Source organism: Kribbella sp. NPDC023855, assembly GCF_040639475.1.
GTDB lineage: Bacteria > Actinomycetota > Actinomycetes > Propionibacteriales > Kribbellaceae > Kribbella.
The window spans coordinates 456257-513927 of record NZ_JBFAAA010000004.1; the positions used below are offsets into that span (position 1 = coordinate 456257).

The window sequence follows — 57671 nt, forward strand, 5'->3', positions numbered from 1 at the left end:
GTCGGTGGCCCGGATCGGTCCGCACCGGTACCGCGCGGGCGTGGGCTCCGGCGACGAGTTGCAGTACCTCGACGTCGAGATCGAACGGCTCGACGCGTACGACGCGCGCATCCTGGTGGCCGGCCGGCGTTTCCGGCTGATCACCGCGACGCACGGACCCGTGCACCTGGTCGAGGTCGACGGCGTCACGCACCGGGTCAGCCGCGACGAGGGTGGCGTGATGCGCGCACCCGCTCCGGCTCTGGTGGTCGCGACTCCGGTCGCGGTCGGTGCCGAGGTCGAGGCGGGCGCGCCGGTCCTCGTGCTGGAAAGCATGAAGATGGAGACGGTGCTCTACGCGCCGTTCAAGGCGATCGTGCGTGAGCTGCCCGTCTCCGCCGGCAGCCAGGTCGAGACTGGCGCACCGCTGGTCCGGCTGGAACTGGTCAGTGGTGCTGAGGTCAAGGTCGAGACGGCGGAGGGCGCCGACCTCGAGTTGCCCGAGCAGACCCGGCCGACCGCCGCCGATCGCACCGCTCGCCGGCTGGACGATCTGCGCAGCATGCTGCTCGGGTTCGACATCGACCCGCGCGACGAGGGCCGGACGCTCTCGGAGTACCTGGAGGCCCGTGCGGAACTCGCCGAGCCACCGGTCGCCGACGAGATCGAGGTACTGCGGCTGTTCGCTGACCTGGCCGAGTTGAGCCGCAACCGCCCTGTCGGTGAGGACCTCAGCACCGAGTTGCGGGTGCACAGCCCGAAGGAGCACTTCCACACCTACCTGCAGACGCTCGACACCGAGCGGGCCGGATTGCCGGCCGAGTTCTGTGAGCGGCTGGCCCGGGTGCTCGGTCACTACGGCGTCAAGGATCTGGACCGTAGCGACGAACTCGTCGACGCGGTGTTCCGGATCTTCCTGGCCCAGCAGCGCACGTCTCCCGACGTACTGCTGGTGACCGCGTTGCTGCAGCAGTGGCTCGCCGAGCCGCTGCCCGCGCCGCCGTCGGACGCCGAGGCGAACGCGCTGCTCGACCACTTGGTGCTCGCCACCCAGCTGCGTTTCCCGGTCATCGGCGACCTGGCCCGCAGCGTGCGGTTCCGTTGGTTCGACCAGCCGCTGGTCGACCAGGCTCGGGCCGAGGTGCTGTCGATCGTCGGTGACGAGCTGGCGACGCTCGCGCTCGACCCGGACGCTCCTGACTACGCGGAACGCGTCGAGGCGCTGGCGACGATCCCCGAGCAGATCGTCCGGTTCCTGGCCGATCGGCTGGAGCGCGGCGTCAACGGCAACGAGCCGATGCTCGAAGTACTGGTCCGCCGCCACTACCTCGAACACGAGCTGCACGACCTGCGCAACGCGAGCGTGAACGGCCGCGCGGTGACCACCGCCGACTACACGCTCGACTCCCGACCGACGCACCTGGTCAGCACGATCGGCACAGTCGACGAGCTCGCCGATCCCGAGAGTGCGCTGGTCCATGACCTGACCGCCGAGATCGTCGCGCGCCCGGCCGGCCACGAAGCAGTCACCGACCTCTACCTGTCCTGGCCCGGTACGCCGGAAAGCCAGCAGGAGGCGTCCGACCGGCTGTGCGAGATCGTCGCCGCGTTGCCGTTCATCCAGCAGGTACGCCGGGTCGCCATCGCGGTGGTCCCGGGTGGTGGCCGTGAGGTCTGGTACTTCACCTACCGCCCGTCGCCCGACGGCATGGTCGAGGACGACAACGTCCGTGGCGTGCACCCGATGGTCGGCCGCAGGCTCAACCTGTGGCGACTGCGCGACTTCCGGATCACCCGGCTGGAAGCGCCCGAGGACGTGCTGCTCTACCACTGTGTTGCCCGCGACAACGAAGCTGACGAGCGCCTGGTGGCGCTGGCCCAGGTTCGTCAGTTCGCCGTGGTCCGGGACGAGTCCGGCAAGGTCACCTCGCTGCCGCACGTCGAGCGCGCGATCGCGAACTGTCTCGAAGGCATCCGCCGGGCCCGTACTGCGCGCGGTGCGGCAGGCGCCCGGCTGGAGATGAACCACGTCTGGGTGACGGTCTGGCCGGTCATCGACGGTCAGGTCGCCGAGCTGACCGCCCTGCAGCGCAACATCGCGCCGCTGACCTCGGGTGCCGGGATCGAGGAGGTCGTCGTCACCGGCCGCGTGGTCGGCTCGAACGGGCAACCGTTCCCGGTCGTCGGCCGGTTCTACTACCAGCCCGGCGCCGGTGTCGTCACCGCGGTCGAGCGGCCCGCCACCGAGCCGCTCAAGCCGCTCGACGACTACGCCCAGAAGGTACTGCGGGCCCGTCGCCGCAACACCGTCTACCCGTACGAGGTCGCCGGCATGGTGGTCGGCGCGGGCGGAAGCTTCGTCGAGCACGACCTGGACGACTCGGGCGCACTGGTCCCGGTCCAGCGGCCGCGCGGACTCAACAAGGCCGGCCTGATCGTCGGCGTGATCAGTACGCCGACCCGTCGGCACCCCGAAGGCGTCACCCGGGTCGTGCTGAGTGGTGACCCGACCAAGGCACTCGGCGCGGTCGCCGAGGCGGAGTGCGCGCGCATCATCGGCGCGCTCGACCTGGCCGAGCGGCTCGGCGTACCGGTCGAGTGGTTCGCGGTCTCGGCCGGGGCCCGGATCTCGATGGACTCCGGTACAGAGAACATGGACTGGGTCGCCAAGGCGCTGAAGCGGATCGTCGAGTTCACCCAGGCCGGCGGCGAGATCAACGTCGTGGTGGCCGGGATCAACGTCGGTGCGCAGCCGTACTGGAACGCCGAGGCGACCATGCTGATGCACACCAAAGGCATCCTGGTGATGACGCCGGACAGCGCGATGGTGCTGACCGGCAAGCAGACGCTGGACTTCGCCGGTGGGGTGTCGGCCGAGGACAACTTCGGCATCGGTGGTTACGACCGGGTGATGGGTCCGAACGGGCAGGCGCAGTACTGGGCGCCCGATCTGGCCGGTGCGCGGGACATCCTGATGGCGCACTACGACCACACGTACGTCGCACCGGGGGAGAGCGGGCCGCGGCGGGCGCCGAGCTCGGACCCGCACGACCGGGACGTCACCACGTATCCGCATGATCCGGCCGACGGCGGGTTCACCTCGGTCGGCGAGATCTTCGGGACCACGACGAACCCGGACCGCAAGAAGGCGTTCGACATCCGCACGCTGATGCGGGCGGTGTCGGACCAGGACCACCCGATGGTCGAGCGCTGGGCCAACATGGCCGACGCGGAGACCGCGGTCGTCGCGGACACCCGGCTCGGCGGGCTGTCGGTCTGCCTGCTCGGGATCGAGTCCAAGCCGGTACCGCGGCGTGGGTTCCCGCCCACCGACGGGCCGGACACCTACAACGGCGGCACCCTGTTCCCGCGCTCGTCGAAGAAGGCGGCCCGCGCGATCAACGTTGCCAGCGGCAACCGTCCGCTGGTGGTGCTGGCGAACCTGTCCGGGTTCGACGGTTCGCCGGAGTCGATGCGCAACCTGCAGCTCGAGTACGGCGCCGAGATCGGCCGGGCGATCGTGAACTTCCGGGGACCGATCGTGTTCTGCGTCGTCTCGCGGTACCACGGTGGCGCCTTCGTCGTGTTCTCCAAGGCGCTCAACCCGTCGATGACGGTGCTCGCCGTCGAGGGTTCGTTCGCGTCCGTGATCGGTGGCGCGCCGGCGGCCGCGGTGGTGTTCTCCGGTGAGGTGAACAACCGCACGTCGGCCGACCCGCGGGTCACCGAGGTGGCGCACCGGCTGGCCGAGGCCGAGGGTGCCGAGCGGGCCGCGCTGACCAACGAACTGGCCGAGATCCGCTCGGCGGTCCGGGCGGAGAAGCTGGGCGAGGTCGCGGCCGAGTTCGACCGCGTCCACAACATCCACCGAGCCGTCGCCGTCGGATCGGTCGACGCGGTGATCAGCCCGGAGGAGCTCCGGCCCCAGTTGATCGCCGCCATCGAAGCCGGCCTGGCCCGCACCACGTCGTAGTACCCGCGCTCACTCCGGCGGTTGGCCGCCGGAGTGAGCCAGGGCGATGGTCAGAGCCAGGACTGTTTGGGGGTCCTCCAGGCGCGGGCCGTAGAGGTCCCGGATCTGGCCCATGCGGTAGCGGACGGTCTGCGGGTGGACGTGGAGGGCCGCGGCGACCTCGTCGCGGCGGCCGAGGTGGAGTAGCCATTCGCGCAGGGTCTCCGCCAGGCGCTCGGCCGTGGCCGGGCGGACCGCTTCGAACGGCGCGAGCACCTGCCTGCGGAGATCGTCGAGCGCCGCCTGGTCGGACGTCACCACGAAGGTGGTCAGGTGCCGCTCGGTGTCGACCGGCGCATCGGGCTCGGCGGTCAGCCGCAACTGCCGCGCCCGCAAGGCCCGCAGGTACGACGTACGCACGGCCGTCCAGGGTTGGGTCGGGCCGACGTAGGCCTGGTAGCCGCGCATGTTCCGCAGCAGAGCGGTCCGCGCTGACCCGTCGGCATCGGGAACCAGCAGCACGGCCACCTCCGACGCGTCCTGGTCGTCGGCGTAGGACTCGTCGGCATCGCCTGGAGTGAGGTCGGCCTCGGGGCGCAGCGTCCGCGGATCGAGGGCGCCGAGGATTCCGCGGACATGCGCGCTGGGCAGGATCACCGCGGTCAGGGTGCGTGGTGGCTCCCAGTCGGCCAGCTCCGCCCGGCCGATCAGTTGCTCGGGGGAGTCGCCCTGCAGGAGACCGCGGCCGAGTTCCTGGAGATAGCGCTCTCTGACGCGGCCCGTTGTCGCCAGCTCGTCGGTGTGGCCGGACACGCTGGCGGCGGACAGTTCGTCGATGTAGGCGAAGACCAATTCGGCGAACTTGGCCAGTGTGTCGGCGGAGAGACCGGCCTCGACCGCAGTACGGGACAGCTCTCGCCAGGCCACCCGGGCACCGACTCGGTAGGCGGCGAGGAGAGCGTCCATGCTCCGGCCGCTGCGAGCCTCGCCGCGGCCGAGCACATAGGCGCCTTCGAGAGCGGGAGCGAGCGGCGTACCGGGATCCCCGCTGCTCGCCAGCCGGAGGAATCCGCCGAGGGCGAGCTGGACGGCACCCTCGATCTTGGCGCCCATCGGGCCCGCGAGCGCGTTGGTGTAGGCGGGCACTTCGACGATGATCGCGGTCACGGTCAGCCCGGCGATGTCCCGCAACCGGGAGCGCAACAGGTCGACGGCGGCCTCGCCCAGCTCGAGCTCGGCGGCGCCGCGGGCGGTCCGGCTGGCGTGCCGGGCGGGGTCGATCTCGGCCATGTTGTTCCCTCCGAACAAGATCGCGGAACAGATTCACCGCTGGCGGTCATGAAACTACACCGTGCGCCGAGGATGCTGGTACCTATGACCACGTTTGCGTCCGACACGGGAGCCCCAGCCACCATGCGGGGGCGGCTGCGTGACCGGCTCTGGCGAGTCGCGGCGGCTGCCACCCATCCGCTCGACCCAGCCGAGTACCTCGACATGTTCCGCCCCTTGCGGGCCGGCGCCGACCTGCGCGCCCGGGTCGTCGAGGTCCGCCCCGAGACCGCCGACGCGGTGACCGTCGTACTGCGGCCCGGCGCCGCCTGGCGCGGGCACCAGCCGGGACAGTACGTCCGGATCGGGCTCGAGGTCGACGGCATCCGGCTGTGGCGTTCCTACTCGTTGACCTCCGCGCCGGGCAGCGAACTGCTCACCATCACGGCCAAAGCCGTGCCGGACGGCCTGGTGAGCGCACACCTCGCCCAGGAGCTGCGACCGGGCCAATTGGTCCACCTGGACCAGGCGGTCGGAGACTTCGTGCTTCCGGACCCGGCGCCTCGCAAGGTCCTGTTCGTCACCGGCGGCAGCGGCATCACGCCCGTCATGGGCATGCTGCGGTCCGGCCTCGACCGGCTCGACGACGTCGTCCTGGTGCACTCCGCGGCCTGTGCCGACGACGTGATCTTCGGCGACGAACTGCGCCGGTTCGCCGACGACGGCCGATTGCGACTGGTCGAACAGCACACCGACACGCAGGGCCGGCTCGACGTCGCGGCGCTGGCGGACGTAGTACCGGATCTGGCCGAGCGGGAGACCTGGGCCTGTGGGCCGGCCGGTCTTCTGGACGCGCTCGAAGAGCAGTGGGCGGCGCTGGAGTTGGCCGGCCTGCACACCGAGCGCTTCCGGACCGCGCTGGCCGAGCCGGGTGAGGGCGGCACCGTCCGCTTCACCGGCACCGGAACCGTGGTCGAGCTCGACGGCACCACCCCGATCCTCGACGCGGGCGAGCAGAACGGCGTACTGATGCCGTCCGGCTGCCGGATGGGGATCTGCTTCTCGTGCGTGCTGCCGCTGCGCTCGGGCTCCGTGCGTGACCTGCGCTCCGGCGACGTGACGACTGCCGCACCGGGCGACGGGGTACTCATCCAAACCTGCATCTCGGCCGCGGCCGGCGCGTGCGACATCGACTGCTGAGGAAAGAGACTCATATGACCGTTCTGCAGAAGAAGACCGACAACCCGATCGCTCACCTGAGCGCCGACGACATCGAAGAGATCGGCCGCAGGCTCGACGCGATCCGGGCCGAGGTGATCGCCGCCCGCGGCGCGTCGGACGCGGCGTACATCCGCAAGGTCATCAGCGTGCAGCGCAAGCTCGAGCTGTCCAGCCGGGCGGTGCTGCTGCTGTCGCTGTTCCCGCCGGCCTGGATCGTCGGTACGGCGGGACTGTCGGTGGCCAAGATCCTGGAGAACATGGAGATCGGCCACAACGTCATGCACGGCCAGTGGGACTGGATGCGTGACCCGAAGATCCACTCGACCAAGTGGGAGTGGGACCATGCTTCGCCGTCGGAGCAGTGGAAGCACTCGCACAACGAGCTGCACCACACCTACACCAACGTGGTCGGCAAGGACAACGACCTCGGCTACGGCATCATGCGGGTGGACGAGGACCAGAAGTGGTACCCGGCCTACCTGGCCCAGCCGCTGTGGAACTTCATCAACGCGATGTTCTTCGAGTACGGCATCGCGGCGTACGACCTGGAGCTCGGCAAGAACCTGGCCACCAAGAAGCGGCGCAAGGACCCGGAGTTCAAGGCGCGCGCCAAGCAGGTGTTCAAGAAGATCCGCGGGCAGATGACGAAGGACTACGTCGTGCACCCGCTGCTGTCGGGTCCGTCCGCCGTGCACACGCTGGCCGCCAACTTCACCGCCAACATCGTGCGCAACGTGTGGGCGCACTCGGTGATCATGTGCGGTCACTTCCCCGAGGGCGTGCAGACCTTCGAGAAGAAGTCGATCGAGGGCGAGACGCGCGGCGAGTGGTACCTGCGGCAGATGCTCGGCTCGGCCAACATCAGCGGCGGCCGCGCGATGCACATCATGACCGGCAACCTGTCGTACCAGATCGAGCACCACCTGTTCCCCGACCTGCCGAGCAACCGGTACCAGGAGATCGCACCGAAGGTGCAGGCGCTGTTCGACGAGTTCGGGCTGCAGTACACGACCGGGCCGCTGCCGAAGCAGGTCGCGTCGGCGTGGGCGAAGGTCTTCCGGCTGTCGCTGCCGAACGACTTCGGCTCGAAGGTCCGGGGTGCGCTCACCGGCTCACAGCAGCGTCCCCTCACTGCTGGCTGACCACTGGCTGGTCAGTGCGCGGCGGCGACGGCGAGCAGGAACCAGCCGGTGTGCGGGATCCACTGCTCGGCCCAGCGCCAGGCGTCACCTGCGGGGGCGTCGGCGGGCAGGAACGCAAGATCCTGCTCGTCGGCCCACCCTGAGGTGACGCCGTTGACGATCCCACCGGGCAGGTTGGGGAAGTCGGAGGAGTAGTCGGCGTTGTTGCGACCGCGGCCCTGGAGCATGGAGGAGTCGAACGGGTTGCGCCCGGCGATCCAGGCGAGCTGGTCGTCGGCGAAGACGCGCAGGCGCGCTCTGGTGTCGTCGCTGAGCCCGTCGAGCCGCGCACAGGCACTAGCCGCAGCCGAGAGCGAAGCGATCGCCGCATTCTCCCCTTGCCACCAGTACCCGGTCTCGTTGGCATGCGGAAAGAAAAACCCTTCCCGAGGCTCCCCGCCCAGCGGCTGAACGAGCCCCCGCGGATACCCAAACGGATTAACCACCCCCGCAGTCCGCTCCACCACATCAACCATCACCCGCACCGCAATCTCCCGAGCCGCCCCAGCCTCAGGCGCCCCAGGCAACACCTCCGCAAACCGCAACAACGCAATAACCGGCAACCCAGGCTCCACAGCATGAAAAAACGGCCGCCCTGCCCCATCCACCCGAAACCACCCAGGTCCGTCACCGGGGCGCTCATACCGCCCGATCACTGAAGATGCCCGCCGCCGCGCCGCCTCCGCCGCGGCGGAGCTGACCGCTGCCTCCGCGGCTGTTAATTCTGTGGTGGCTAGGAGGGCTGTGTAGTCGTCGAGGAGGTTTTCGGTGTGGTCGAAGAGGTAGGTGGGGTTGTGTTGTTCTAGGTGGGTGAAGGCCTCGTGGGCTGCGGTTAGGTAGGTGGCTCGGGGGTGGTCGCCGTCGTCTTCGAGGGTGGAGGCTCGGGCTAAGGCGGCTATTGCTAGGCCGGCGCCGTGGCGGTAGGCCGCCTGGTAGCGGGGGGTGCGGACGGAATTTTGGAGAGGGGCGGTGATGTATCGCTCCTCCAGGCGCTTGGTGAGGGCGTCGAAGATGCCTGTGTAGAAATAGCCCTCGGGGGAGCGGAACCGGGTCAGGAAGTCGGCACCCCACAGCGCCTCGTCGCGCAGCCGGGCGCCCAGGACCGGCACGAGAGCCGGCCGGTACGCCGCGAGCTCGTCGCGTGCCGCCATCATCGCCCAGGCGCACAGCGGGATCTGCTGCGGGCTCATCGCCGACGTGTAGGTCAGATGCGACAGGAATTTGCTGGTGTCCCCGCTCGCGTCCAGCCACCCACCCCGCGCATCCACAGTCGCCCCCGACGTGTCGCCCCACAACCGCGCCGCCCGGTCCTTGCGGTCGATCTCGCCGCTCGACCTCATCGCCTTGAAGTAGGCCAGTACGTCGGACATGGTCTGCCGCTGGAGCCGCTCCGGACCGACCACGAACGGCTCCGACCACACGTCGACCCCGTCGCCGGCCACCCGGACCCGGTAGGTGCCTTCGGCAAGCAGCTCCGGCAGCGGGATCCGGGACCACGGCCCGCCGCTCCATCCAGGCACCCGCTCGACCGGGCCGGGCCGTAGTACCGACACTCCCGAGGGGCCGTGCAGCTCCGCCGTGAAGGGACGATCCGGTACGACGGCGATCGCGGCTTTCGTCGCGTCGCTGCCATAACCGAGGTGGCAGACCAGTACGCCGGGCGTCGTCTCGTCAAGTGGCCGCACCGGATGACCTTACTGCGAAGAGTTTCAGGAACTGTGACACTCCTGGTGGGTGCTCGTGAGCACCGTGGCGCTTAGCCTTGAACTATGCGTCCAGCCAGAGTGGGCTTACGCACTGCGACCCAGTCGATGATCAAGTTTGTCGGCGTCAGTGTCCTCGCCGGTGCGCTCGCGGCTGGGCTGGTGGTCCCGTTCGCCGGGTTCGCCGGCAGCGGGACCGAGGACCTCGCGGCCACGATGGCGAACCTGCCGAAGGAGCTCCAGACCGAGCCGCTGGCGGTTCGCAGCCGGGTGCTCGCGGCGGACGGCAGCCTGATCACCACGCTGTACGAGCAGAACCGGGTCCCGGTCCGGCTCGACCAGGTCAGCTCGATCATGCGCAAGGCGATGGTCGGGATCGAGGACTCGCGCTTCTACGACCACGGCGCGCTGGACGCCAAGGGCACGCTGCGCGCGATGCTGCGCAACCAGAGCGAGGGCGAGGTCCAGCAGGGCGGATCGAGTATCACCCAGCAGTACGTCAAGCTGAGTCTGGTCGAGAAGGCGAACACCGCCGAGGAGCGGCAGCGGGCCACCGCGGTCTCCTACCAGCGCAAGCTGACCGAGCTGCGCTACGCGATCGCCGTCGAGTCCCAGCTCTCCAAGGACCAGATCCTGGAGCGCTATCTCAACCTGGTGAACTTCGGCGACGGGGCGTACGGCGTACAGGCTGCTGCTCAGCACTACTTCCGGATCTCGGCCAAGGACCTCAACCTCCCGCAGGCCGCGCTGCTGGCGGGGCTGGTGAAGAACCCGACCGGTTACGACCCGACCAACAACCTGCAGCGCTCCAAGGAGCGGCGCGATCTCGTACTGCGGCGCCTGCAGGAGCTGGGCGTGATCACCGCCGCGCAGGCCAACGCGGCGATCAAGAGCCCGATCGACCTGAGCCGGATGCGCAAGGTCCCGAACGGCTGCGCCAGCTCGCGGTACCCGTTCTACTGCGAGTACGTCGTCTCCAAGCTGCTCGACAACCCCGCGCTCGGGCGCACCGTCAAGGATCGCGAGCACCGCCTGAAGACCGGCGGGCTGACCATCCGGACCACGCTCGACCCGAGGATCCAGGCGGCCGCGCAGGCGTCGATCAAGGAGCACACCAAGCGCACGGACACCGCGATCGCGGCCATCACCGTCGTCGAACCGGGCACCGGGGTGGTGAAGGCGATGGTGCAGAGCCGGCAGTACGGGAACGGCCGGTACCAGACGGCGTACAACTACAACGTGGAGAAGTCGTACCCCGGCGGCTACGGCGGCTTCCAGAACGGCTCCACGATGAAGGCGTTCGTGCTCGCCGCGGCCCTGCAGCGCGGCCTGCCGATGAGCCACCGGATCAACTCGCCGCAGCAGATCGACCTCAGCAACAAGCCGTTCCGGACCTGCAAGGGCTGGACCCGCGACCCGGACTACAAGCCGAAGAACTCCACCAAGAGCGGCGACCTCACCATGGTCGAGGCAGCGCGGTACTCCACCAACACGTACTTCCTGCAGCTGTCCCAGCAGACCGGACTGTGTGCGCCGGCCACCATCGCCGGCAAGCTCGGCATGTACAACGCGCAGTCGCTCAAACCGCTCGACCAGGTGGTGTCGTTCACGCTGGGCGTCGGGTACACCACGCCGCTGATGCTCTCGAACGCGTACGCCACCTTCGCCGCCCGCGGCAAGTACTGCCGCCCGCTGCTGTTCGTCTCGGTCCACGACAACGCGCGGCGGCTGATCGACACTCCGAAGGTCAGCTGCGAACAGGCGATCCCGCCGGCCGTGGCCGACGGCGTCAACCGGGTTCTCAGCGCGGTGATGGAGCCAGGCGGCACCGGCGGACGGCTGAACTTCGGCAACTGGGACCTGGCCGGCAAGACCGGCACCATCCAGGACAACAAGGCCGTCTGGTACGCCGGTTACGCGCCGAACCTGGCCGCCGCCGCGGTCGTGGCGGACGCGACCCTGCCGTACACGAACCTGATGTACCGGCACACCCTCGACGGCAAGGACATCTCCGACCCGACCGGCTCCGGTACCGCGGGCCCGCTGTGGCAGACCGCGATGATGGGTGCGCTCCAGGGCATGCCGCTGGAGCGCTTCGTCCCGCCGAGCCCGACGATGGTCGGCAAACCGACCGAGCCGAAGAAGCCGAAGGAGCCGAAGCCCGAGTGACAACGCCCGGTACGCCGGACCTGGACCCGATCGCGCAGGCCACAGCGGATCTCGCCGCCCGTCTCGGCATCGAGCCCGCCGAGGTGACAGTGGTCAGTTCGACCGAGGTGACCTGGCCCGACGGCAGCCTCGGTTGCCCTGAGCCCGGAATGTTCTACACCCAGGCCCTGGTCAACGGCACCCGCACGGTGCTGGAGGCGAACGGCAACCGGTACAACTACCACTCCGGCGGCGGCCGCGCTCCGTTCCTGTGCATGTTTTGACCTGGGCCTGACCGGACACCCGCTACGGTGACAGTGAGCCATGTCGCCGATCGGAGGGCGAGTGATGTTGGGACTGCCTGGTCAGATACGCGCCTGTCTGTTCGACCTCGACGGCGTGCTGACCGACACCGCGGCGGTGCACGCGGCCGCGTGGAAAGAGATGTTCGACGACTTCCTGCGCGACCTGGCCGTCAGGACGGGCACTCCCTTCGTGCCGTTCGACGCGCACGCGGAGTACGACGCCCATGTCGACGGCAAGCCGCGGCCCGACGGCGTCCGCGACCTGCTGCTGTCCCGGGGTATCACGCTGCCGGAGGGGCATCCCGACGATCCGCCGGGCACCCAGACGATCAACGGGCTCGGCAACCAGAAGAACGTCGCCGTACTACGCCGCATCCGCGACGACGGCGTCCGGGTGTTCGAAGGGTCGAGGCGCTATCTCCAGGCGGCCCGGGACGCGGGGCTGCGGCGGGTCGTGGTGTCGTCGAGCGCGAACACCGGCGAGGTGCTCCGGGTGACCGGTCTGGCCGAGCTGGTGGAGCACCGGATCGACGGGTTGACGATCCGGGAGCAGGGGTTGCGGGGGAAGCCGGCACCGGACACGTTCCTGCAAGGGGCGGCGTGGTGCGGCGTACAGCCATCCGAGGCGGTCGTCTTCGAGGATGCGCTGGCCGGGGTGGAAGCGGGCCGGGCGGGTGCCTTCGGGTTCGTGGTCGGCGTCGACCGGGTCGGGCAGGCCGTGCAACTGAAGGCGCACGGAGCCGACATCGTCGTCACCGACCTGGCCGACCTGATCGACACCCCCACCCCCGATGGGCCGCAGCGATGAGCGATCGCCCGCAGCGAAGGGCCGCAGCGATGAGTGACACCCCCGACCACGAAGGGCAGCAGGCATGATCGATCGTGGGCCGCATCCGATCGAGCCCTGGCAGTTGCGGGAGACCGAGCTGCCGCTGGACAAGCTGGCCCAGGCCGAGTCCTTGTTCGCCCTGTCCAACGGACACATCGGCCTGCGCGGCAACCTCGACGAGGGCGAGCCGTACGCGATCCCCGGCACCTATCTGAACTCCTTCTACGAGGAGCGTCCACTCCCGTACGCCGAAGCCGGCTACGGCTACCCCGAAGAGGGCCAGACCCTCGTCGACGTCACCAACGGCAAGCTGATCCGGCTGCTCGTGGACGACTCGCCGTTCGACGTCCGGTACGGCGAACTGCACTCGCACGAGCGCTGCCTCGACTTCCGCGCCGGGATCCTGCAGCGCAAGGTCGACTGGACCTCACCCGCGGGCAAGCGGGTCAAGGTGCGGTCCCGGCGACTCGTCTCGCTGACCCAGCGCGCGGTGGCCGCGATCGAGTACGTCGTCGAGGTCGACCAGCCGGTCCGCCTGGTGGTCCAGTCCGAGCTGGTCGCCAACGAGACCCAGCCGGAGTTGTCGGCCGACCCGCGCGTGTCCGCAGTACTGGAGAATCCGCTCAAGGCGGTGTCGCAGGACAGCGATGCCGAGGAGGTCGTGCTCGTTCACCGCACCTGCTCGAGCGACCAGCTGATGGCCGCGGGGATGTCGCACCAGGTCGAGTGCCCGGTCCGGACCGAGGAGGATGTCGACGTCCGGGAGGACTGGGCGCGGCACACGATCATCACCGAGCTGGAGCCGGGACAGACCCTGCGCGTGGTGAAGTTCCTGGCGTACGGCTGGTCCAGTCTGCGCTCGGAGACGGCCATCAGCGACCAGGTCTCGGCCGCGCTGGCCGGGGCGCAGTTCTCCGGCTGGGACGGTCTGGTCGAGCAGCAGCGCGAGTACCTGGACGACTTCTGGGACGCGGCCGACGTAGAGGTCGAAGGCAATCCGGAACTGCAGCAGGCGGTCCGGTTCGCGTTGTTCCACGTCCTGCAGGCGGGTGCGCGCGCCGAACGGCGAGCCATTCCGTCCAAGGGGCTGACCGGCGCGGGGTACGACGGGCACACCTTCTGGGACACCGAGGGATTCGTGCTGCCGACGTTGACCTTCACCATGCCGCACGCGGCCGCCGACGCGTTGCGCTGGCGGCACTCCATCCTCGGCCTGGCGAAGGAACGCGCGGCGGTGCTCGGCCTGAAAGGTGCGGCCTTTCCCTGGCGCACGATCCGCGGGCAGGAGTGTTCGGGGTACTGGCCGGCCGGCACGGCCGCCTTCCACATCAACGCCGATATCGCCGCGGCAGTCGGGCGGTACCACCTAGCCACCGGTGATGACGCCTTCATCAAGGACTGCGGCCTGGAGTTGCTGGTCGAGACGGCCCGGTTGTGGATGTCACTCGGGCATCACGACCGGCACGGGAAGTGGCACCTGCCGGGCGTGACCGGCCCCGACGAGTACAGCGCCGTTGCCGACGACAACGTTTTCACCAACCTGATGGCCGCGCGAAACCTCCGCCTGGCCGCCGGCTTCGCCACCCGCTTCCCCGACCACGCCCGCAAGCTGGGCGTCGACACCGAGGAGGAGGCGCGCTGGCGGGACGCTGCCGCCGCCGTCCACATCCCGTACGACGAGGAGCTCGGCGTACATCCGCAGTCGGAGGGCTTCACCGACTACGCGGAGTGGGACTTCGAGGAATACCGGGACAAGTACCCGCTGATGATGCACGCGCCGTACTTCGAGCTGTACCGCAAGCAGGTCGTCAAGCAGGCGGACCTGATGCTGGCGATGTACTGGTGCGGTGACGAGTTCACCCCGGAGCAGAAGGCCCGCAACGTCAACTACTACGAGCGGATCACGGTTCGCGACTCGTCCTTGTCGGCCTGCGTGCAGGCGGTGACGGCGGCCGAGGTCGGGCATCTCGACCTCGCCTACGACTACGCCTACGAGGCCGCGCTGATCGACCTGCTGGATCTCCACCACAACACCGGCGACGGACTGCACATGGCTTCGCTGGCCGGTGCCTGGAGCGCCCTCGTCGGTGGCTTCGGCGGGCTTCGCGAGCGTGAGTCCGGGCTCTGCTTCAACCCGGCGCTGCCGCCCGGGCTGTCCCGGCTGGCGTTCTCCGTCCGCTGGCGCGGCGTCCGGCTGCGGGTGGAGATCACCCAGGACCAGGTGACGTACTCCGTCCACGACGGGCCGGACGCGTCCTTGACCGTCGCCCATGTGGGTGAGCCGATCGAGGTGACCGCCGACAAGTCGGTGACGCGGTCGCTGGTCAAGCGTGAGCCGATGCTGGACCGCCCGACCCAGCCGGCCGGGCGCGAACCGATGTCGGCGCTCGGCAACACCACGAGCATCCACCACCCGGACAGCTGACACACCACAGCGGTCTCCTCGCAGGGGCGGCGCGAGGAGACCGCTGTGTTCAGCTCGAGCTGGGCCCGGCTCAGGTGGGCCCAGCTCAGGCAGGATCAGCTGCAGGTGGGCTCACCGGGCTGGGCGCCGAGGCTGACGGCGTTCCAGGCGGCCTTCACCTTGTTGTACTTCGCACACGTCGGGTCCAGGTTCTTGGCGGCGTTCAGGGTGGCGATGCGCCACTTGGGGTAGCTCATCCCGGACGTCTTGAGCATCATCGCGTTGTAGAAGATCCGGCCGGCCTCCTTGATGCCGATCCCGGTCAGCGTGCTGCTGTTGCAGGTCGGGCTCACCGGCTGGCCGTTGGTGGGGTTGGTGCCTTCGGCAAGCAAGTAGAACCAGTGGTTCATCGGCCCGGCCGCGGCGTGCACCGACGAGGGCAGGCTGGTCGAGTAGCAGTTCGGGTGGCCGGAGACCTTCGACGGGTTGTACATGTAGCGGATCGGGCCGTTGCCGACCAGGTTGATCAGCTCGCCGACCTCGTAGTCCGGCTTGTCGTTCGGGTTGTTCAGGTAGTGCTCGGTCAGTGCGCCCCAGATGTCGGCGACCGACTCCTGGCTCGGGTAGCCGGAGATGCCGCTCGGCGTCTTGGCGTCCAGTCCGTGGCCGTACTCGTGGGCCACCACGTCGGTACCGGTGATCCAGTAGTTGAGGTTGTTGCGGCCGAAGACGACGCCACCGATGTTGCTGGAGTGGTTCCAGTACGCGTTGACGTCCGGCAGCCCGACCTCGGCGTCGGCCCAGTTGCCCCGGCCGTCGAGACCGTTGCGGCCGTACCAGGTCTTGAGCAGGTCCCACTCGCCGGCGGCGACGTACATGACGTCGACACACCCGGAGACCTTGTCGGTCTTGCTGGCGCTGCCCCAGACGTTGTCGGCGTCCGTCATCACCGCGTTGGTGCTGTAGTCGATACAGGACAGGCTCGGGCGGGCCGGGTCGGTCATCCGGTAGGAGCCGCCGGACGACGTCGTACCGAAGGTCAGACCGGTGCCGTTCCAGATGCCGCGGCCGGTGCCGGAGGCGGTCTGCTCGGCGGTGTGGGCGACCTTGGCGGTGGTCGCGTCGACGTACACGAGCTCCTGGGTGGAGTTGTTGCCGTGGTCGTGGGCGGCGTGCTTGGCCTTGCCCGCGACCGGAACCTCCCAGGCCAGGACGGGTTTGGGCTGGCCCACGACCAGGACGACGAGCTTCGGCGTACCGGTGCCGGTCACGGTGGTGAAGGCCTTGCGCGCCGAGGCGGTCGCCTGCGCGGGCGTGAGTTTCGGCGTCGTACCGACCGAGATGGTCGCCTGCGAGGCGGCAAGCGTGGTGAGGACGTTGCCGGCGGCATCCGTGGAGACGACGGCGTCGCCACCGACGACCTGCAGGCCCTGATACGTCTTGTTGTAGGAGACGTAGAACAGGTCCTGGGTGTCGGCGTCGCCTCCCTCGAAGACGCCGAGGCGGGTGTACTTCTCCTGGCTGCCCTTGCGCAACGTGCCGACTCCGGCGTTGACCGCGCGATCGGCGGCTGCGACGGCGACGGCGGTGGCGTCGGGCGGACTGGCCACATCGGTCGGTGCGGACGCTCCGGCGGCAAAGCTGCTGCTGGCCAGGGTGCCGGCGATCAAGGCGGCGGTCAGGCCGGTGACTGCGGACAACTGGACGGCGCGGCGGCTGCGCTGGGCGATCCGGGGTTTCTGAACTCTCACGTTCGTACTCCTCACGGGGGCGGTGTGAGAAGTACCGTGACGAACTGGCCGGAATCGCGGCAAGCAATCGTCACCCTCGGTTGGGGTGCGAGGACACAGAACAAGGGGAAGCCTTCGGCCCTGCCGGCCTCCGGCGTGAGAGCAGAGGGTGACCAGTCGTTGACAATCAGCTCCGGACTGTGGTGGCGACCTCGGCCCCGTACTGCGGATGGCCGGCCAGCCAGTCGGTGTAGCGCGGGCTGCGCGCGATGGAATCGAGATAGGCCAGCCCGGCGAGTTCGATCACCTGATTCGCCAGCCCGGCGGCGGGTCCGTCGGGATGCCACCCGATCAGATGCCGCCACTTCAGCGGCACCCCTTCGATCGGTACGGCGACCACACCGGGCATCTCGCGGAACACCGGCTGGCAGAGCACCACCGCGTCACCGGATTCGACCATGTCGATGCAGCTCACCACATCGGTTTCGTACAGGGTGCTGGGGGTGAAGCCCGCTCGGCCACAGGCGGCGGCGAAGCAGTCGGCGAAGCAGCCGTCGCCGGGGGTCGCGCCCCATTGCTCGGTGGCGAGCTGCGCGAGGTCGACGGCTGGAGAGCCGGCCAGTGGATGGTCAGCCGCGAGTAGGACGAAGACAGGATCGGTGCCGAGCACCCGCCAGGTCAGGCCGGGCTGGGCCGGCGGTGGCGCGTCGCCGCAGACGCCCACGATGGTGTAGTCGATCCGTCCGTCGGCGACCATCGCCGCGAGTTCGTCGGCAGACCAGGAGACCTGCGTGGTCACCCGCATCCCGGGGTAGACCGCGGTCAGATGATGGAGGAGCCGGCCGAGCAGGTGGCCGGTCGCCGAGCCCACGGTCAGACTCGCCGGGGCTTCGCCGATCCGCCCGTTGCTGTTGCTGAACCGAGCTGCTTCCTCCTGCAGCCCGGAGACGGCGGGAAGGAGCAGCCTGGCTCTGGCGAGGACGAGCTCGCCGAGCGGAGTGGGCCGGATGCCGGTCCGGTCGCGTTCGAACAACACCCCACCGAGCACCCGCTCGATGCGCTGGAGTTGGGCGGTGAGGGCCGGCTGGGCCAGGCCCAGGTTTCCGGCAGCTTTGGTGATGGAGCCCGCATCTGCCACTGCACAGACGATGCGCAGATGTCTTAGTTCCAGCTCCATGGCAGCAAGGTAGGCAACCGGAGGCCGATCAGGAAGAGTCCGATCGGCCTCCGGCCGCGTCAGTACTGCTTCACAGGACTTGCCACAGCGCTGGGACGTTCGGTGGTTCCCAGCCTGGTTGAGCCGTGTGGCCCTGCAGGCAGCGGTAGGTCCGGCCGTTGTAGGAGGCGAGCGTCGCGGCCGGATAGGCGGTGCCGGCTGCCCAGGCCGGCGTGGGATTGGTCGGAGTGGCTGTCGGAGTCGGGGTCGGGGTCGGAGTTGGCGTGACCGTCGGAGTGGGTGTCGGAGTGGGTGTGGGTGTGGTTCCGAAGGTCACGTCGGAGCAGGTGTAGAAGGCCTCCTGACTGTCGGAGCGCTGCCAGATCGAGTAGACGAGATGCCGTCCACTCCGGACCGGCAGCACTGCATTCATCTGGTAAGCGCCGTTGGTCAGCGGCGGATCGGTAGCCCGATGGAACAGCTCCAGGTCCGCCCACCGCAACGGCTGCGCCGGGTTGAACCCCGGCCGCGTGAGGTACAACTCGAACGACCCACGATGAGCCGCCGTCGCCCGATAGCTGAAGGTGTGGCTGCCGCCCGAAGGCAGCGTGGTCGCCGGCCAGTCCGCCCGGGCCAGATCAAAACCCTGGTACTTCGAGCGGTTGGCACTGCACAGCTTGCCGTCCGGGATCAGTTCGCGGTGCCGGCCGCCCGCGTTGGCGATATTGACCTCGTTCCAGTCGTAGACCGCCTGGGTCCCACCGAGTGCGATCGCCGCCTTGCACGCCGCGGAGTCGGGGGACTCCGCGCCTTCGAGGAAGCAGGTGTAAGTGCGGCTCGCCGGGCTCTGCATCGAGCCGTGCCCGAGCGCCGAGGCGGCGAACAGACAGGAGGCGCCGACGACGATCGCGGTGGCTGAACTGATCAGGACGGTCTTCTTGCGTGTCATCAGGCCGTGGTCCACAGAGCCGGGACGTTCGGGGGTTCCCAGCCGGTCTGGGCTGTGTGGCCTTGCAGGCAGCGGTAGCGCTGGCCGCTGTAGGTGACGGTGGCGCCGGTCGCGTACGTCGTACCGGCCTGCCAGGTGGTGCCGCCCGGCGGGGGAGTGGTGGGAGGAGGCGTGGTTGGCGGGTTTCCGCCAGTGACGGTCAGCGTCAGGCTGTATGCGCTGAGGATCTCGTTCACCGGCTGGAAGTAGATGACGCCGCCGGAGGTGCAGTTGCCGGATCCGCCCGACGTCACACCTTGCGCCTGGTCACCGGTCAGCCAGGAACCGCCGGAGTCACCCGGTTCGGCGCAGGCGTTGGTCCGGGTCAGGCCGGTGATGGTGCCTTCGGGGTAGGTCACCGACGCGTTCTTCTGCTGGATGGTGCCGCAGCGCCAGCCGGTGGTGGAACCTGACCGGCAGACCGACGAGCCCACCGCGGCTTCGGTCGAGCCGGCTACCGGCACGGTGCCGGGGTACCGGTTGACCAGTGGCTGTGGTGTGTTGCCGGCGGCCACTCTCACCCAGGCGTAGTCGTTGCCCGGAAAGCTCGATCCGGCAAACGTCCCGCTGGGCTGCGTGGTGGTCGCTCCGACTCGGCCACAGTGGCCGGCCGTCACGAAGCCGCCGGTGACCGCGAAGCCGACCGAGCACCGGGTGCCGCTGCCGATGTAGTAGGCGTTCCCGCCGATGATGTCGATCAGTGGCTTCGGGCTTTCGGTGGAGGTGACGAAGCGGACTGTCGCCGCGTCGACCCCGCTGGCCTTGGCAAACGCCTTGGCCTGTTGGGTTTTGCCGGGCTTGGTCAGCATGACGAGCTGGTTCGTGGTGACGTCGACGTACCAGCCGGGCACCGTCTTGGGAGCCTTGGAGGCCTTGCTGTCCAAGCGGTTCTTGAGTGCTTCGAGCTGGGTCAGGCTGCGCGGTACAGCCTTGGGGACGGCGCCGGCGGCACGGACCAGTCCGGCTCGGGCCGCATCGGTGATGCCGACGGTGAGTGTGCTCGCGTCGCGGTCGAGCCAGGCGCCGCCGAACGCAGTACCGAGGCTGGTGCGCAGGAAGCCCTCGACCTCGGCGGCCTGGTGTTCCCGGGCCAGCCGGGTACGAGCCTCGTCGGGGCTGATCCGCAGGTCTCGGGCGAGCGCGCTCAGCATCGGGTCCTGTGCGGCGGCCCCTTCCTGGTACTGCGCCGCGTTGCTGGGGATGAGTGGGCTGAGCGTGACGGCGGCCACCAAACCTGCTGCGGATACGGCGGCCGCGAGGGCGGCGATCTTTCGGGACATCGGCAACTCCTGCCAGGGGGCGGTCCAGCTACGGATTGTTGAATCGGACCGTAACGACCGGGCACCCCCGCCCGGCACATCTCAGCTGGGTCATACCGCGCTGCTCAACCGGCCGGTTCGAGACGATTGAGCGCGGACCTGCACAAAACCTTCACGAGTCGTCCGCCAAACCTGACCGAGCGGACTCCTAGGCTCGCAGCATGCCAGTCAATGCAGCGGGCGCGCGGATTCTCGTGGTCGAGGACGAGCCGGTGATCAACCAGGCGGTGACCGACCGGTTGCGCGGTTCGGGGTACGAGGTGGTCCAGGCGTGGGACGGGCCAGGGGCGGTCGAGCAGTTCACGGAGACGGCACCCGATCTGGTCGTGCTGGACGTGATGCTGCCCGGGTTCGACGGTCACGAGGTGTGCCGCCGGATCCAGGCGGCCCGGCCCGTCCCGGTGCTGATGCTGACCGCTCGCGACGACGAGGCGGACATCCTGGTCGGCCTCGGGGTCGGAGCGGACGACTATCTGACCAAGCCCTTCCGGATGCGGGAGCTGGTGGCTCGCGTCGGCGCTCTACTGCGCCGGGTCGAGCGGGCGGCAGAGCTGGCCACCCGCACGACGACGGCCGACCTGGGCGACCTGCGGGTCGACTCGGCGTCGAGGCGGGTGTGGGTCGCGGACACCGAGGTCCACCTGACTCCGACGGAGTTCGACCTGCTCGCCTGCCTCGCGGCCAGCCCCGGCGTCGTCCTGACCAGAGAGAACCTGTACGCCGAAGTCTGGGGCTGGCCGGGTGCCTCGGGGACTCGCACGGTCGACAGCCATGTGAAGGCGTTGCGCGCCAAGATCGGTGCGGAGCGAGTGCGCACGGTGCACGGGGTCGGTTATGCGCTGGAGACCGGTGGTGCCGCATGAGCAGCCCGGTGCTCAACACGGTCAGGTCGGTCAAGGTCAAGCTCGGCCTGCTGGTCGCGGTCAGTGTCACGCTGGCCTCGATCCTGGCGGCGACCGGCGCGGTGGGCAGTGTGCCGTTCTGGCTCACCGTCCCGGTGACGGTCGCCCTCGCACTCGGCGTCACGCAATTGCTGGCGGCCGGGATGACGTCACCCTTGCGCGAGATGACCGCCGCCGCGCGCGGGATGGCGCGGGGCAACTACTCCGTCCGCGTCACCGCGACCTCGAGCGACGAGGTCGGTGAGCTCGCCCGGGCCTTCAACCGGATGGCCGAGGACCTCGCCGCCGTGGATCGCCAGCGACGCGAGCTGGTGGCGAACGTCAGCCACGAACTGCGAACACCGCTGGCCGCGCTGTGCGCAGTACTGGAGAACCTCGTGGACGGGGTGGCCGAGCCGGATCCTGTTGCCCTGCGGACGGCACTCGACCAAGCCGAACGGCTTGCCGCGCTCGCCTCCGACCTGCTCGACCTCGCCCGGGTGGATGCCGGCAAGGCCGAGTTGTCCACCACTCAAGTGCCCGTCGAGGAGTTGCTGCAACGCGCGGTGGCCGAGGCGAAGGTGTCCCGCCGGGAAGTCCGGTACGACGTCCGCGTCACGCCACCCACGTTGACGGTCCCGGCCGACCGCTCGCGACTTCACCAGTTGGTGGCCAACCTGCTGGACAACGCGTCGCGGCACAGCCCAGCCGGTGGCGTCGTCCGTCTGACCGCGATGGAGACGCCCGACGGTTGGCGGCTGGAGGTCACCGACGAGGGGCCAGGCATCCCGGCCGCGGACCGGGACCGTGTCTTCGAGCGCTTCGGAACACTGTCGGAGACCGACGGCGGTGGCGGTACCGGCCTGGGCCTGGCCATCGCCCGCTGGGTCACCGACCTGCACGGCGGCACCATCCACTTCGTCGAACCGGAACCCCGCAGTACCGGCGCGCGGGTGCGCGTGGACCTTCCGCGCGAACCAGGACAGCGCCCGAATCTTCTGCCCAGCAAGACCAAGGAGCCCGTGATGACCCAACCGGTCAACAGTCCCGTACCTTCCACAGCGCCAATACCCCCGGCGCGTCCCGTCCCCGAGTCGGGGATGGACATCCTGTTCGGCAGGTTCTGGCCCGATGCCCGGATCCCAGGGAACGTCCGCGCAGTCCTCTACAGCCTGGCGGTCGGTGTGCTGGCCGGCATCATCCTGCCCTTCCGCGATCTCGGCGTCGGGACGTCCGTCGTGCTGCTGGCCGCGGGTGGCGTGATCCTCTACTTCAGCGCCAACCGGAAATCCCGCTTCACCCAGGCCTGCGCCGTCTTGTGCGCGTTGCTGTCGTTGACGGCTTTCGTCCGGGACGCGGAATGGATCGTGATCCTTTGCCTGCTGGCCGGTGGGGTGGTTTGCGTTGCCGGGCTGGTCAACGGCCGGAGCACGCCTGCCTTCGTGCTGGCCGCCATCTCGCTGCCGCTGGCCGGCTTGCGCGGACTTCCGTGGCTGGGGCGTTCGGTGCAAGCAGTCAGCAGCCTGCGGACGAGTGCGGCCGCCCTGCGAACAGTCATCTGGTCACTGCTCGGCCTTCTCGTCTTCGGACTCCTGTTTGCTTCCGCTGACGCACTGTTCGCCAAGTGGGCGGGCGCGATCGTGCCGGACCTGCAGCTGGATTCCTTTGTGCTCAGGACTTTCGTGACCATCGCAGTCGGGGGAGTGGTGCTGGCCGCGACGTACCTCGCCCTGAACCCGCCGAAGGTCGAGACCGGGAACGGTGTGGTGCGTCCGGTCGCGCGTCGCTACGAATGGCTCGCGCCGGTGCTCATCGTGGACGCCGTCTTCCTGGTTTTCCTTGCCGCACAGGCCACCGCCAGCTTCGGCGGTCACGAATACCTCGAACGCGTCACCGGGCTGACTTACGCGGAGTACGTCCACCAAGGCTTCGGCCAACTCACCGTCGCCACCGCACTAACCCTGCTGGTGGTCTGGGCAGCAGCACGCAAAGCGCCCCGTACTACGTCCGCCGACGTGACCTGGTTGCGCGGCTCACTCGGCCTGCTCTGTCTGCTGACGCTGGTGGTGGTCGCGTCCGCGCTCTACCGGATGCACCTCTACCAAGAGGCCTACGGCTTCACCCAGCTTCGCTTGCTGGTCGACGTTTTCGAAGGCTGGCTGGGACTGCTGGTGCTCGGCGTGATGGTGGCAGGCGTGACGCTCAAGGCTGCTTGGCTTCCCCGCGCCGCCCTGCTCAGCGGGGCCGCCCTCCTGTTCGGGATCGCGGCGATCAACCCGGACGCCTGGATCGCCAAGCACAACATCGACCGCTACACCGAAACCGGCCAGGTCGATTGGTATTTCCTGCAGACTCTCTCGGACGATGCCGTCCCGGTGCTGGCCAAGCTGCCGGACGACGCTGCCAACTGTGCGCTCAAGCGGTACGACATCAAGAGCGACGACTGGCTGGAGTTCAACGTCGGCCGGCACCGTGCCGAGCCCATCCTGACGTCTCGCCCGGAGCGCGCCACGGCCGTCTGTCCGGCCGAGACTCGCCGCTGATCTGCTCTTGAATTGCTCAGTTTTTGCCGCGATCTCGGGGTTCCGGGCGGCTGATCGCTGACCTAGACTCCGGTGCTCCGACAGGATCACAGGGAGGTGGGCGTCATGCGCTGTATCGATCCGCCAGTGGAGAGCTGACCACCGATGTGAGGCGCGCGCCCGGCGCTCCGGCCCCGGGCGCCCGTCGACGAGCCCGCTCGTGTGAGGACCGATGACTGCCCTACCTGTGCCTGTGCTGCTCGATGCCCGACAGCTCGATCGGAACATCAAGCGCTTTCATCAGCAGGTCGCTGACGCCAGTTGCGTGACCAGAGCGCATTTGAAGGCACATCGCACCACCGAGCTGGCGGCCCGGCAGGTGGCGGCCGGCGCGGTGGGAGTTGCGGTCCACAGCGCACAGGCAGCGCGCGACCTCGCAGCCGCCGGCGTCACCGACGTCGTGCTGGCGTGGCCCTGGCGCGAGGCGTGGCGTTGGCCGTTGTACGTCGGCGCCGCCCACGAACTCGAGCGTTTCGCTGTCCACGTTGACGATGCGGACGTGATCACTGGTCTCGGGCGAGTCGCTCAGGCCGACGGGATTCAGATCGGCGTACGGATCGATCTGCGGCACACGCCGGCGGACGACGTACTGAAGTTGGCCCGGTTGGCCGAGGCCACGGCCGGGGTGCGGCTGGATGGGGTGACCGGCTATCGCGGACCCGAGACTGCCGAGGACATCAAGGATTTCGCGTTACTGGGAAGGCGTCACGCCGAAGACGTGGTCGCCGTCGCGGAGTCGATCCGTGCGGAGGGGATCGACTGCCCGGTGGTGAGTGTCGGCGGTACGCCGACTGCTCCGGGAGCCCTGGAAGTCGACGGCATCACCGAGATCGTCGCGGGCGCGTACGCAACTCTGGATGCGGGGCTCGCCGCGGCAGGCGCTTGCGAGCTCGCGGAGGTCGCGATCAGCGTGGACGGCGATCGCGCGGATCTGCTGGTCGACTGCGGCCAGCCCTGGGATCCGGAGTCGGTGTCGGTGCCCGTGGACGGCCGGCTGCTCCCCGGCCATGTCTGCCCGTTGGCCGTGAACCTCATGCGCAGCAAGGTCGAGGTCACCGTGGTCGACGGCGGCGCGGTGGTCGATCAGTGGCTGCCGAGTGGCCGACCGGATCGCGAGTAGGCGGGTGCCGCGGCGGTTCTGGATCTTTCTCAGTGCCCGGACGGTGTCGGTGCTCGGCAGCGCCTTCGGCCCGATCGCCCTCGCGTTCGGAGTTCTCTCACTGCCCGGCGCAACGGCCGCCACCCTCGGCCTGGTCCTCGCCGCGCAAGGCGTTCCACAGCTGGCCTTGATGCTCCTGGGTGGCGTCGTCGGGGACAGGTTTCCGCGCAACCGGGTGCTGGTGGTTGCCGAGTTGGTCTCGGGGTTGGCCTATGCGGGACTGGCGACGATGTTGCTCACCGGTCACGCGCCGATCGTCTTGCTGTGCGCGGCCGCCTTTGTCGCGGGCGCGGCCTCCGCGCTGCTGTTGCCGTCGCTCACCGGCACTGTTGCCGACCTCGTGCCGGCCGACTCGCTGCAGCGCGCCAACGGTCAACTCAGACTCGGTACCAACTCGGCGCGCATCGCCGGTGTGGTCGCCGCGGGAGCAGTTGTCGCCTGGCTCGGCCCAGGGGCGGCGCTGATCGTCGACGCCGCGACCTACTTCGTCGCAGCCGGCCTCCTGAGTGTGCTCCGACTGCCAGGCTCGGCCAGCTCCGGAAGGCGTGATCTGTTGGGTGATCTGCGCACTGGCTGGCATGAGTTCTCGAGCAGATCCTGGTTGTGGACTACCGTCGCTGCCGCCGCGGTGATCAATGCGGCGTCCACTGCGGCATTTGGTGTTCTCGGTCCAGCGCTTGCCAAGGATCGACTCGGTGGCGCGTTGGCTTGGTCGTTGGTGTTGGCCGGCTACTCGGTCGGCATGTTGGCCGGCGTCGTGGTGGCGATCAGGTTCAAGCCGCGGCGGCCGCTGCCGACAGCTGTCCTGTTCGCGCCCTTGCTCGCATTGCCGCTGCTCGCTCTGGGCTTCCGTGCACCTTTGCCGGTCATCGTGCTTGCCGCCGTCTGCGCGGGCGTCGCGACGGACATCTTCGGCGTTCTGTGGGACACCACCATGCAGACCGAAGTGCCGGCCAGCGCGCTGTCGCGAGTCAGTTCGTACGAGTACCTGGTTTCCCTGTCGTTGAAGCCCGTTGGCGCAGTGGTCGCGGGCTTGGCCGCCGCCGAGCTCGGTCCGGCGGCAGGGCTGCTGCTCTTCGGCGGACTGATCGTCCTCGCCGCGGCCGGCGCGCTCGCCCAGCCGGCAGTCCGGTATCACCAACCCCGAGAAGACCTTGGAGTCCGCCCATGAACGAGGGATACGTCGAAGGATTCGCCCAGGCCTACGACCAGTTCTGGCACCCGTATCCGACCAAGTCCGCGGCCTCGCTGCTGAAGCTGATGCAGAGCGCCGCACCCGACGCCCGGGCCGTGCTGGACATCGGCTGCGGCACCGGCATCGTGGCCGATCACCTTCAGCGGGCCGGGTACGCCGTGACGGGCCTGGACAAGTCTTCAGCCATGCTCGCTCGGGCTCGGGCGCGCCTTGGCGACGACGCAGTACTGATCGAGGGAGATGCGGCTGACTTCACCGTCGACGCGCAGTTCCCCGTGGCGGTGTCGACGTACGACATCCCGAACCACCTGCCGGATCTGGAGCACATCGCGGCGTACCTCGGCTGTGTGTATCAAGCGGTCCTGCCGGGTGGCCTGTTCGTGTTCGACATCGCCACGGTCGCGGGGTTGCGTGGGATGAACACGGTGCAGATTCGCGAGACCGACGAGGCGATGCTGCTGTTCCGGGGCGCGCTGAACGAGCCGCTGGGCGTCGGCTTCTACCGCATCTCCGGTGTGGTCCAGGCCGAGGACGGCCGCTACGACCGGTTCGAGACCACGATGACGAACATCGTCGTACCGGTCGACCAGCTCCTGAAGGAGCTGGCCGAAGCCGGTTGGGTCGACAGCTATCTGGCCGCCCAGGACGACCTGCTGACGCCGCTCGACGAGGTACCCGAGACGCTCCCGCACCTGTTCGTCGTCTCGCGCAAACCCTGAGGTCAGCCGAGGTAGTCGCGCCAGGGGCCGGTGATGGCCAGCGTCAGGCCCGGCGACTGGATGTTGACGAACAGGACTTTGCCGTCCGCGGAGAAGGCCGGGCCGCAGAACTCGGAGTCGTTGAGCATGTTGCGGGCGATCGCGTACGTCGGGCCGCCCGGGGTGGAGCTCAGCACGTGGCTGCTGGCGTTGCCGTCCTCGGCGAGGATGAGCGAACCCCAGGGCGTGACGGTCACGTTGTCCGGCCCGTCGAAGTTGAAGTCCTGGTACTTCGCGTCCGCGCCCTGGTCGGCGGCGGCGCTGGACGGGAAGTAGGTGACGAGCTGGATGGTCTGGGTCTTGTAGTTGTAGAACCAGACCATGCCGTCGTGCGGGACCGCGTCGGCCGGCAGGTCCGTCGTACCGGAGTTGGCGTAGGAGTTGACGACGTACACGCCGTCGTCGGTGCCGTAGACGCCCTCGAACTTCTTGCCGCGGGTCACCTGTCCGTCGGTGAACTGCTTGCGGCAGGACACCGAGACCGCGTCCCGGGCGGGCACCGGCACCCACGCGACCCGGAACGGGCGGAGCAGCTGGGCCGAGGTCAGGTAGGCCACGTCCGGGATCGGCTTGCCGTCGTCACCGAGGATGGCCATCGCCTCGAGGGTGCCGAAGCCGGCGTCGGTCAGGTCCTGCCAGCTCCGCTTGCCGAGCCGGTAACCGGCCGGTGCGCGCCAGCGGTAGAACAGGCCGTTGGGGCCGGACGCGTCCTCGGACAGGTAGATGTGCGCCTGGTCCCGGTCCACGGCGAGGGCTTCGTGCGCGTACCGGCCGAGGGCCTTGAGCGGCACCGGGTGTGAGGTCTTGCCGTCGTCCCAGACCTCGAAGACGTAGCCGTGGTCCTTGAGCCGGGTGGTGCCGTTGGCCTTGTTCTCGGTCTCTTCGCAGGTGAGCCAAGTGCCCCACGGAGTGTGGCCGCCGGCGCAGTTGGTGAGCGTGCCGGAGATGGCGACCCACTCGCCGTGGTTGGTGCCGTCACGGTCGACGGAGATGACGGTGCAGCCGCCGGCCGCGCCGACGCCCGGGTCGTAGACGGTGCCCGGGACCTGCGGAACGCCCAGCGCGTTGTTGCTGCCGATCTCGTGGTTCTGGATCAGCGTGTAGTGCTTGCCGGTGCCGAAGACGGCCATTCCGTCGTGCGCTCCCGGCGTGGGCTCGCCGGTCTTCAGCTTGGTCTCGCCGGCGCGGGTGACGACCGTGTACTTGAAGCCCGGCGGCAACGCCAGGATGCCGTTGGGGTCGTCCATCAGCGGCGGGAACGGGCGGTGGGTCGGGTACGGCCCGCGCTGCGGGTTGGGGGTCGCCTCGGCGAGCGAGGGAACCGCGCCGACGGCGGCGAAACCCACACCCGTGGCGCCGACGGCGGCACCACGAAGTACGGAACGGCGATCGAGAGACATGGTGGTGCTCCTTCAGACAGGGGTTCGGCCCGATCGTCCCCCCGCCCGACGACCCCGCGGCGAACACCACCTGAACACCCCGTGCCGGATCACCGCGGGCTGATGCGCCCTTTCCTGCTGCCCGCGTCAGGGACGGGTGAGCGAGCGGCGGTTCTCGAATCGGGAGCGATTCGCGCGGTCGCGGGGGAGCCAGGTTGCGATGGTGGTTCGGTGGGACGGGAGTACGTGGACCTGGACTACGTCGATGCGGCGTACTGCGTCTCTGCGGAGGCCGAGCATCGGGAGGGCTAGGCGTACCTGTTGGATCGCCATTGTGCTGGGCAGGCCGTGCGTTCGGAGTACGACCTCCTCGTCGCCTTCGACGAAGAACAACACCGAGCGCAATCGCAGCGGCCTGGGCAGGCGGCGGGCGGCGCGGCGCAGCTTGTGCAGCTCAGCGGCTGACGGAGGAAAGCCGCAGTGCACCCGTACGACCACGTTGAACCGGCCCATACAGCCGATGATGCGCTTGCCGGCGCCGAGCCGCCAGGCAGTATTCGGTAACGGGTCGGTCAGGACTTCCTGGTGGCCTGAAGCAGCAGGCCGTCGACGAAAGCTTCGAGACCCTGCGGGAAGTTGTCGGCGGCGGCCACCGGACCCCACAGGTCCTTGACGGATGCCAGCTGGGGGAGGCCGGCCATGTCGCGGTCTTCGAACAGGCCATCGCTGCTGGTGTAGTCGACCTGTTCGCGGCGGGAGCGGGCGCGGACCAGGATCTCGCCGACCGTGTAGTACCAGAGCCCGCGGAAGAGCCGGATGGCTTCCTCGCGAGTGCAGCCGGCGTCGACGGCACCGGCCAGGATCACCTCGACGAACCAGAGGGCCGACTTGCCGATCCGGGCGATGAACCCGTCGACGGCGAGCACCTCCGCGGCCCAGGGCCAGGCCGCGAGCGCGTCGTGGATCGCGGTCGCCGCCAGGATGATGCGGTCCCGCGGCTCGGCGGGCAGCTCCGGGTGCGGGATCTGGTCGGCGTACTCGGTGATCAGCAGGAGCAGCAGATCTTCCTTGTCCCGCACATGGTGGTAGAGCGTGGTCGGCCCGATACCGAGCTCGGCGGCCAGCTGGCGGATCGACAGCCGCTCCCAGCCGTCCCGGTCGATGAGCCGGCGCGCACCGGCCAGGATCTGCGCGCGCGACGTCACCGGCGGCCTGCCGGTACGGGTCTGCGAAGCGGGTGGTCGAGGCATCGTCCCATCATCCTGCACTCGACGGCCGGAACGTTGCATGCTACTTTCGGAACATGTTCCGGAACGCGTTCGAAAACTCCCCGTCCCGAGCCACCCGACCTGGGCTGGTGCTCGCCGCGGTGGCTGTCGTGCAGTTCATGGTGTCGCTGGACCTGTCGGTCGTGAACCTCGGCCTTCCGCAGATCGGCGCCGCCCTCGGCTTCAGCGAAGTCGGCCTGACCTGGGTCATTCACGCCTACGCCCTCACCTTCGGCGGGCTCCTGCTGCTCGGCGGCAAACTCGCCGACCGGTACGGCCGCAGGCGGGTCTTGCTCCTCGGCCTGGCCGTGTTCGGCCTCGCGTCGCTGGCCGGTGGCTTCGCGGAGGAGCCCGGCCACCTGGTCGCCGCCCGCGCGGTCCAGGGCATCGGCGCGGCCGCTCTGGCTCCGGCCGCACTTTCTCTGCTGACCTCCACCTTCCCCAGCGGCAAGGCGCGGGTCCGGGCGTTCGGCGTCTGGAGCGCGGTCAACGCCGCCGGCGGCGCGCTCGGCGTCCTGATCGGCGGTCTGCTGACCGAGTACGCGAGCTGGCGCTGGCTGATGTTCGTCAATGTGCCGATGGCCGTGGGCGCCCTGATCCTGGCCGCTCGCAGCGTGGCCGCCGACCCGCCCGCCGAAAGTCGCGGACGGCCGGACGTGCTGGGTGCGGTCCTGGCCACGGCGGGCATGGTCCTGCTCGTGTTCGGCGTCGTCCGCACCGACCGGCATGCCTGGACCTCATCCACGACTCTCATCACCTTGCTGATCGCCGTTGTCCTGCTCGCAGCCTTCGTGTACGTCGAGAAGTCGACGACCCGTGATCCGCTGATCCGGCTCGGCCTGTTCACCAATCGCTCAGTCGTCGGCGCCAATGCGTTCAACCTGCTGCTCGGGGCGGCGATGGCTTCGTGCTTCTACTTCGCGTCGCTCTATCTCCAGCGAGTGCTCGGCACCGGCCCGGCCAAGACCGGGATCCAGTTCCTGCCGTTCGCCCTCGGGGTCGTGCTCGGTGCGGTGCTCGCCATCAAGTTCGGCTATCGGGCCGCGCCCAGGACCTTGCTGGCGGTCGGCGGGCTCCTGACCGCGGCCGGGTTCGCGTGGTTCGGGTTGATCAGTGCGGACGGGTCCTTCCTCGTCGATGTGCTGGGCCCGTCGATCGTCACCAGCGTCGGGTTCGGCCTCTGCCTCGGGCCGGTCGTCTCCGTCGCCACCCGTGGGGTCGCGGCGCACGAGACGGGTACGGCCTCTGGTCTGCTGGTGAGTTCGCGGCAGATCGGCGCCTCGCTGGGGTTGGCGGCTCTTGGTACCGCTGCGCATCGGCGTACGGGGTCGGCGGGGACGCTCAACGATGGCTATGCCCTTGGCTTGACGTTGGGGGCCGTGCTTCTGGCGGGTGCTGTTGTCGTCGCGCTCGCGGTCCTGCCTCGCAAGAGCGTCGCAGCACCGGCGGCGCCAAGCCTGGTGGGGGAGAAGAGATGAGGTTGCTCCGGCCTTATCTACCGGCCTTCACGGCCGTCGCGGTCTTGCAGTTGATCGGAGCACTCGCCGGTCTGGCCCCACTCCTGGCGGTCGCCGAACTGGGACGCACGCTGCTGGCGCCCGGCCCGATCGATCGCGATCAGGTCTGGTACGCCGTGATCGTGGGTGCGGCGGGTTTGCTGGTTCGGCTGGTCTTCACGGCGGCATCCTCCGCAGTCGGGCACCTTCTCGACGACCAGGTGCAGCTGTCGTTGCGGCGGCTGCTCGCCGATCGGCTGGGACGCGTGCCGCTCGGCTGGTTCGCGCGACGCCGGACCGGCGAGCTGGCGAAGGTGGTGGGGGACGACGTGAGTGCTGTCCACCCGGTGATCGCGCACACACCCGGCGAGCTCGTGTCCGCTTTCGTCGTACCGGTGGTGTCGTTGATCTACCTGTTCACGATCGACTGGCGGTTGACGCTGGTCGCGTTGGTGCCGGTGGTCCTGGCCCTGGCGTTCGTGCCGTTGATGATGACCGCGGCGCGCCAACGGGAGCAGCAGGAGTTCGATGCGGCCATGGGACGGATCTCGAACTCGGTCGTCGAGTTCGTGCAGGGGATCGCGGTGGTCAAGGCGTTCGGCGCGTCCGGCCGGGCGCATCGCAGTTTCCTGCAGGCCGCGGACGAGTTCGTCGCGAGCTTCTACCGGTGGGTGCGCGGCCTGGCCGGGATTGCGGCCGGGATGCAACTCGTGTTGTCACCGCCGTTCGTCTTGCTGGTGGTGCTCGTGGGTGGGGCGGTGCTGATCACGAACGGGTCTCTGCCGCCGGCCGATCTGCTGCCGTTTCTCCTGCTGGGGTTGGGTTTGACGGCTCCCGTGGCCGCTCTCGGTCATGGCTTCGACGATCTGCAGGCCGCTCGGCGTGCGATCGGCCGGATCGGCGAAGTGGTCGAGTTGCCGCCGCTGCCGGAGCCCGCGAAACCCGTCGCGCCACATGGGTACGGGGTGGAGCTGCGGGACGTCCACTTCGGCTATGACGACGCTCACGAGGTACTCCGCGGCATCGACCTGACTCTCGAACCCGGAACGGTCACCGCGATCGTGGGACCTTCGGGAAGCGGGAAGTCCACGCTGGTTCAGTTGTTGCCGCGGTTCTTCGACCCGACTCACGGCTCGGTCCGGCTGGGCGGAGTCGATCTGCGCGAGGTCGGCAGCGACGATCTGTACTGCGCGGTCTCCTTCGTCTTCCAGGACGTCCGGTTGCTGCGCGCGTCGGTCGCGGACAACATCGCGCTGGCAGTTCCGCACGCGTCGCTGGCCGACGTGGTCGATGCCGCGCGACTGGCGAACATCCACGACCGCATCCTCGAGTTGCCGCACGGATACGAAACCATCCTCGGTGAGGAGGCCGCGCTGTCCGGCGGCGAGGCCCAGCGCATCGCGATCGCCCGCGCCCTGCTCGCCGATACGCCGGTCCTGGTGCTCGACGAGGCGACCGCGTTCGCCGATCCCCAGACCGACCACGCGGTACGCCGGACCTTGGCGGACCTGGCCGGCGATCGCACCATCCTGCTCATCGCGCACCGGCTCGAAACGGTCGTCGACGCCGACACCGTCGTGATGCTGGAGAACGGATCGATCGTCGAGCAGGGCAGACCGGCTGACCTGCTCGCCCAGAACGGACGGTTCGCCGCGTTCTGGCACGGCGTACTGGAAGGGGACCCGAGATGATCCGACTGCTGCTCCGGGTGCTGGGTCAGGAGTACGCCCAGCCTGTCCGTCGCACCTTGGCCTTGATGACGGTGACCGCGATCACCGAAGGCCTCTCCTACGCGCTGCTGGTCCCTGTCCTCAGGGAACTGCTGGGGTCTCGACCCGAGGATGCTTGGCCCTGGCTGATCGGGTTCGCCGCTGCCGTGACGGTCTATGCGGGGTTGCGCTATCGCAGCGACGTGTCGGGTTTCCGCGTCGGGACCACCTTGTTGCGCGGGATGTATCACCGGCTCGGCGATCATCTGGCTCGCTTGCCCATCGGCTGGTACAACTCTGGCCGAATCGGGCAGGTGTCCGGGCTGGCGGGCCAAGGCGTTCTGCAGGCGATGAGCGTGATCGCCCATCTGCTCGCTCCGTTCATCTCCGCCGCGGTGACTCCCTTGACGATCGTGCTCGTCATGCTCGCTTTCAACTGGCAACTGGGGTTGGCCGCGCTGGTCGCAGTACCGGTCGTCGTCCTGGTCCAGCGGTGGGCGGGCCGGTCGACTGTGATCAGCGACGCGCACCGCGCCGAGCGGGAACAAGAGGCCACCGGCCGAGTCATCGAGTACCTCCAAGCCCAGCCGGTACTGCGCGCAGGCGGCCGCGCGGGGCAACGCTTCACGTCACTCGACGACTCGCTCCAGGAGCTGCAACGCGCCTCGCGCCGGTCGACCCTGTCCGTGCTGCCCGGCGCGCTCGGACTGGCCCTGTCGGTGCAGACGATCTTCACCGCAGTACTTGCCCTAGGCTCCTATCTCGCGATCGGCGGCGAAATCGGCGCCGCGGAGGTGCTGACCATCCTGGTGCTGGCGGCGCGCTGCGCGGATCCGCTGCTGTCACTGGCGGAACTCGGTGGCCAGCTCCGCAGCGCCCACGCCGTCCTCGGCAGACTCGACGCCGTACTGCGCACCGAGCCGCTGCCGGAGCCGGCCGATCCGGTCGAACCGGCCGGGCACGGGGTGGAGTTCGACTCGGTCAGGTTCCAGCACGGCGAACGCACGGTGATCGACGACCTGACGTTGTCCGTGCCAGCCGGTCGGCGGCTGGCGGTGGTAGGGCCGTCGGGGGCGGGCAAGAGCACCTTGCTGCAGTTGCTCGCACGGTTCTACGACGTGGACGCCGGCGCGGTACGGGTCGGTGGTGTGGACGTGCGGTCGATCAGCACCGAGGCGTTGATGGCGCGGTTCGCCATCGTCTTCCAGGACGTCTATCTGTTCGACGGAACGATTGAGGAGAACGTGCGGCTTGGCCGGGCCGATGCCACCGATGCCGAAGTACGGGAAGCCGCCACGGCCGCGCGGTTGGACGAGGTGATCGCACGGCTTCCCGACGGGTGGGCAACGTCGGTGGGGGAGGGCGGTGCCAGGTTGTCAGGCGGCGAGCGTCAGCGCGTCTCGATCGCCCGCGCGCTGCTGAAGGATGCGCCGATCGTGCTGCTCGACGAGGTGACGTCGGCCCTGGACCCGGTGAACGAGGCGGCCGTCCACGAAGGCATCGAACGCCTGATGGCAGGCCGCACGGTCGTGATGGTCGCGCACCGGCTGCGAACCGTCCAGCGCGCCGACCAGGTCGTCTTTCTCGACCAGGGCCGGATCGTTGAGGAGGGCACCCATGAGACCCTCCTCGCCCAGAACGGCCGCTACGCGACGTACTGGCAGCTGTCTACCGCCGGGTCCCGCTCCTCTCGGCCGGTTGTGCGCGGGTGACCCGGTCCACGCGATGGCCGGACTCGTCGAAGATGTGCAGCCGGGAGGTGTCGACCGCGAGGTGAACCTTGCCGCCTGGCTCGAGACCGCTGCCGGCGCCGATCTCGAGGACCAGGTCGGCTCGGCGGTGCGTCGGGGTCGTGGGCGCCTCGGCGTCGGGTGGCAGGCCGGCCATACCGAGGCGGGCCTTGGCCTTGGTGCCGATCGTCGACAGGCGAGTGCTCAGGCCGGACCCGTGGGGTGCCGCGTGGCGGGTGCGCGTGGTGCCGTCGAGGGCGATGCGGCGCCGCGCCGCCTGCGAGGGCCGCTGCAGGCCGACCAGGTCGGGGTTGACCATCTCGATCCCGCACTCGACGAAGGCGACCCACTGGTGGCCGTGGAACTCGATCGCCCGCAGCCGGCCGGACAACTGGCCGGGCCCGCCGCTGTCGGCGGCCGGGGTGAAGGCGTCGGACCGCGCGCCGACGATCACCTTCGCCCCGTCGTGGCTGCTGAGGATCAGCGACCGGCGGTCGATCGGCGGCAACTGGATGGCCTGCGCGCCGAAGTCCAGACTGACCCGGTGGTGGGCGGTGACCCGGACGGTCGCGGACATCAGGTTGATCCGCGGCGTGCCGAGGAAGCCGGCGGCGAAGGCGGTGGCCGGGTCGTTGAAGACCTGGTCCGGCGTCCCGACGTCCTCGATCCGGCCGTCGCGCATCACGGTGATCCGGTCGGCCAGGGTGAGCGCCTCGACCTGGTCGTGGGTCACGTAGACCGTGGTCACCTTGAGATCGCGGGCCATCGCGCCGATCTCCTGGCGCAGTTCGGTCCGCATCGTCGCGTCGAGGTTCGACAGTGGCTCGTCCATCAGGAAGATCTTTGGCCGGCGGACGATCGCGCGGCCGATCGCGACGCGCTGACGCTGTCCGCCCGAAAGAGTTCTCGGCAACCGGTCGAGGGCCGCGTCGATCCGGAGGATCCGGGCCAGCCCGGCGGCCTTCTCACTCGCCGCGGCGGGGTCCTCGCCGGCCATCCGCAACGGGAACATGATGTTCTCCCGCGCGGTCCGGTTCGGGTAGAGCGCGCCGTTCTGGAAGACCAGCGCGACCCCACGGTCCTTGGGCGCCAGGCCGGTGGCCAGCGTGCGGCCGAACCACAGCTCGCCCGCGGTGACCTCCTCCAGGCCGGCGATCATCCGCAGCAGCGTGGTCTTCCCGCACCCGGAAGGCCCCAGCAGCACCATGAACTCGCCGTCGGCAACGTCCAGTGATACGCCGTCGACGGCAAGGTATTTCCCGTCGTACACCTTCGAGACAGCATCCAGCCGAATCCCCGCCATCACCACCTCCTCAAGGCCGCAAACCCTGAGTACACAGCCCAACGCCCACCTTGTCCAGGCATGGTCCATTTCGAGAATTGCGGGTAATTTGTCCGGACGTTGCGGAGCGGACCAGCGCGACCGCAGTGCGTGATTGTTGGGCGAAGCAATAACCGCCGGGTTCTCGTTCTAGAGTTGGGGAGTGGACAGCGCAGCGAGTTGGCGGGAGCAGCGGCGGGAAGCGGCGGCGGCGCAAGGCGCTGCCCTCGAGCGGCGTAAGGCGGAGGAGACCGCGAAAGCTCGCGCATTACTGGCCGGGTTCGTTCAGGAAATGCAGGCGCGGGGGATCGAACCGCACCAGTTGCGGGCCCCGGTGGTGGGCTCCGGCACCACCTATCGGACTTCAATTACCGGCTGGTATTTGCGCCGTAATCGGTCCCTCGGGGTCGATGCTGAGGGCAACTTCTATGTGTTGGGTACGCCGGCCGGCCTGAAGGCGCGGCTGTTCGGAGTACAGGTTCTGCCGTCGGATCCGCCGCTGGTGGTCGGGCTGGGGGCGCGGGACGGGGAATCGCTGCCGCTGGAGCAGTTGCTGCGGATGCGGCTCGACGAAGCCGGCGGGTGAAAATCCGGTTGCGGGTCGCCGGCCGGCGCTGCTAGCGTCGCCGGTCTGTCTTTTCGGGTGGCTTCGCAGCACTGCGTGAAGGATCGAATCGAACCGGGCTCCGGGGCGGGATCTTCAAGATCGCCGCCGGTCCGCCGTTCGTACGCCTACACGAGTCGAGGCTTGTCAGATGGTCGAATCCGCACTGCTCCCTGCCGGTTCCGATCCCGGCTCCGCTGAGCTCGAGGCCGAGCAGGCCTTTCTCGCCGAGGCCCGGGCCGCGCTGGCCCGGATGCATCTGGAGGTGGAGGAACGCGACGTCCCGCTGATCGGCGGCGAGGACAACGACGAGCGCTTCACCAACGAGGCGAACGAACGCGCCAAGCGGCAGCGCACCCTGGCGCTGCAGGACCTCCCCGACGTACCGCTGTTCTTCGGGCGGCTCGACTACGAGGCCGGCACCATCGAGGAGATCGACCGGATCTACATCGGCCGCCGGCACGTGCACGACGGCAGTGGTTCACCACTCGTCATCGACTGGCGGGCGCCGGTGTCCGTGCCGTTCTACCGGGCCACGCGGAGCGATCGGCAACGCGTGCTGCTGCGCCGCCGCTACGGCTTCTCCGATGTTGCCGAGCTGTCCGGTTTCGAGGACGAGCCGATGATCGGCGCGGGGGAGACCGATCAGGCCGACGCCTTCCTGCGCGCCGAGATCGAACGCCCGCGCACCGGACCGATGCGCGACATCGTGGCCACCATCCAGCCGGAGCAGGACGACCTGGTCCGCGCGCCGCTGCACCCGAGCGTCTGCGTGCAGGGCGCCCCCGGTACCGGCAAGACGGCCGTCGGACTGCACCGCGTGGCGTACCTGCTCTACACCGAACGGGAGCGGCTGAGCCGCGGCGGCGTCGTGATCGTCGGGCCGAACCGCTCCTTCCTGTCCTACATCCGCAAGGTCCTGCCGGCGCTCGGCGAGGTCGACGTACGGCAGATCACCATCGAGGAGCTGATCAGCCGGCCCGCCACGGCGGTGGACGAGCCGACGGCCGCGCGACTCAAGAGTGACGCCCGGATGGCCGCCGTACTGCGACGCGCCCTGTGGTCCCACGTCGTCGCGCCGACCGAGGGAATCCTTTACAGCAAGGGATCCCAGCGATTCCGGGTGCACGACTACCAGGTCGCGGAGATCGTAGCCGCCCTGCGTGAGTCGACCCGGTACGCGCCCGGCCGCGACGCGCTCGCGCAGCGGATCGCCCACGCAGTACTGGTGCTGATGGAGCAACGTGGGGAGTCGCCGGACGATCGCGTGCAGAACGCGGTCGCTCGGTCGAAGCCGGTGAAGGCGTTGCTCGATGCGGTATGGCCCCGCGTGACGCCCGAGCAGGTGCTGCACCGGTTGCTGTCGGATGCGGAGTTCCTGGCTCAGGCGGCGGGTGACGACTTCACCGAGGACGAACGCGCCGCGCTGCTGTGGCAGAAGCCGGCCCGCTCCTGGAAGTCGGCGAAGTGGTCGGCCGCGGACATCTTGCTCCTCGACGAGCTCACCGATCTGATCGAACGCAGTTCCGGTTCGCTCGGCCATCTCGTCCTGGACGAAGCGCAGGATCTGTCGGCCATGCAGCTGCGCGCGCTCGGCCGTCGCGGCCGGACCGGCTCGGTGACAGTTCTCGGCGACCTCGCCCAGGCGACCAGCCCGTGGGCGGCCGGCCCCTGGGAGCGGGTCCTGGGTCATCTCGACAAGCCCGACGCGCTGGTGGTCGAGCTCGACCGAGGCTTCCGCGTCCCCGACCAGATCATCAACTTCGCGGCGAAACTGCTGCCCCGGATCGCGCCCACGCTCGGCGTACCGCGAGGAGTCCGGACCGTCGCCGACGCGCTGAGCATCCTCGAGACCGACGAACCGAGCTTCACCGATGCCCTCGTCTCCGCCTGCCGGAGCGCCCTCACCGGCCAGGGCTCGGTCGCACTCATTGCCGCCGACAACCAAATCACCCAGCTGTACGACGCACTCACCGCGGCCGGCCTGCAACCGGCTCTGCTCGGGACGACCGAGGACGAGATGGACACCACCCGGCTGGTCTGCGTCCCGGCCACCTTGGCCAAGGGCCTCGAGTTCGACTCGGTCATCGTCGCCGAGCCGACCCGGATCGCCACCGCCGAACCCCAAGGCCTGCAACGCCTGTACGTCGTCCTGACGCGCGCGGTCAGCTCACTCCAGATCATCCACGCGACACCGCTGCCTGCTCCCTTGAGTTAGCTACTTGCGCGGTTTCGGTCCGCTGGACCGGAGACTGCCGAGTCGCGACAAGGCGTCGAACCAGAAGCGTGCTCCGGGCACGGTCGCCAGCACCATCAGGGCCCAGCCGGCCAGGACGAGCAAGAGCGTCTGAATGTCCTGGCCGGTTCCCTGGTCCGGATCGGTGAGGCCGCGCTGGTCGAGCCAGTTGCAGGAGGCGTCGGGCAGCGTGCACGCGGACACGGTGCCCCAGCCGATCGGGAAGCCGGACGCGCGAACCTTCTGGATCTCTTCCCGCAGGTCGCTCAGGCAGTCGCCGGCGTCCTTGTCGGAGCAGTTGGCGGAGCTCGCGGCCTGACTGACGACAGTCTCCCGGAGCGCTTCGTCGGTGTAGAGGGAGCGGGTGATGCCGATCGCGTTGACGTTGAAGAGCACCACCAGGACGGCCGCGACACCGAGCGAGATCCAGCGGACGTGGCGCTTGTACCAGCCGGACACGCGGTCCATCTGGTCGTCGTACCACTGCTCGACGCTCTGCCGGAACTTGGTGATGTCGCCCTCGGCCTCGACCAGGAGTGCGAGCAGCGGCTTCTTCAACGGGTTGCTGTCCGGCCAGCCGACGATCGCGGCCTTGACCTGAGCGAACGTGGTGTCGCCGGACGAGTTGGGGACGAGAAGGTCCAGCAACGCGCGAGCGAAGGAACGGCTCGCGAGGTAGGAAGGAAGCCTTCGCCGGGCCGCGCCGCTCAGGCGGGCGTTCCCCGCGTTCGCGGGCAACGAGCCCTTGTCCGCGGTACGGGAGACGATCGGCTGCATCATCAACTGAGTGACCAGCGGCTCGGCCGGCTCATGCTGTTTCGGCGAAGGGCCGAGCGAAGTACGGCGTACGAGGTCCCTCAGTCCCAGCTTGAAATGACCGCCCCCGTCGACCAACGACCGGATCCCGCGCAGCAGATACTCACCTCGCAACCCCATGAACCGCGCCACGCTCTCGGTCAAGACCGACACCACCGCCGAAAGCGCCCCGAACACCAACACCAACCCAAGCGCGGTCTGAACCACCAAGCTGTCCATGGGGTCCATCGTCGTCGACCGGGGCCTTTCCGGCCTAACACCTCGGTGTGGCATCGTGAGGTGATGAGTATCGAGGTGCGTCCGGCGTCGGTTTTCGAGGATGTGCGGGCTGTGCTGGGGCCGAAGTCGCCTGATTCCAATGTCTGTTGGTGTCTGAGCTACCGGATTCCGTCGAAGCTGAACAACGAGCTGCGGGGGCCGGCTCGTGGTGAGTACGTCGCTGGGCTGTGTGGTCAAGAGCCCGCTCCGGGGGTCCTGGCGTACGACGGTGATGAGCCGGTCGGCTGGGCTGCCGTGGCGCCGCGGGCGGAGACCACGTTCGCGAAGAACCGGAAGATCCCGCACGTCGACGATCTGCCGGTGTGGTCCCTGTGGTGCGTCCGGGTCCGTCCAGGTCACCGGAAGTCCGGTCTCTCGCACGTACTGATCGAAGGTGCGGTGGAGTTCGCTCGCGACCACGGCGCACCGGTGGTGGAGGCCTATCCGCTCGACAACGGCGACGCCAAGGTCGACCTGACGATGGCGTACGCGGGGATCCGGAAGAACTTCGAGCGCGCGGGGTTCGTCAAGGTCGCCGACACCAGCTCGGTGCTGGCCGGCCATCCCCGGGTCCTGATGCGCCTCGACCTGCGCTGAAACCACAAACGGCGCCCGGAGACCGGGCGCCGTTCGTGATTGGTGCTGCGTCAGCTCAGGCTGGCCAGCGCGTCGTTCCAGGTCTTGGAGGGACGCATGACGTCCGCGGCCTTGGCGGAGTCCGGGTGGTAGTAGCCGCCGAGGTCGACCGGGTTGCCCTGGACGGCCAGGAGCTCGGAGACGATGGCCTGCTCGTTCGTGGCCAGCGTCTCGGCCAGTTCGGTGAAGGCCTTCGCCAGCTCGGCATCGTCGGTCTGCTTGGCCAGCTCCTGTGCCCAGTACAGGGACAGGTAGAAGTGGCTGCCCCGGTTGTCGATGCCACCGACGCGACGGGTCGGGGACTTGTCCTCGTTGAGGAACGTCGCGGTCGCGCGGTCCAGGGTGTCCGCGAGCACCTGGGCGCGCGCGTTGCCGGTGGTCTGGGCCAGGTGCTCGAAGCTCGCGGCCAGGGCGAAGAACTCGCCGAGGCTGTCCCAGCGCAGGTAGTTCTCCTTCACCAGCTGCTGGACGTGCTTCGGCGCCGAGCCACCCGCGCCGGTCTCGAACAGACCGCCGCCGGCCATCAACGGGACGACCGACAGCATCTTCGCGCTGGTGCCCAGCTCGAGGATCGGGAACAGGTCGGTCAGGTAGTCACGCAGCACGTTGCCGGTGACCGAGATGGTGTTCTCACCGCGGCGGATCCGGTCCAGCGAGTACTTGATCGCCTCCACCGGCGCCAGGATCTTCAGGTCCAGCCCCTCGGTGTCGTGCTCGGTCAGGTACTGCGTGACCTTCGCGATCAGCTTCGCGTCGTGCGCCCGCGTCTCGTCCAGCCAGAACACCGCCGGGTCACCGGTGGCCCGGGCCCGGGTGACGGCCAGCTTGACCCAGTCGCGGATCGGCGCGTCCTTGGTCTGGCAGGCCCGGAAGATGTCGCCCTCGGCAACTTCCTGCTCCAGTACGACGTTGCCGTCGGCATCCACCACGCGAACCGTGCCGGCGGCCGCCAGCTCGAAGGTCTTGTCGTGGCTGCCGTACTCCTCGGCCTTCTGCGCCATCAGGCCGACGTTCGGCACCGAGCCCATCGTGGCCGGGTCGAAGGCGCCGTTCGCGCGGCAGTCGTCGAGGACGACCTGGTAGATCCCGGCGTAGCTGCTGTCCGGCAGCACCGCCAGCGTGTCGTGCTCGGCGCCGTCCGGGCCCCACATGTGGCCCGAGGTGCGGATCATCGCCGGCATCGAGGCGTCCACGATCACGTCGGACGGCACGTGCAGGTTGGTGATGCCCTTGTCGGAGTCCACCATCGCCAGCGCCGGACCATCGGCCAGCTCGGCGTCGAAGGAGGCCTTGATCGCGTCACCGTCCGGCAGCGCGGCCAGCCCGGCGTAGATCCCGCCGAGACCGTCGTTCGGGCTGAGACCGGCCGCGGCCAGCGTCTCGCCGTACTGGGCGAACGTCTTCGGGAAGAAGGCGCGGACCACGTGGCCGAAGACGATCGGGTCGGACACCTTCATCATGGTGGCCTTCAGGTGCACCGAGAACAGCACGTCCTCGGCCTTCGCCCGGGCCAGCTGGGCGGTCAGGAACTCGCGCAGCGCGGCGACGTGCATGACGGAGGAGTCGACCACCTCGCCGGCCAGCACGGGAATCGACTCCCGCAGTACGGTCGTCTCGCCGTCGGCGGAGGCGAACTCGATCCGCAGCGTGGTGTCGGCCTCCAGCACCACCGACTTCTCGGTCGAACGGAAGTCGTCGTGACCCATCGTCGCGACGTTGGTCTTCGAGTCGGCCGACCAGGCACCCATCCGGTGCGGGTGGGTCTTGGCGTAGTTCTTCACCGAAGCGGGCGCGCGGCGGTCGGAGTTGCCTTCGCGCAGTACCGGGTTGACGGCCGAGCCCTTGGTGCTGTCGTAGCGGGCGCGGATGTCGCGCTCCTCGTCGGTCTTCGGCTCGTCCGGGTACTCCGGCAGCGCGTAGCCCTGGCTCTGCAGCTCCGCGATCGCGGCCTTGAGCTGGGGGATCGAGGCGGACACGTTCGGCAGCTTGATGATGTTCGCCGCCGGCGTCTTGGCCAGCTCGCCGAGCTCGGCGAGGTCGTCGGAGATCCGCTGGTCCTCGGTCAGGTGGTCGCCGAAGACGGCGATGATCCGCCCGGCCAGCGAGATGTCCCGGGTCTCGACGCCCACCCCGGCCTGCGCGGCGTACGCCTGGATCACCGGCAGCAGCGAGTACGTCGCCAGCGCCGGGGCCTCGTCCGTGTGGGTGTAGATGATGGTCGACTCAGTCACTCGCGTCTGTCCTCTGCTCCGTCGATGCTTCCCCCCGGGGTTACCCCACGGCGGCACCCCCACCTTAGTAGGCCCACCGCCCACCCCCAGCCCAGAGTGGCGATGCTCACCACCCACACCCCCCACCCGCCCACCCCGGGCTCGTGACGCTGCGCGTCACCTCGCGGTGAGCGGCGGACATCGCGGGTGCCGCCTCCGGCTCGTTACGCTTCGCGTCACCTCGCGCCGGGAGAAGGCAGGCGCCCGGCCGCCGACCTCGGGCTCGTGACGCTGCGCGTCACCTCGCAGGTGTCCGGCGGGCATCGGGTGGTGCAGCCTCCGGGGCTCGTGACGCTGCGCGTCACCTCGCGCCGGGGGAGGCGGGCGCCCGGCTGCTGGCCGCGGGCTCGTGACGCTGCGCGTCACCTCGCGAACAAGATCAGCGAGATGCCGGCCGCCTCCGCCGGCTCGTGACGCTTCGCGTCACCTCGCAGGTGGAAGAGGGGGCGCGGCGGGGCGGGGCCGCCATCGAGTGGATCCAAGCGCACCGAGCGCACCCAGCGCATCCGGCAAACCGAGCGCACCGAGCGCATCCGGCAAACCGAGCACACCGAGCACATACAGCGCACCGAGCGCACCGAGCGCACCCAGCGCATCCGGCAAACCGAGCACACCGAGCACACCGAGCACACACAGCACACCGAGCACACACAGCGCACCGAGCGCACCCAGCGCACCCAGCGCATCGGCGCATCGGAGGGGAGGGGCCGAGGTCTTCCGTGGGTGGGGAAAGGGGGTTATGTTCTCGGGAGTGTGAGAGCGCTCTCACTTCCTCTACCGCCCCGGAGGTAACACGTGATGTCAACCCTGCAGAGAAGTCGCCGATCGCGTTGGCGCGCGGCGGCTGTGGCGCTCGTTCTGGCCGTCAGTTCGACCCTCCTGGTGGGTGGCGTGGCGACGGCAGCTGACGACTACACGCAGTCAGCCACGTCGCTCAACGCGACCCAGGCCCAGATCGCGTTCACCCCGACCACGCCCGCGCAGTACGTCGACGTCCACTACACCGGCACCGCCCAGGGTCAGCAGAACGTCCGCATGATGCTGAGCGGCGGCACCTGGCGAACGACGGTCAGCGGGCTGTCCACCGGCACCGTCATCGACTACTGGTTCACCTACGAGAAGAGCGGACCGCAGTACGACACTCCGCACTTCAGCTACACACACGGCGATACGACCACGCCCGCTGTCGCTACGCCGGCCTTCTCGCCGGCCGGCGGCACCTACAGCGCGGCGCAGACAGTGACCATCTCGACGGGCACCGCGGGGTCGACCATTCGGTACACGGTCGACGGGTCGACGCCGACCGCCTCCTCGACCCTGTACTCCGGTCCGATCAGCGTGGCGTCGACACGGACGGTCAAGGCGATCGGGTTCAAAGCCGGGCTGGCGGATTCCGCGGTGGCGAGCGCGACGTACACGATCGGCAGTACGCCGACCAGTTGCCCGACGCAGCCCGATGTCCCCAATTTCGGCCCGAACACGCGAATCTTCGACCCGGGCATGCCGGCCGCGACCATCCAGGCGCAGCTCGATGCCGACTTCAACGCCCAGAAGGACACCCTGACCGCGCAGATGGCCAACCGCCGGGTCGCGCACCTGTTCAAGCCGGGCAGTTACAGCGTGCACGACGACGTCGGCTACTACACCTCGGTCGCCGGGCTCGGCCAGAATCCGGGTGACGTGGTCATCAACGGCGCCATCACCGTCGACGCCTTCAACGAGTCCGACCAAGGCGTGGCGCTGCAGAACTTCTGGCGGTCCGCGGAGAACATGGCTGTGAACCCGATCGGCGGCTCCAACCGCTGGGCGGTCGCGCAGGCGGCGCCGTTCCGCCGGATGGACATCCGCGGCAACCTGCAGCTCTACCCGGCCAGCTACGGCTTCGCCAGCGGCGGCTACATCGCCGACTCGAAGGTGTCCGGCCAGACTGCCTCCATCTCGCAGCAGCAGTGGTACACCCGGGACAGCAACCTCGGCAGCTGGTCCGGTGGCGTCTGGAACATGGTCTTCTCCGGTACGCCGGGCGCTCCGCCGACCACGTTCCCGAATCCGCCCGAGACGACTCTGGCCACCACGCCGGTCTCCCGCGACGTGCCTTACCTGTACCTCGACAGCGCCGGCAAGTACCGCGTGTTCACCCCGTCGCTGCGCACCAACGCGTCCGGCGCGAGCTGGGCGAACGGCTCGACTCCCGGGACCTCGATCCCGATGAGCCAGTTCTACGTGGTGAAGGCGGCCGACACCGCGTCGACCATCAACACCGCGCTCGCGTCGGGCTGCCACCTGTTCTTCACCCCCGGCATCTACCACCTCAACCAGACGCTCAACGTGACCAAGGCCAACACCGTCGTCCTCGGCATCGGCTACCCGACGCTGATCCCCGACCACGGGGTCAACGCGATGCAGGTCGCCGACGTGGACGGCGTACGGATCAAGGGGCTGCTGTTCGACGCCGGCACCACCAAGTCGGCCGCGCTGCTGACCGTCGGACCGGCCGGATCCTCAGCCGGCCACGCGGCGAACCCGACCACGTTGCAGGACGTCTTCTTCCGGGTCGGTGGCTCGATCGCCGGTCACGCGACGACGAGTCTCGTGGTCAACAGCCACCACACGATCATCGACCACATCTGGGCCTGGCGGGCCGACCACGGCAACGCCGGGACCTGGGGCTGGACGCAGGCCACCGGCGACACCGGGCTGATCGTCAACGGGAACGACGTGCTGGCCACCGGTCTGTTCGTCGAGCACTACCAGAAGACCCAGGTGATCTGGAACGGTCAGCGCGGCAAGACGATCTTCTTCCAGAACGAGATGCCGTACGACGTACCGAACCAGGCGAGCTGGAACCGCCCCAGTGGCCGCAACGGGTACGCCGCGTACAAGGTGGCTGATCACGTCACCTCGCACGAGGCGTGGGGGCTGGGCAGCTACAACTTCTTCAACGTCAACCCGTCGGTGAACGCCTACAACGCCTTCGAGGCGCCGAACAACCCGAGTGTGCGGTTCCACAGCCTGTGCACGGTCTCACTGAACTACCAGGGCACGATCACCCATGTCATCAACGACACCGGTGCCGTCACGCCGCCAGGCACGGTTCCGGTGAACGTGGTGAGCTACCCATGACCTGGCGCGCCGCATAGTCGAGCGGTCGGTGGGCACGGTGGGGAGATGACTGTCTACGGTTTTCACGCCTCACATGAGCAGGTGCCGCCCACCGACCTGCTCGCCGCCGTGGTCCGGGCCGAGCAGGCCGGGTTCACGGCGGCGATGTGTTCGGACCACTTCAGCCCGTGGAGCGAGCGGCAGGGCGAGTCCGCTTTCGCCTGGTCCTGGCTCGGCGCCGCCCTGCAGGCCACCGGCCTGTCGTTCGGCGTGGTGAACGCGCCGGGGCAGCGGTACCACCCGGCCATCATCGCGCAGGCGATCGGCACCCTGGGTTCGATGTACCCCGGCCGGTTCTGGGCCGCGCTCGGATCGGGCGAGGCGAGCAACGAGCACATCACCGGTGGCGGCTGGCCGCGGAAGGAGATCCGGCAGCAGCGACTGGAGGAATGCGTCGAGGTGATCCGGCAACTCCTCCGTGGCGAGGAAGTGAGTCATGACGGCCTCGTCACCGTTGACCGGGCCCGGCTCTGGACACCCCCGGACGAGCCGCCGGCGTTGCTGGGTGCCGCCGTCTCCACAGCGACCGCCGAGCGGTGTGCCCACTGGGCGGACGGCATGATCACGGTGGCTGCCGATCCGGCTCACCTGCGCCGGATGATCTCGGCGTACAAGGACAACGGGGGCAAAGGCAAGGTGTGCCTGCAGGTGCATCTGAGTTACCACCCGGACGAGGACGAAGCCGTCCGGATCGCGCACGAGCAGTGGCGGACCAACGTGTTCGCGCCACCGCTGTGCTGGGACGTCGACTCGGCCGAGGTGCTCGACCAGGCCGCCGAGCACGTGCTGCCCGAGGCGATGCACGACGCCGTCCGGATCTCGTCCGACCCGGCCCGGCACGCCGAGTGGCTCAACGCGTACGCCGAACTCGGCTTCGACGCGATCTACCTGCACCACGTCGGGCGTGAGCAGTCGGAGTTCATCGATGTGTTCGGAGAGAAAGTCCTGCCCCAGCTGGAGGTGACCCGCCCGTGAGACTGACCGAGACCGCGGACGTCTGGTGGAAGAACGCCGTCGTCTACTGCCTGGACATCGAGACCTTCTTCGACACCGACGGCGACGGCCGCGGCGACATCCGTGGGCTGTCCCAACGGATCGACCATCTGGCCGAGCTCGGCGTCACGTGTCTGTGGCTGATGCCGTTCTATCCGACGCCCGACCGCGACGACGGGTACGACATCACCGACTTCTACGGCGTCGACTCCCGCCTCGGCACGCACGGCGACCTGGTCGAGCTGATCACGCTCGCGAACGACCGCGGCATCCGGGTGATCGCGGACCTGGTCGTGAACCACACGTCCGACCAGCACCCGTGGTTCCAGAGCGCGCGGGCGTCGCGCAGTTCGAAGTACCGGGACTGGTACGTCTGGCGGGACGAGCCGCCGGCGGACGCCAGCGAGGGCATCGTCTTCCCGGACCAGGAGGACAGCCTGTGGCAGTACGACGAGCAGGCGGGGCAGTACTACCTGCACCAGTTCTACAAGCACCAGCCCGATCTCGACATCGCCAACCCGGAGGTGCGCGACGAGATCATGCGGATCATCGGGTTCTGGTTGCAGCTCGGGCTGTCCGGTTTCCGGGTGGACGCGGTGCCGTTCCTGCTGGAGACGAAGGGTTCGCAGGCGGCGCAGAACCTGCCTGTTCCGCACGACTATCTGCGGGACCTGCGGGCGTTCCTGAGCCGGCGCAGTGGGCAGGCGGTGCTGCTGGGCGAGGTCAACCTGCCGTACGAGCAGACGCGTGAGTTCTTCGGTGACGAGGACGGCGACGAGCTGACGATGTGCTTCGACTTCATCGGCATGCAGAAGCTGTACCTGTCGCTGGCGCGCTCGGATCCGGCGGAGCTGGTCAAGGCGCTGCGGGAGCGGCCGGTGCCGCCGGAGGAGGGGCAGTGGGGCCTGTTCGTCCGCAACCACGACGAGCTGACCCTGGACAAGCTGACCGAGGACGAGAAGCAGGAGGTCTTCGCCGCTTTCGGGCCGGACAAGGACATGCAGCTCTACGGTCGCGGCCTGCGCCGCCGGCTGCCGACGATGCTCGGTGGCGACCTGGCGCGGATCAAGATGGTCTACAGCCTGCTGTTCTCCCTGCCCGGTACGCCGGTCCTGTTCTACGGCGAGGAGATCGGCATGGGGGAGAACCTCAAGGCGGAAGGGCGGAACGCGGTCCGGAGCCCGATGCAGTGGACCAGCGACGTCAACGGCGGCTTCTCGACCGCCGATCCCGACCAGCTGGCCGGTCTGGTGGTCGAGGGCCCGCTGTCGCCCGAGCACGTCAACGTCGCCGCCCAGCGACGCGACCCGGACTCGCTGCTCAACTGGATCACCCTCCTGATCCGGCGCTACCGCGAGTCTCCGGAGCTGTCGTGGGGCGAGTGCACCGTCCTGGAGGTCGACGCGCCGTCGGTCTTCGCCCATCGGTCGGAGTACGAGGGCGGCGCGGTGATCGCCGTACACAACTTCGCCGACACGCCGGTCAAGATCACCCTTCCCGTCGCGGGTGCCGGGCCTGGTGTCCGGGTCGCTGACCTGCTCAGCGGCGAGACCAGCGAGGTCGAACCCGACGGCAGCCTGCGGCATTCGCTGGCCGGCTACGGCTCCTGCTGGCTGCGGGTACTGCGCCCGTACGACCGCTACATCATCTGACCCGTCCTGATTGACGCTCATCCAGAGGGGTACCGGCGGCTAGTAGCGAAAGGAGACAGCCATGCCCGCTGGATCGAACAAGAAGCGCGAACGGCAGTACGAGCACATCAAGGACGGCCTGAAGAAGCGCGGACGCAGCGAGGACAAAGCCGAGGAGATCGCGGCACGCACCGTGAACAAGGAGCGGGCGCGGTCCGGCGAGGCGAAGCAGAAGAGCAAGTCCTCCACCAACGACATGTCGTCGAGCCGCCGCGGTGGCCTGCGCTCGCACCAGGGGTCGCAAGGCCGGACCAAGGACCAGCTCTACAACGAGGCCAAGCAGAAGAAAATCAAGGGGCGGTCCAAGATGAGCAAGGCGGAACTCGAAAAGGCTGTCGGTCGCTAGTGTCGGAGCCGAGCTGGCAAGTCATCGACACAACCCCGCTGAGCGAAGCGGAAGTCCACGGCCTCGACGCCTACTGGCGGGCGGCCAACTACCTGTCGGTCGGGCAGATCTACCTGCTGGCCAACCCGTTGCTCGAGGAGCCGCTGCGGCCTGAGCACATCAAGCCGCGGCTGCTCGGGCACTGGGGTACGACGCCCGGACTGAACCTGATCTACACGCACCTCAACCGGGTGATCCGCCGGCGCGAGCGCGAGTTCATGTACGTGATCGGGCCGGGCCACGGCGGTCCGGCCATCGTCGCGAACACCTGGCTCGAGGGCAGCTGGACCGAGACGTACCCGAACACGGGGCAGGACGTCGCCGGTCTGACCAGGCTGTTCAAGCAGTTCTCCTTCCCCGGTGGGATTCCGAGCCACGTGGCACCCGAAGTACCGGGGTCGATCAACGAGGGTGGCGAGCTCGGCTACTCGCTCAGCCACGCCTATGGCGCGGCGTTCGACAACCCGCGACTCGTCGTCGCCTGCGTGGTCGGTGACGGTGAGGCGGAAACGGGGCCGCTGGCAACGTCTTGGCACTCCAACAAGTTCATCGACCCGCGCCGCGACGGTGCGGTGCTGCCGATCTTGCACCTGAACGGCTACAAGATCGCCAATCCGTCGCTGCTCGCGCGGATCGGTGACGAGGAGCTCACCGCGCTGCTGCGCGGCTACGGACACGAGCCCTACCTGGTCGAAGGCTCGGATCCGGCCGCCGTCCACCAGGCCTTGGCCGCCACGATGGACCGATGCCTGGACCGCATCGATGAAATCCAGCTGGAGGCCCGTACTTCGGCCGAGGGGACGCCGCGAGCCGCCTGGCCGATGATCGTCCTGCGGACCCCGAAGGGCTGGACCGGGCCGCAGGTGGTCGACGGCGAGCCGGTCGAGGACACGTGGCGGTCGCATCAGGTGCCGCTGTCCGGCGTACGGACGAACGAGGAACACCTTCGCCAGCTCGAAGAGTGGATGCGGAGCTACCGGCCGGAGGAGCTGTTCGAACCGTCAGGCCGGCCAGTCACCGGCGTGCTGGAGCTGGCTCCGCCCCCGGGGTTGCGGATGGGGTCGAGCCCGCACGCCAACGGTGGGCTGCTGACTCGCGATCTGGAGCTGCCGCCGGTCGCGGAGTACGCAGTACCGGTGAAGGCGCCCGGGGCTGAGGACGGCGAGCCGACCAAGGTGCTGGGCGGCTATCTGCGGGATGTCTTCACGGCCAACGAGACGCACCGGAACTTCCGGATGGTCGGGCCGGACGAGACGGAGTCGAACCGGTTGTCAGCGGTCTACGAGGTGACGGCCAAGGCGTGGAACGCCGGCCGGCTACCGACCGACTTACACCTGGCGCAGGACGGGCGAGTGCTGGAGATGCTCAGCGAGCACACCTGTCAGGGCTGGTTGGAGGGGTACCTGCTCACCGGGCGGCACGGCCTGTTCTCGTCGTACGAGGCCTTCGTGCACATCGTCGACTCGATGGTGAACCAGCACGCCAAGTGGCTGAAGACGGTGAACCGGCTGGACTGGCGCCGGCCGGTCCCGTCGCTGAACTATCTGCTGACGTCGCACGTCTGGCGGCAGGACCACAACGGGTTCTCGCACCAGGATCCCGGCTTCATCGACCACGTGGTGAACAAGAAGGCCGAGGTCGTCCGGGTCTACCTGCCGCCGGACGCGAACACGTTGCTGTCCACGATGGACCACTGCCTGCGGACCCGGAACTACGTCAATGTCGTTGTCGCAGGCAAGCAACCGCAACCGAACTGGCTCGACTGGGACGAAGCGGCGCTGCACTGCGCTCGCGGGATCGGCGTCTGGGACTTCGCCAGCAACGACAACGGTGAACCCGACGTGGTGATGGCCTGTGCCGGCGACGTACCGACGCTGGAGACGTTGGCCGCGGTCGACCTGTTGCGCGAACACTTGCCCCAGTTGAAGATCCGCGTCGTCAACGTGGTCGACCTGATGCGTCTGCAGGACGCCACCGAGCACCCGCACGGCCTGAGCGATCCGGACTACGACGCGCTCTTCCCACCCGGTACGCCGGTGATGTTCGCGTACCACGGTTACCCGTGGCTGATCCATCGGCTCACCTACCGGCGGAACAACCACGCCGACCTGCATGTGCGCGGCTACATCGAGGAAGGGACGACGACCACGCCGTTCGACATGGTCGTGCTGAACAACCTCGATCGGTTCCACCTGGCGATGGACGTGATCGACCGGGTGCCGTCGTTGCGCAGCCGGGCGAGCTCGCAACGGCAGTGGTTCGCCGACCAGCGGACCCGCCATCGCGCGCACGTCACCACCTACGGGGAAGACCTCCCCGAAGTGCGCGACTGGCGCTGGAGCCGCTAACCGGCCTCACTGCGAGGCCGGGCGCCGGCATCCCAGCTGTCCAACAGTTGCTGGGCGAACAGGTTGTCCAGACCCAGACAGCAGGCAGCGCCGAACAAGATGTCGGCGGTGGCCTCGGGATGCTCCTGGGCGTAGGAGTCGCACAGATCGTGCGCCGCGATCTGCTCGTGAACCGCGTCGGCCTCGACATGTTCGGTGAAGTAGCGCGCGGCGGCCGGGTCGGCGCCGAGACGAGTCGCGCCGGCGGCGTACCGGCGGTTGGGCAGGGTCGAGGTCATCTCCAGGGCCGCCAGGTGACCCAGCAGGGCGCCGGTCCAGCGGCGGTGCAGGGCGAAGAAGGACATGACGTTGGAGATCGCCAGCGTGACGGCCGGTACGTCGGCGACGTACCGGCCGTAGCTGTCGTCGAGGCCGAGCCAGCGCATAGTCGTCCGGAAGAGCTCGGCATGCATGCGCTCCGGCCGGCCGCCGCCGTACTCGTCGGCCTGGATCTCCACCAGGGCAGCCTTGGTCGCACCCTCCAGCCGGGGGATGCCGAAGCTGTGCGGGTCGGCCTCCTTGAGCTGGTAGACCGAGCGGTTCAGCACGAACTCACGGAACTCGTCCAGATCGGCATGACGATGCAGGTACGCCGCCAGCGGCGGGCCGTCGTCGGCGTCGATCAGCTCCCGCAACAACTGTGAGGGCCTGCCGCTGACCACATCCGGGCGGTAGGTGGCGCTCAGCCAGTCGAGCCAGGGGCGCTCGAGCTCGGCGCGGAAGGCCAGCACGTCGAGATCCCACTCGGCCGACTCCTCGACGTCGTCGAAGCCGCGGTAGTGCAGCTCGTAACAGCACCACAGGGCGAGTTGCAGGTCCTCGTCGGCCCACGGCAGGCCGTCCTGGGTCTCGACCGCGGGCGGCGGAACGGGCCGGCCGCCCCGCAGGTGGTTCGTCAACCAGTGGGTGAGCGGCCCGCGGGATGGGGGCAGGTGCATGTGGTTCCTCCTTCGACCAGCCGCAGGTACCCGCCAGATCGATGCCACAAGCACTTTTCGCACAAGATCGGCAGGGGTACCGGTCCGGCATGAGTGATTCGCCTGGAGAAGACGTCGCCGTCATCCGCGCCTACGAGGACGGGCCATTGCTGGTGCGGGGCTCCTTCGAGCTGCGCGACGAGACCGGGGCGGTGATCGATCCCGGCAGGGCGACCATCGCGCTGTGTCGCTGCGGCAAGTCCGGACTGAAACCGCTGTGTGACGGTAGCCACGCGCTCACGAAGAGGCGGCCCCCGCGGGAGGGAGCGGCGTGAAATTCGTCGGGGCGCAGGAATGGGTGCCTTCCCGGGGCGGGCTGCCCAGCCTCGAGGCTGCACTGCCCGCCTGCCGCGGCTGCGATCTGTGGGAGGAAGCCGAGCAGGTCGTACCGGGGGACGGGCCCGCGAAAGCGCGGATGATGCTGGTCGGCGAGCAGCCCGGCGATGTCGAGGACAAAGAGGGGCGCGTGTTCGTCGGACCGGCCGGACGCCTGCTCGACAAGGCGCTGGCTGAGGCCGGCATCGATCGGGACGACGTCTACGTCACCAACGCGGTGAAGCACTTCCGGTTCGAGCGGCGAGGCAAGCGACGGATCCACAAGACGCCGGCCGTCAGTCACATCATTGCCTGCGGCCCTTGGTTGACGCGCGAACTGCAGATCGTGAAGCCCAGCCTGGTGGTCGTGCTCGGCGCGGTCGCCGCGCGGGCGTTGCTGGGCACAACCTTCCGGGTGACCGAGCATCGCGGCCAGCCTGTCGAGCTGCCGGACGGGACTGCCGCCGTGGCGACAGTCCATCCGTCGTCGGTCGTGCGTTCCGAGGAGTACCGCCGTGACTTCGGGCTCTTCGTCGACGATCTCCGCGCCGCCGCTGCCCTACTTGAGTGACCTGCGCAGCTCGGGCAGCACCTCGTCGCGGTAGAGCGACATCATGTCCACCGAGTGCGGGCCCATGTTCGCCACGTAGATCTCGTCGAACCCGGCCTCGACGTACGGCTTGAACGCCTCCAGATGGTCGTCGGCCTTCGGTCCCGCGGCTATCGACTTGGCGGTCTGCTCCTTGGTGACCAGCTGGCTCGCCTGCTCGAAGTGTCGCGGCGAAGGCAGCACCTGGGCGAGCTCGCCCGGCAGGCCCGAGTTGCCCCAGATCCGGTGCGCCTGCTCGACGCCTTCCTCGACCGTGGGTGCGTAGCTCACCTTGAAGCCCACCTGCGCCGGCTTGTCCCCGCCGCCGTGCTCACGGAACCGCTGCAGCAACTCCTTGTCCGGCGAGGTCGTGATGTAGCCGTCGGCGATCCGGGCGGCGACATCGGTCGCCTCCGGGCCGAAACCGGACATGTAGATCGGCAACGGCGAGTCGGGCCGGGTGTAGATCCGGGCGGTGTCGACCGTGTAGTGCTTCCCGCGATGGTTCACGAAACCGTCCTCGGTCCACAGCCGGCGCATGATCTCGACGGCTTCCTCGAGCATCTCCAGCCGGACGTCGACCGTCGGCCAGACATCGCCGAGGACGTGCTCGTTGAGCGCCTCACCGGTCCCGATCCCGAGCGTGAACCGCCCGTTCAGCAGTACTGCGCTGGTCGCGGCCGCCTGCGCGATGACGGCCGGGTGGATCCGTACCGTCGGGCACGTCACCGCCGTCGTCACCGGGAGCTCGCAGACCTGTGCGATCGCGCCGATCGTCGACCACACGAACGCGCTCTGGCCCTGTTCGTCGTTCCAGGGATGGAAGTGGTCGCTGATCCACAGACTGTCGAAGCCGGACTCCTCGGCCAGCCGGGCCTGCTCGATCAGCTGTGCCGGGGTGTACTCCTCGCTGGACAGGAAGTAGCCGATCTTCACTGTGCCTCCAAGTCTCGTCGGTATCGCCCCGGTGCCCAACCCGCGAGGCGATACACGCGAGATCTCAGCTGATGGCGGAGGCCATCCGGCGGAGCATTTCGGTGAGAAGTTCTTCACTTGTGCCGAAGTTCAGCCGGGTGAAGGCAATCGCTGCCGGGTCGTAGTTGCGGCCCGGACTGAGCGCGACACGGGCGTGGTCCAGGAAGAACTCCGCCGGCTCCTGGCCCAGGTTCGCCCCGGAGCAGTCGAGCCAGCCGACGTACGTCGCCTGTGGGGGAGTCCAGGTGACTCCTTCCGGCAGCTGCGCGTCGATGACGGCACGGTTCCGGTCGAGTTGGCGCAGTACGTCGTCGAGCCAGTCGTCGCCGAACGAGAAAGCTGCCTCGGAAGCAACCAGGCCGAGCAGGCCGACCTGGTCGTTGGTGATCGGCAGCCGCCGGAGGACATCCTGCGCGCGGTCGGACGCGGTCACCAGCAGGGCGGCCTTGAGTCCGGCGAGGTTGAAGGCTTTCGATGCCGAGGTCAACGAAATGCCGCAGGACCGGGCCGCGTCGGAGACTTCGAGCCAGGGCACGTGTTTGGCCCCCGGCAGGACGAGGGGTGCATGGATCTCGTCGGCCAGCACCCACGCGCCGTACTGCGCACAGAGGTCCGCGATCCGCGCCAGTTCGTCGTACGGGAGGGTGCGGCCGGTCGGGTTGTGCGGGTTGGCCAGGATCAGGATGTCGAGGCCGTCCCGCAGCTGTGCGGTCAGGCGGTCGAAGTCGAAGGAGCGGTCGGTGAGCAGTGGCATGGGGACCAGCGAGAAGCCCGCTGCCGGCAGTTGCTCGAAGAACGGGGGATAGGCGGCGGTCGCGAAACCGATCGACCCGCCGGGCGCGATCACCCGGCACAGCTCGATCAGTCCGACCATCACGTCCGGCACGAGCGTGACCCGGTCGGGATCGACCTTCCAGTCCAGCCTTCGCTGGGCGAAACCGGCGAACGCAGTACCGAGAGAGGACGGCTGGGACGAGACGTAGCCGAGGTCGCTGCGGGACACGGCGTCGTGCAGGGCGGCCGCGATCGGCTCGGCCAGCTCGAAATCCATCTCCGCCACCGTCGCGGCGATCACGCCCTCGCCGTGGCCGTACCACTTCTCGCTCCGCCGTTGTTGCAGCTCCTGCAGGGCAGGCACCTTGGGCATGTCGCTCCTCTCGGGGGTCGGCACCGGGCCATTACCCGGAAAGCGGCCGACTGATTGCTGCCGCGCCCTTCGGGTACCGGATCGCTGTCCAGATCATCCGTCAGGAGGTACTGCGATGAGCACCAACCCGATCCCCCCTGTGCCGCCGGCCGGCGGTGGGGACCCCGACAATCCGGACCCCGACAGCAGGCAGCCTGACATCGGCATCCGGCCGGACGACGACAGCCCGCTGACCGAGCCGGTACCTGAGCCCGAACCTAACACCGAAGAGGACCCGGACGACCAGCTTCCGCGCTGGTGACGACGGAGAGGCACTGAATGCGACTCGGCTACAAGTTGATCGCGGAGGCGTACTCGCCGACCGAGATCGTCGACCAGGCCGTGCGGGCCGAACAGGCCGGCTTCGACTTCGTGGAGGTCAGTGACCACTTCCATCCCTGGGTGCCGGAGCACGAGCACTCCGGGTTCGCCTTTTCGATGCTCGCCGCGGCGGCCGCCCGGACGTCACGGATCGAGCTCGCGACCGGGGTGACGTGCCCGTTCATCCGCTACCACCCGGCGATCGTCGCCCAGGCTGCCGCCACCACGGCACTTCTGGCCGGCGGCCGGTTCACCCTCGGCCTCGGGGCCGGTGAACGGCTCAACGAGCACGTGGTCGGGCAGGGCTGGCCGGCCGTTGCCCAGCGCCACGAAATGCTGCGCGAGGCGATCGAGATCATCCGGTTGCTGTGGAGCGGCGGTTACCAGTCGTACGAGGGCAAGCACCTGCGGCTGGAGGACGCGCGCGTCTTCGACCTGCCGGACCCGTTGCCCCGCATCGCCGTCGCGGCCGGTGGACCCGCGGCCGCCCGCCTGGCCGGAGAAGTCGGTGACGCGCTCTTCACCACCGAACCTCGCGCCGACCTCGTCACGGAGTACCGGAAGGCCGGCGGGCAAGGCCCCCGGTACGCCGAAGTGCCGCTGGCGTGGGCCCCCTCGGCCGAAGAGGCCGCGGAGTCTGCCCGGCGGCTGTTCCGGTTCGGCGTCACCGGGTGGAAGGTGCAGGCGGAACTGCCCAACCCGGTGAACTTCGACGCCGCCACCAAGCTGGTGACGGCGGACCACATGGCCGAGCAGTTCGGCTGTGGGCCGGACGTCGAGCGGCATGTCGAGGTCGCCAAGGAGTTTGTGGACGCCGACTACGACAACCTGGCGCTGATCAACGCCGGCCCGGACCCCGATGGCTTCTTCGCTTTCTTCGAGAAGGAGCTCGGACCGGCGCTGCGCGAACTCTGACCCCTCGTCAGGAGGGCAGGCGGCGGGTGTCGATCAGCTGCTGGGCGACATCGCGCAACTTGGTGTTGGTGTCCTGGGAATAGCGTTTCAGGATCGCGAACGCGCGATCGCCGTCAATGGCGAACCGCTCCATCAGGATGCCCATCGCCTGCCCGACCAGCTTCCGCGCGTCGACCGCCTGCGCCATCGACGCCTCGTGCCGGGCGGTGGCCACCGCGACCGAGGCGTGCCGGGCGAGGATGTACGCGATCGCCTCGTCGTCGGGGCCGAACGCGTCCGGGTTCGGGCTGTAGAGCCCGAGCACTCCGATGGTCCGGGTCCGGTGACTGCCCGCCACCAGCGGTACGTCGAGGACGCTGCGCACGCCCAGGGCCGCGACCTTGGCCGCCCACTCGGGCCATCGCTCCTCGGTGCCGGTGTCGACGATCTGCACCGAGATCCGGTCGCGCAGCGCGGTGACGAGGGGCCCCGTCTCGCTGGCGAGCTGCATCTCGAAGACCTCGGCGACCACCGGATCGGTCACGGCGGCGATCTCGGGCCGCGCGCCGCGCGAGTTGAGGGCGATCCCGGCGTACGAGCAGTTCAGGGCCTGCAGGGCGAACTGCGCGACCGCCTCGACGGTCTCGACGACGCCGTCGGCGTCGTGCAGTTCGACTGCCAGCCGCGCGAACGCGTCGGCCGTCTCCTGGGTGTCGGCCGGCTCGGGCCGTCCCAAGGGTGCGTCCGGGGCGCCCGCCTGGTCGGAGTGTTCCATGGTGGACATCATGCCAACACCGGCCGAAGTTACACCGGGCGCGTAAGGTGAGTCTTGTCCTTGGGCGCTGCGGCTGCCTGCCACGAGGCGGAGAAGGTCATGACAGACCATGCGGTGATCCTGGCTCGGCTGGCGCGGCTGGCCGCGGCGAACGCGCGGGACCGGCATCTGGCCGAGCGGTTGTGCGAGGCGTGCCGGCTGATCCTGAATGTCGACGCCGCCTCGATCACGGTCAGCAACGACACCTCGAGCAGGATCACCCTGGCCGCGACGAACCAGGTCGCGGCCCGGATGGAAGACCTGCAGGACGTGCTCGGCGAAGGGCCGTGTCACGACGCGTTCCGGACCGGCCAGGCAGTGGCCACCGGGCTGGACGAGGAGGCCGTCCGGCGCTGGCCCGAGTTCACCCGTGCGGCCCGCGCCTCGGTCGAGCCGCTCCAGATCCGCTGCTTCGCGATGCGGCCGGGCCAGCACGTCTTCGGCACCCTGAGCCTGTACGTCGCGGGCAGCTCGCGGGTCGCCGAGTCGGAGGAGACGGC

At 68.9% G+C, this 57671-nt stretch carries 45 protein-coding genes (2 of these 45 running past the window's edge); 28 read left to right on the plus strand and 17 right to left on the minus strand.

The window, feature by feature from the left end; translation table 11 throughout:
• Positions 1-3952, plus strand: partial view of a carboxyl transferase domain-containing protein gene (locus AB0F51_RS17400; protein WP_360280877.1) — the 3' portion only. Its footprint begins 1544 nt before the window's first position; only the last 3952 of its 5496 coding nucleotides appear in the window; the start codon falls outside the window, past its left edge; the stop codon is at positions 3950-3952.
• A 9-nt stretch (positions 3953-3961) separates the two neighbouring features.
• On the opposite strand, the gene AB0F51_RS17405 is transcribed toward AB0F51_RS17400, so the two are convergent.
• Positions 3962-5221, minus strand: coding sequence for a helix-turn-helix domain-containing protein (locus AB0F51_RS17405; RefSeq protein ID WP_360280880.1), 1260 nt, complete (start codon positions 5219-5221; stop codon positions 3962-3964).
• Positions 5222-5305: 84 nt separating this feature from the next.
• Between AB0F51_RS17405 and AB0F51_RS17410 the strand changes: the two genes are divergently transcribed.
• Both AB0F51_RS17410 and AB0F51_RS17415 read left to right on the plus strand, forming a co-directional pair.
• Entirely contained in the window at positions 5306-6400 is a 1095-nt protein-coding gene (locus AB0F51_RS17410; protein WP_360280882.1) for a ferredoxin reductase, read from the plus strand.
• A 14-nt stretch (positions 6401-6414) separates the two neighbouring features.
• A complete protein-coding gene (locus tag AB0F51_RS17415; protein ID WP_360280885.1) occupies positions 6415-7563 on the plus strand; it encodes an acyl-CoA desaturase in 1149 nt (382 codons plus the stop codon).
• Positions 7564-7574: 11 nt separating this feature from the next.
• Here the strand turns inward: AB0F51_RS17415 and AB0F51_RS17420 are convergent, their stop codons facing one another.
• Complete coding sequence (locus AB0F51_RS17420; RefSeq protein WP_360280888.1) at positions 7575-9287, minus strand: glycoside hydrolase family 9 protein; 1713 nt, start codon at positions 9285-9287, stop codon at positions 7575-7577.
• 126 nt (positions 9288-9413) lie between these two features.
• On the opposite strand from AB0F51_RS17420, the gene AB0F51_RS17425 reads away from it, so the two are divergent.
• From AB0F51_RS17425 to AB0F51_RS17440, 4 genes are all read left to right on the plus strand, one after another.
• Positions 9414-11474 carry a transglycosylase domain-containing protein gene (locus AB0F51_RS17425; RefSeq protein ID WP_360280890.1) on the plus strand — a complete coding sequence of 687 codons (2061 nt, stop codon included), beginning with the start codon at positions 9414-9416 and terminating at the stop codon, positions 11472-11474.
• Complete coding sequence (locus AB0F51_RS17430; RefSeq protein ID WP_360280893.1) at positions 11471-11737, plus strand: hypothetical protein; 267 nt, start codon at positions 11471-11473, stop codon at positions 11735-11737. The genes AB0F51_RS17425 and AB0F51_RS17430 overlap by 4 nt, the downstream gene beginning before the upstream one ends.
• A 64-nt stretch (positions 11738-11801) precedes the next feature.
• On the plus strand, positions 11802-12566 hold the full coding sequence (locus tag AB0F51_RS17435) for a beta-phosphoglucomutase family hydrolase (RefSeq protein ID WP_360280895.1): 765 nt from the start codon (positions 11802-11804) through the stop codon (positions 12564-12566).
• A 64-nt stretch (positions 12567-12630) separates the two neighbouring features.
• On the plus strand, positions 12631-15012 hold the full coding sequence (locus tag AB0F51_RS17440) for a glycoside hydrolase family 65 protein (RefSeq protein WP_360280898.1): 2382 nt from the start codon (positions 12631-12633) through the stop codon (positions 15010-15012).
• 95 nt (positions 15013-15107) lie between these two features.
• On the opposite strand, the gene AB0F51_RS17445 is transcribed toward AB0F51_RS17440, so the two are convergent.
• From AB0F51_RS17445 to AB0F51_RS17460, 4 genes are all read right to left on the minus strand, one after another.
• Entirely contained in the window at positions 15108-16742 is a 1635-nt protein-coding gene (locus AB0F51_RS17445) for a M4 family metallopeptidase (RefSeq protein ID WP_360280901.1), read from the minus strand.
• A 166-nt stretch (positions 16743-16908) separates the two neighbouring features.
• Positions 16909-17898, minus strand: a complete 990-nt coding sequence (locus tag AB0F51_RS17450) for a LysR family transcriptional regulator (RefSeq protein ID WP_360280904.1) — start codon at positions 17896-17898, stop codon at positions 16909-16911.
• Between the two features lie 70 nt (positions 17899-17968).
• Positions 17969-18826, minus strand: coding sequence for a lytic polysaccharide monooxygenase (locus AB0F51_RS17455; RefSeq protein WP_360280907.1), 858 nt, complete (start codon positions 18824-18826; stop codon positions 17969-17971).
• Positions 18826-20145 (minus strand): alpha-lytic protease prodomain-containing protein, encoded by a 1320-nt coding sequence (locus tag AB0F51_RS17460; protein WP_360280910.1) that lies wholly within the window; start codon positions 20143-20145, stop codon positions 18826-18828. Before AB0F51_RS17460 ends, AB0F51_RS17455 begins: the two co-directional genes overlap by 1 nt.
• 200 nt (positions 20146-20345) lie before the next feature.
• Here AB0F51_RS17460 and AB0F51_RS17465 point away from each other — a divergent pair, with 200 nt between their 5' ends.
• From AB0F51_RS17465 to AB0F51_RS17485, 5 genes are all read left to right on the plus strand, one after another.
• On the plus strand, positions 20346-21047 hold the full coding sequence (locus AB0F51_RS17465; RefSeq protein ID WP_360280913.1) for a response regulator transcription factor: 702 nt from the start codon (positions 20346-20348) through the stop codon (positions 21045-21047).
• Positions 21044-23608 carry a DUF4153 domain-containing protein gene (locus tag AB0F51_RS17470; RefSeq protein WP_360280916.1) on the plus strand — a complete coding sequence of 855 codons (2565 nt, stop codon included), beginning with the start codon at positions 21044-21046 and terminating at the stop codon, positions 23606-23608. The genes AB0F51_RS17465 and AB0F51_RS17470 overlap by 4 nt, the downstream gene beginning before the upstream one ends.
• 211 nt (positions 23609-23819) lie before the next feature.
• Entirely contained in the window at positions 23820-24767 is a 948-nt protein-coding gene (locus tag AB0F51_RS17475; RefSeq protein WP_360280919.1) for an alanine racemase, read from the plus strand.
• Entirely contained in the window at positions 24745-25977 is a 1233-nt protein-coding gene (locus tag AB0F51_RS17480) for an MFS transporter (RefSeq protein WP_360280921.1), read from the plus strand. Before AB0F51_RS17475 ends, AB0F51_RS17480 begins: the two co-directional genes overlap by 23 nt.
• Positions 25974-26720, plus strand: a complete 747-nt coding sequence (locus tag AB0F51_RS17485) for a class I SAM-dependent methyltransferase (RefSeq protein ID WP_360280923.1) — start codon at positions 25974-25976, stop codon at positions 26718-26720. Before AB0F51_RS17480 ends, AB0F51_RS17485 begins: the two co-directional genes overlap by 4 nt.
• Before the next feature lie 2 nt (positions 26721-26722).
• Here the strand turns inward: AB0F51_RS17485 and AB0F51_RS17490 are convergent, their stop codons facing one another.
• From AB0F51_RS17490 to AB0F51_RS17500, 3 genes are all read right to left on the minus strand, one after another.
• Positions 26723-28159: an alkaline phosphatase PhoX gene (locus AB0F51_RS17490; RefSeq protein ID WP_360280925.1), complete on the minus strand. Its 1437-nt coding sequence runs from the start codon at positions 28157-28159 to the stop codon at positions 26723-26725.
• Between the two features lie 126 nt (positions 28160-28285).
• Entirely contained in the window at positions 28286-28651 is a 366-nt protein-coding gene (locus AB0F51_RS17495) for a hypothetical protein (protein ID WP_360280927.1), read from the minus strand.
• 59 nt (positions 28652-28710) lie between these two features.
• Positions 28711-29388 (minus strand): TetR/AcrR family transcriptional regulator, encoded by a 678-nt coding sequence (locus AB0F51_RS17500; protein WP_360280929.1) that lies wholly within the window; start codon positions 29386-29388, stop codon positions 28711-28713.
• 53 nt (positions 29389-29441) lie between these two features.
• Between AB0F51_RS17500 and AB0F51_RS17505 the strand changes: the two genes are divergently transcribed.
• From AB0F51_RS17505 to AB0F51_RS17515, 3 genes are read left to right on the plus strand one after another with little or no spacing between them, the layout of a single operon-like run.
• A complete protein-coding gene (locus AB0F51_RS17505) occupies positions 29442-30884 on the plus strand; it encodes an MFS transporter (protein WP_360280931.1) in 1443 nt (480 codons plus the stop codon).
• Positions 30881-32593, plus strand: a complete 1713-nt coding sequence (locus AB0F51_RS17510; protein ID WP_360280933.1) for an ABC transporter ATP-binding protein — start codon at positions 30881-30883, stop codon at positions 32591-32593. Before AB0F51_RS17505 ends, AB0F51_RS17510 begins: the two co-directional genes overlap by 4 nt.
• Positions 32590-34323 carry an ABC transporter ATP-binding protein gene (locus AB0F51_RS17515; protein ID WP_360280935.1) on the plus strand — a complete coding sequence of 578 codons (1734 nt, stop codon included), beginning with the start codon at positions 32590-32592 and terminating at the stop codon, positions 34321-34323. Before AB0F51_RS17510 ends, AB0F51_RS17515 begins: the two co-directional genes overlap by 4 nt.
• On the opposite strand, the gene AB0F51_RS17520 is transcribed toward AB0F51_RS17515, so the two are convergent.
• A complete protein-coding gene (locus tag AB0F51_RS17520; RefSeq protein ID WP_360280937.1) occupies positions 34280-35644 on the minus strand; it encodes an ABC transporter ATP-binding protein in 1365 nt (454 codons plus the stop codon). The two genes, AB0F51_RS17515 and AB0F51_RS17520, sit on opposite strands and share 44 nt — an antisense overlap.
• Before the next feature lie 181 nt (positions 35645-35825).
• Between AB0F51_RS17520 and AB0F51_RS17525 the strand changes: the two genes are divergently transcribed.
• Both AB0F51_RS17525 and AB0F51_RS17530 read left to right on the plus strand, forming a co-directional pair.
• Positions 35826-36248 (plus strand): hypothetical protein, encoded by a 423-nt coding sequence (locus AB0F51_RS17525; protein WP_360280939.1) that lies wholly within the window; start codon positions 35826-35828, stop codon positions 36246-36248.
• 169 nt (positions 36249-36417) lie between these two features.
• On the plus strand, positions 36418-38484 hold the full coding sequence (locus AB0F51_RS17530) for an AAA family ATPase (protein WP_360280941.1): 2067 nt from the start codon (positions 36418-36420) through the stop codon (positions 38482-38484).
• Here AB0F51_RS17530 and AB0F51_RS17535 read toward each other — a convergent pair whose 3' ends face one another.
• Positions 38485-39537: a hypothetical protein gene (locus AB0F51_RS17535; protein ID WP_360280943.1), complete on the minus strand. Its 1053-nt coding sequence runs from the start codon at positions 39535-39537 to the stop codon at positions 38485-38487.
• A gap of 63 nt (positions 39538-39600) precedes the next feature.
• Here AB0F51_RS17535 and AB0F51_RS17540 point away from each other — a divergent pair, with 63 nt between their 5' ends.
• On the plus strand, positions 39601-40173 hold the full coding sequence (locus AB0F51_RS17540) for a GNAT family N-acetyltransferase (protein ID WP_360280945.1): 573 nt from the start codon (positions 39601-39603) through the stop codon (positions 40171-40173).
• A 50-nt stretch (positions 40174-40223) separates the two neighbouring features.
• Here the strand turns inward: AB0F51_RS17540 and AB0F51_RS17545 are convergent, their stop codons facing one another.
• Positions 40224-42443 carry an NADP-dependent isocitrate dehydrogenase gene (locus tag AB0F51_RS17545; protein WP_360280947.1) on the minus strand — a complete coding sequence of 740 codons (2220 nt, stop codon included), beginning with the start codon at positions 42441-42443 and terminating at the stop codon, positions 40224-40226.
• Positions 42444-42905: 462 nt separating this feature from the next.
• Entirely contained in the window at positions 42906-43130 is a 225-nt protein-coding gene (locus tag AB0F51_RS17550; RefSeq protein ID WP_360280949.1) for a hypothetical protein, read from the minus strand.
• Positions 43131-43373: 243 nt separating this feature from the next.
• Between AB0F51_RS17550 and AB0F51_RS17555 the strand changes: the two genes are divergently transcribed.
• From AB0F51_RS17555 to AB0F51_RS17575, 5 genes are all read left to right on the plus strand, one after another.
• Complete coding sequence (locus AB0F51_RS17555) at positions 43374-45605, plus strand: chitobiase/beta-hexosaminidase C-terminal domain-containing protein (RefSeq protein WP_360280951.1); 2232 nt, start codon at positions 43374-43376, stop codon at positions 45603-45605.
• Positions 45606-45650: 45 nt separating this feature from the next.
• Positions 45651-46619, plus strand: coding sequence for a TIGR03885 family FMN-dependent LLM class oxidoreductase (locus AB0F51_RS17560; RefSeq protein ID WP_360280953.1), 969 nt, complete (start codon positions 45651-45653; stop codon positions 46617-46619).
• Entirely contained in the window at positions 46616-48289 is a 1674-nt protein-coding gene (locus tag AB0F51_RS17565) for an alpha-amylase family protein (RefSeq protein ID WP_360280955.1), read from the plus strand. Before AB0F51_RS17560 ends, AB0F51_RS17565 begins: the two co-directional genes overlap by 4 nt.
• A gap of 61 nt (positions 48290-48350) precedes the next feature.
• A complete protein-coding gene (locus tag AB0F51_RS17570) occupies positions 48351-48674 on the plus strand; it encodes a plasmid stabilization protein (protein ID WP_360280957.1) in 324 nt (107 codons plus the stop codon).
• Positions 48674-51061 carry a phosphoketolase family protein gene (locus AB0F51_RS17575; protein ID WP_360280959.1) on the plus strand — a complete coding sequence of 796 codons (2388 nt, stop codon included), beginning with the start codon at positions 48674-48676 and terminating at the stop codon, positions 51059-51061. The genes AB0F51_RS17570 and AB0F51_RS17575 overlap by 1 nt, the downstream gene beginning before the upstream one ends.
• Here AB0F51_RS17575 and AB0F51_RS17580 read toward each other — a convergent pair.
• Positions 51058-52038, minus strand: coding sequence for an iron-containing redox enzyme family protein (locus tag AB0F51_RS17580; RefSeq protein ID WP_360280961.1), 981 nt, complete (start codon positions 52036-52038; stop codon positions 51058-51060). The genes AB0F51_RS17575 and AB0F51_RS17580 overlap by 4 nt on opposite strands.
• An 89-nt stretch (positions 52039-52127) precedes the next feature.
• Here AB0F51_RS17580 and AB0F51_RS17585 point away from each other — a divergent pair, with 89 nt between their 5' ends.
• Together AB0F51_RS17585 and AB0F51_RS17590 are read left to right on the plus strand one after the other, a co-directional pair.
• Positions 52128-52352, plus strand: a complete 225-nt coding sequence (locus AB0F51_RS17585) for a CDGSH iron-sulfur domain-containing protein (protein ID WP_360280963.1) — start codon at positions 52128-52130, stop codon at positions 52350-52352.
• Positions 52349-52963 carry a UdgX family uracil-DNA binding protein gene (locus tag AB0F51_RS17590; protein WP_360280965.1) on the plus strand — a complete coding sequence of 205 codons (615 nt, stop codon included), beginning with the start codon at positions 52349-52351 and terminating at the stop codon, positions 52961-52963. Before AB0F51_RS17585 ends, AB0F51_RS17590 begins: the two co-directional genes overlap by 4 nt.
• On the opposite strand, the gene AB0F51_RS17595 is transcribed toward AB0F51_RS17590, so the two are convergent.
• The gene (locus tag AB0F51_RS17595) at positions 52952-53917 is read right to left on the minus strand and encodes a TIGR03557 family F420-dependent LLM class oxidoreductase (protein WP_360280967.1); all 966 of its coding nucleotides are present in this window, start codon (positions 53915-53917) and stop codon (positions 52952-52954) included. The two genes, AB0F51_RS17590 and AB0F51_RS17595, sit on opposite strands and share 12 nt — an antisense overlap.
• A 64-nt stretch (positions 53918-53981) precedes the next feature.
• A complete protein-coding gene (locus AB0F51_RS17600; RefSeq protein ID WP_360280969.1) occupies positions 53982-55103 on the minus strand; it encodes an aminotransferase class I/II-fold pyridoxal phosphate-dependent enzyme in 1122 nt (373 codons plus the stop codon).
• A gap of 115 nt (positions 55104-55218) precedes the next feature.
• Between AB0F51_RS17600 and AB0F51_RS17605 the strand changes: the two genes are divergently transcribed.
• The gene (locus AB0F51_RS17605) at positions 55219-55404 is read left to right on the plus strand and encodes a hypothetical protein (RefSeq protein WP_360280971.1); all 186 of its coding nucleotides are present in this window, start codon (positions 55219-55221) and stop codon (positions 55402-55404) included.
• Between the two features lie 17 nt (positions 55405-55421).
• Positions 55422-56378, plus strand: coding sequence for a TIGR03557 family F420-dependent LLM class oxidoreductase (locus AB0F51_RS17610; protein ID WP_360280973.1), 957 nt, complete (start codon positions 55422-55424; stop codon positions 56376-56378).
• A gap of 7 nt (positions 56379-56385) precedes the next feature.
• Here AB0F51_RS17610 and AB0F51_RS17615 read toward each other — a convergent pair whose 3' ends face one another.
• Positions 56386-57132 (minus strand): GAF and ANTAR domain-containing protein, encoded by a 747-nt coding sequence (locus AB0F51_RS17615; RefSeq protein WP_360280975.1) that lies wholly within the window; start codon positions 57130-57132, stop codon positions 56386-56388.
• Between the two features lie 99 nt (positions 57133-57231).
• Here AB0F51_RS17615 and AB0F51_RS17620 point away from each other — a divergent pair, with 99 nt between their 5' ends.
• A protein-coding gene (locus AB0F51_RS17620; RefSeq protein WP_360280977.1) for an ANTAR domain-containing protein crosses the window boundary here: on the plus strand, positions 57232-57671 show its 5' portion. 256 nt of this gene lie beyond the right edge of the window; only the first 440 of its 696 coding nucleotides appear in the window; its start codon is at positions 57232-57234; its stop codon lies beyond the right edge, outside the window.

Excerpts from the sequence above, each read along its gene's own strand:
- AB0F51_RS17530 (WP_360280941.1), top strand. The coding sequence starts at position 36,418 with ATGGTCGAATCCGCACTGCTCCCTGCCGGTTCCGATCCCGGCTCCGCT.
- AB0F51_RS17540 (WP_360280945.1), top strand. The coding sequence starts at position 39,601 with ATGAGTATCGAGGTGCGTCCGGCGTCGGTTTTCGAGGATGTGCGGGCT.
- AB0F51_RS17580 (WP_360280961.1), bottom strand. The coding sequence starts at position 52,038 with ATGCACCTGCCCCCATCCCGCGGGCCGCTCACCCACTGGTTGACGAAC.
- AB0F51_RS17505 (WP_360280931.1), top strand. The coding sequence starts at position 29,442 with ATGTTCCGGAACGCGTTCGAAAACTCCCCGTCCCGAGCCACCCGACCT.
- AB0F51_RS17570 (WP_360280957.1), top strand. The coding sequence starts at position 48,351 with ATGCCCGCTGGATCGAACAAGAAGCGCGAACGGCAGTACGAGCACATC.
- AB0F51_RS17510 (WP_360280933.1), top strand. The coding sequence starts at position 30,881 with ATGAGGTTGCTCCGGCCTTATCTACCGGCCTTCACGGCCGTCGCGGTC.
- AB0F51_RS17485 (WP_360280923.1), top strand. The coding sequence starts at position 25,974 with ATGAACGAGGGATACGTCGAAGGATTCGCCCAGGCCTACGACCAGTTC.
- AB0F51_RS17490 (WP_360280925.1), bottom strand. The coding sequence starts at position 28,159 with ATGTCTCTCGATCGCCGTTCCGTACTTCGTGGTGCCGCCGTCGGCGCC.
- AB0F51_RS17535 (WP_360280943.1), bottom strand. The coding sequence starts at position 39,537 with ATGGACAGCTTGGTGGTTCAGACCGCGCTTGGGTTGGTGTTGGTGTTC.
- AB0F51_RS17425 (WP_360280890.1), top strand. The coding sequence starts at position 9,414 with ATGATCAAGTTTGTCGGCGTCAGTGTCCTCGCCGGTGCGCTCGCGGCT.
- AB0F51_RS17440 (WP_360280898.1), top strand. The coding sequence starts at position 12,631 with ATGATCGATCGTGGGCCGCATCCGATCGAGCCCTGGCAGTTGCGGGAG.
- AB0F51_RS17470 (WP_360280916.1), top strand. The coding sequence starts at position 21,044 with ATGAGCAGCCCGGTGCTCAACACGGTCAGGTCGGTCAAGGTCAAGCTC.
- AB0F51_RS17435 (WP_360280895.1), top strand. The coding sequence starts at position 11,802 with ATGTTGGGACTGCCTGGTCAGATACGCGCCTGTCTGTTCGACCTCGAC.
- AB0F51_RS17500 (WP_360280929.1), bottom strand. The coding sequence starts at position 29,388 with ATGCCTCGACCACCCGCTTCGCAGACCCGTACCGGCAGGCCGCCGGTG.
- AB0F51_RS17560 (WP_360280953.1), top strand. The coding sequence starts at position 45,651 with ATGACTGTCTACGGTTTTCACGCCTCACATGAGCAGGTGCCGCCCACC.
- AB0F51_RS17610 (WP_360280973.1), top strand. The coding sequence starts at position 55,422 with ATGCGACTCGGCTACAAGTTGATCGCGGAGGCGTACTCGCCGACCGAG.
- AB0F51_RS17585 (WP_360280963.1), top strand. The coding sequence starts at position 52,128 with ATGAGTGATTCGCCTGGAGAAGACGTCGCCGTCATCCGCGCCTACGAG.
- AB0F51_RS17410 (WP_360280882.1), top strand. The coding sequence starts at position 5,306 with ATGACCACGTTTGCGTCCGACACGGGAGCCCCAGCCACCATGCGGGGG.
- AB0F51_RS17460 (WP_360280910.1), bottom strand. The coding sequence starts at position 20,145 with ATGTCCCGAAAGATCGCCGCCCTCGCGGCCGCCGTATCCGCAGCAGGT.
- AB0F51_RS17605 (WP_360280971.1), top strand. The coding sequence starts at position 55,219 with ATGAGCACCAACCCGATCCCCCCTGTGCCGCCGGCCGGCGGTGGGGAC.
- AB0F51_RS17450 (WP_360280904.1), bottom strand. The coding sequence starts at position 17,898 with ATGGAGCTGGAACTAAGACATCTGCGCATCGTCTGTGCAGTGGCAGAT.
- AB0F51_RS17405 (WP_360280880.1), bottom strand. The coding sequence starts at position 5,221 with ATGGCCGAGATCGACCCCGCCCGGCACGCCAGCCGGACCGCCCGCGGC.
- AB0F51_RS17475 (WP_360280919.1), top strand. The coding sequence starts at position 23,820 with ATGACTGCCCTACCTGTGCCTGTGCTGCTCGATGCCCGACAGCTCGAT.
- AB0F51_RS17495 (WP_360280927.1), bottom strand. The coding sequence starts at position 28,651 with ATGGGCCGGTTCAACGTGGTCGTACGGGTGCACTGCGGCTTTCCTCCG.
- AB0F51_RS17515 (WP_360280935.1), top strand. The coding sequence starts at position 32,590 with ATGATCCGACTGCTGCTCCGGGTGCTGGGTCAGGAGTACGCCCAGCCT.
- AB0F51_RS17600 (WP_360280969.1), bottom strand. The coding sequence starts at position 55,103 with ATGCCCAAGGTGCCTGCCCTGCAGGAGCTGCAACAACGGCGGAGCGAG.
- AB0F51_RS17520 (WP_360280937.1), bottom strand. The coding sequence starts at position 35,644 with ATGGCGGGGATTCGGCTGGATGCTGTCTCGAAGGTGTACGACGGGAAA.
- AB0F51_RS17415 (WP_360280885.1), top strand. The coding sequence starts at position 6,415 with ATGACCGTTCTGCAGAAGAAGACCGACAACCCGATCGCTCACCTGAGC.
- AB0F51_RS17455 (WP_360280907.1), bottom strand. The coding sequence starts at position 18,826 with ATGACACGCAAGAAGACCGTCCTGATCAGTTCAGCCACCGCGATCGTC.
- AB0F51_RS17465 (WP_360280913.1), top strand. The coding sequence starts at position 20,346 with ATGCCAGTCAATGCAGCGGGCGCGCGGATTCTCGTGGTCGAGGACGAG.
- AB0F51_RS17615 (WP_360280975.1), bottom strand. The coding sequence starts at position 57,132 with ATGGAACACTCCGACCAGGCGGGCGCCCCGGACGCACCCTTGGGACGG.